Here is a 56743-nt window from a genome sequence, read left to right as displayed (position 1 = left end):
ACCATGCCCGGCAGATGCGCGGCGCCGCCCGCGCCGGCGATGATCGCCTCCAGCCCCCGGCCGCGGGCGCCGCGGGCGTACTCGACCATCTTCTCGGGCGTGCGGTGGGCGGAGACGACCTCCACCTCGACCGCCACGCCGAGCGCCTCGAGCGCGTCGGCGGCCTCGCGCATGACGGGCCAGTCGGAATCGGATCCCATGATGATGCCCACGCGGGCGCGGGGTTCGGTCACGTGCGTGCTCCTTCGTTCGTGCGTCTTCGGCAGGTCAGTCCTCGAACATCGCCGCCGCGGCCCGGGCCCGGTAGGCGACCTCGTCGAGGTCCTCGCCGCACACCGTGATGTGGCCGACCTTGCGGCCCGGCCGGGCCGACTTGCCGTAGGTGTGCAGCTTCGCATCCGGGAACTTCGCCATCACGTCGGCGAAGCGCGCGGTGATCGGCTCGCCCTGCGGGCCGCCGAGGATGTTCGTCATGACCGAGTAGCGGTCGCGCGGGGCGGCATCGCCCAGCGGCAGGTCGAGCACGGCCCGCAGGTGCTGCTCGAACTGGCTCGTGCGCGCGCCGTCGATGGTCCAGTGGCCCGAGTTGTGGGGCCGCATCGCGAGCTCGTTCACGAGCAGCCGCTGATCGGCAGTCTCGAAGAGCTCCACCGCGAGCACGCCGGTGACGTCGAGCCCCTCGGCGATGGATTCCGCGATCGAGCCCGCCACCTGCGAGAGGCGGTCGTGCGCCCCCGAGTGGGTGGCCGGCGCGAAGACCTCGTTGCAGACCCCGTCGCGCTGCACCGTCTCGACCACGGGCCACGCCGCGATATCGCCGCTCGGACGCCGGGCCACGAGCTGCGCGAGCTCGCGGCGGAAGTCCACGAGCTCCTCGGCCAGCAGCACGTCGAAGTCCTCGAACCAATCGGCGCCCGCCTCACCCGACTCCACGATGCGCACCCCGTGGCCGTCGTAGCCGCCGCGCGGGGTCTTCAGCACGGCGCGGCCGCCGTTCTCGTCGATGAACGCCTGCAGCTCCCGCGGCGAGGAGACCCCCGCCCACACGGGCACGGGGGCGCCGAGCGCGGCGAGGCGCTCGCGCATCCGCAGCTTGTCCTGCGCGAACTCGAGCGCGTGCGGGCCCGGGTGCACCTGCGCGCCCGCGTCCACGAGGGCGCGCAGCACCGGCTGCGGCACGTGCTCGTGATCGAAGGTGACCGCGTCCACCTCCTTCGCGAAGGCCATCACGGTGTCGAGGTCGCGGTAGTCGCCGACCTCCGTCGCCGCGATGCGGGCGGAGGAGCCGGGCGCCTCGGCGAGCACGCGGATCTCGATGCCCAGCTCCACCGCCGCGGGGATCATCATCCGGGCCAGCTGCCCCCCGCCCACTACGCCTACGACCGGTACACCCATGCATCTCGCCTTTCTCGCCGGAACATCCCCGCCATTCTCGCATCTGGGAGAGCCGCCAGGGGCGGCGTGCAAGAATCGGTGCGCCCGAAGGCGATTCGCCGTCCCGTCGAAAGCAGTACCCGTGATGAACGAACCCGAGGAACGCGAGGAGCAGGATCCCGCGCACCCGCATTCGGGCGCCATCGAGATCATCGCCGCCGAGCACGCGCAGGCGAAGCCCGGCAGCCGTCCCATCCGCTGGTCGCTGCCGTGGTTCCAGAGCTTCGTCGCGCAGCTGCTGAAGTTCGGCCTCGTCGGCGGGGTGAGCGTGTTCGTGGACATCGGCGCCTACACGCTGCTGCGCACGACCGTGCTCTCGCCCGAGGTGCACCCGCTCGGGCCGATGCTCGCGAAGGTGCTCGCGACGCTCGTCGCGATCCTCTGGAGCTGGATCGGCAACCGCTTCTGGACCTTCCGGCACGCGCGCGCCTCGGGGCGGCACACGACGCGCGAGGGGCTCGAGTTCCTCGGCGTGAGCCTCGCGGGGATGGTCATCGGCCTCGTGCCGCTGTGGATCACCCACTACGTGCTGCACTGGGATTCGCTGCTCGTCGAGAACCTCGCGAACCTCGTCGGCATCGGCCTCGGCTCGATCTTCCGCTTCGCGCTGTACCGCTGGTGGGTCTACTCCCCGCGGCGGCTGCACCTGCGCGAGTCCACGCCGGCCTGACCCGGCCTCCGGCCCGGCACCGGTATTCCCCGCCGGGCCGCTCCGCTATTCCTCGGCTGCTCCCTATTCCTCGGGCTGCTCCTCGCGCTCCGCGGCCCGGTTGACGTTCCCGGTCAGCTCCCGCAGCGCCTGGGTCACCGTGACCGCGTTCGGCACGTCCGCGAGCACCACGACCCGCCCCGTCACCGCCCGCAGCTCGATCGTGCCCGAGCCGAACAGCGCCTGCCACCAGTTCCGCCGCATCCGCACGTCCACCACCTGATGGTGCGCGATCTCGCGCACCGCGCTGCGCAGCAGGCCCTTCTTCGAGACCGTGCGCACCGAGGAGACGAGATAGCGGTGCCGCAGCCACGCGATGATCGGCATCGCCCCCAGCAGCAGCCCCGCCGCGCCGGCGAGGTTCGCCCAGAGCAGCCAGTCGCCCTCCTCCCGCAGGCCGCGCGAGCAGTAGCCGATGAAGCCGGCGGCCGCGATGAGCACGAGCGAGGGGAGCACGAGCCGGCGGGCGTGCTGGCGGATGACCGCGACCCGCAGCTCGGGGCGCGCCGGCCTGCGCTCGCGGGCGGGCCCGGCCGGGGCCGCCGGGGCCGACTCGGCGGGCGCAGGGCCCTCGCCGAGCGGCTGCGGCGGGGTCTCGTCGAGCCAGCCCTCCGGCACGGAGTACCCCGGCGCGCCCGGCCGGGCGTGCGGGGGATGCGGGAATTGCGGGGACGGCGGCTGCGTCACTCACCCTCCTCGGGCTTCACAACGGGGCGGACATGCTCAATATCGCCCACGTTGATCGGATGAACCTGACCGTCCGCGCCCCGGACCAGCAGCGCGCCGGTCCCGTCGACGCCCGTCGCGACGCCCACGAGGTCGGCGTCCTGCGGACGGGTGACGCGCACCTCGAGGCCGATCGTCGTGCAGTGCCGCTCGAGCTCGCCGCGCAGGCCGGTGGCCGAGGCGTCGCCGCCGGCCTCGTCGAGCGCCCGGATGCGGGCCGCGAAGCCGCGCAGGAACGCGCCGATCAGCGCATCCCGCTCGGGGCGGATGCCCGCCTCGTCGAGCGCGATCGCGTGCGGGAACGCGAGCCCCTGCTCGGGGGTGCGCAGGTTGATCCCGGCGCCGAGCACGCAGGCGAAGCGGGCGCCGCCGTCGACCACGCCGAGCAGCTCGCCGAGGATGCCCGAGACCTTGCGGCCGTCGACGAGCAGGTCGTTGGGCCACTTGATGGCGATGCGCCCGGCGACGTCCTCGGCGAGCCCCGGGGACTGCGCGGCCGCCAGCTCGAGCAGCGCCTCGCGCAGCGCGACGCCCGCGGCGAGCGCGACCCAGCCGATGGAGGTGCGCGCGGCCGCCGCGTCGAACTCGAGGTACGTGGAGATCGCGATCGCGGAGTCGTCGGGGGCCACCCACTCGCGGTCGAGCCGCCCCCTCCCCGCCGTCTGCGAGAACGCGACGATGGTGTGGAAGGGCGCGAAGCGCTCGCGGTCGTCGACGAACCGGGCGCGCATGACCTCGTTCGTCGAGGTGAGCTCCTCGTGCAGCTCGACCCCGGCCGTCGTCGAATCCGCCAGTGCCACTTCGATGCGCTCCACGCCGCGTCCCCTCATCCGTCCCGACCGATACGGGGTCAACGCTAGTGGCATTCGACGCCGCCGCGCCCTTTTGGAGGTTTCCACAGCGCAGCGCGTCCATCCTTCGTGGCTCCGAGCCGATTTCCCGTGCAGCGCGCGTATAGGGTGGTGCAGATGAACGATAACGCTGCTGAGCGCGACCAGCCCGATCTCTCGACGGCCGGCCGCATCCGAGACCTCAAGCACCGCTACGCCGAAGCCGTCACCGACGCCGAGGAACGCGCTGCCGCCAAGCAACACGCCAAGGGCAAGAACACCGCGCGCGAGCGCATCCACGGCCTGCTCGACCCCGGCTCCTTCGTCGAGATGGACGAGTACGTGCGGCACCGCACGGCCGCGTTCGGCATGGACCGGAACCGCCCCTACGGCGACTCGGTGGTCATCGGCACCGGCACCATCCACGGCCGCAACGTGGCCGTGTACTCGCAGAACTTCACCGTCTTCGGCGGCTCGCTGGGCGAGGTCGCCGGCGAGAAGATCATCAAGATCATGGAGTACGCGCTCAAGGCCGGCGTGCCCATCATCGGCATCCTCGACTCCGGCGGCGCCCGCATCCAGGAGGGCGTGATCGCGCTCGGCAAGTACGGCGAGATCTTCCGCCTCAACACGGCCGCCTCGGGCGTCATCCCGCAGATCTCGATCGTGATGGGCCCCGCGGCCGGCGGCGCCGTGTACTCCCCGGCGCTCACCGACTTCGTGATCATGGTCGACAAGACCAGCCACATGTTCGTCACCGGCCCCGACGTCATCAAGACCGTCACGGGCGAGGACGTCGGCATGGAGGATCTCGGCGGCGCGCTCTCGCACAACCGCACCTCGGGCGTCTCGCACTACCTCGCCCCGGACGAGGAGGACGCGCTCGACTTCGCGCGCAACCTCATCAGCTACCTGCCGGACAACAACCTCGCCGATCTGCCGCGCTACGACGCGCGCACCGAGCTCGAGGTCACCGACCGCGACCAGGTGCTCAACACGATCATCCCCGACTCCCCCAACCAGCCCTATGACGTGCTCAAGGTCATCGAGACCGTGGTGGACGACGGCGAGTTCCTCGAGATCCAGGAGCTGTTCGCGCCGAACATCGTCGTCGGCTTCGCCCGGGTGGAGGGGTCGCCGGTCGGCATCATCGCCAACCAGCCCAACCAGATGGCGGGCACGCTGAACATCGACGCCGGCGAGAAGGCCGCCCGCTTCCTGCGGATGTGCGACTCGTTCTCGATCCCGATCCTCACGCTCGTCGACGTGCCCGGCTACCTGCCCGGCACCGACCAGGAGTGGTCGGGCGTCATCCGCCGCGGCGCGAAGCTGCTGTACGCCTACGCCGAGGCCACCGTGCCCCTCGTGACGGTGATCCTGCGCAAGGCCTACGGCGGCGCCTACATCGTCATGGGCTCGAAACAGCTCGGCGCCGACTACAACATCGCGTGGCCCACCGCCGAGATCGCCGTGATGGGCGGCCAGGGCGCCGTGAACATCCTCTACCGCCGCGACATCCAGGCCGCCGCCGACAACGGCGAGGACACCGCGGCGCTCGGCAAGCGCCTCGCGGACGAGTACACGTACAACGTCGCCTCCCCCTACCTCGCGGCCGAGCGCGGCGAGCTCGACTCGATCGTCGAGCCCGCGGCGACCCGCGTGACGATCACCAAGGCGCTGCGCGCCCTGCGGTCCAAGCGCGCCTCGATGCCGCCCAAGAAGCACGGGAACATCCCGCTCTGATGGTCAAGCAGCCCCGGATCGCGATCCCCGACCTCGACCTCTCCGACTCGCTCGAGCCGGGCGAGGCCGCACTCGTGCGCGGCAACCCCTCCGCCGAGGAGCTCGCCGCCGTCTCGGCCACGCTGGCCGTGCTCTTCGCGGAGGGCGTGGCCGTGGACCGGCCGCGCGACGTGCCCGAGCGGCTCGACCCGTGGGAGCGCTCGCAGCGCTTCCTGCAGGGCGGCATGTCCGCGAGCGACCCCCTCTTCGGCCGCTTCCGCTGAGCGTCGGGGCCGAGCGCCCCGCGCTGCGCGTGCAGATGCGTCGCAGTTCGTCGTCATGACCCCGTCATGACCGCGAAGTGCGACGCATCCGTCGTTCCGGGGCCGGCCGGGCTCGCGCCGGGAGTCGCGCCGGCCGCCGGACCGGCGCGGGCCGACAGCTCGGGCCGGCGTCTCAGGCGCGCACGAAGGTGGCCACCGACTCCACGTGGTGCGTGTTCGGGAACAGGTCGTAGGCGCGCAGGCGCACGAGCTCGTAGCCCCGCTCGCGCAGCAGGCCGGTATCGCGGCCGAGGGCGACCGGATCGCAGGCCACGTACACGAGCTGCGCCGGGCCGAGCTCGGCCAGCGCGGCCACGACGGCCTTCTTCGCGCCGGTGCGCGGCGGGTCGAGCACCACGGCGCCGGCCGCGAGGGCGCTCCGCTCGGCGGCGCCCCCGTCCGAGGCGAGCCGCCGCAGGTAGTCGTCCACGGATGCGGTCGCGGCCGATGCGCGCCGCCACTCCCGCAGGTTCCGCCGGGCGAATCCCGTCGCGGCCCTCGACGACTCGACCGACTCGACCGCGACGTCCGCGGTGCCCGCGAACTCCGCGAGCGCGGCGCCGAGCAGCCCCACCCCGCCGTACAGGTCGAGATGCTGCGCGGCGGCGTCAAACCGGGCCGGGTCGATCGCCTCCTTGACCGCGTCGAACAGCGTCGCGGCCGCATGGCGGTGCACCTGCCAGAACCCGTCCTCGCCCACGAGGAACTCCCTGTCGTGCACCCGCTCGAGCAGCTGCTCCGGGGCGCGGGCGGGCTTGCCCTGCGGGCGCCGCCGCATCCTCGCCTCGCTGTCGGAGGGGGCGACGAAGTCGATGCGCCCGGGGCTGCGGGAGCCCTCGCGTATCTGCGCGAGGGCGAGCTCCTCGATGTCGGCGAACGCGAGCGGCAGGGAGTCCGTCGGGACGATCCGGTGCGAGCGCGCCGCGACCGGCCCCACGCGCCGGTCCTCGTCCACGTGCAACGTGAGGCGCGTGCGCCAGCCCGTGCCGCGCGATCCGTCGTCGCCGGGGAGCGCCTCGACGCCGAGGCCGCCGATGATCCCGTCCTCGCGGTCGAGCCCGCCGAAGCGCGCCATCGCGTCCACGATCACGCGGCGCTTCAGCTCGCGGCCGAACTCGGGCAGCACGTGGCCGAAGCCGGCGCCGCCCGCACGCTCCTCCGGGTCGCGGTCGAGCGATGCCGCGCTCCAGACGTGCTCCACGCGCTGCGGAGCCGCCTCCAGCACCTGCACCGTCGTCGCCTGCGCGTGCGACTTCTTCACGTCGGTGATCCGCGCCCGCACGCGCTCCCCCGGCAGGGCGTCCGCGACGAACACCACCCGGCCGGAGGCGTGGCGGGCGACGAAGACGCCCGGGTGGGCGACCTCCCCGATGTCGAGGTCGACGACGACGTCCGGGGCGAGTTCGGGGGCTGCGGATGCGTGAGTCACGCCCCCAGCCTAGTTGTCCGGGGCGTCCGCCGGCCCGGCGCCAGGCGTTGATCCCGCACCCGGCTCGGCCTGATACTTTCTGCATCGGAACCACCAACCGCCCGGCCGGGACGTGCCACGACCCGGCGCCCGCAGCGAAGGAGCCGCCCGTGCAGTTCCGCATCCGCCGAACCCAGGCCGCGACCGCGAGCGCGGCGGCGCTGCTGCTCCTCGCGGGATGCGGGACGCCCGCCGAGGTGCTCGAGGGCGCCGGGCGCGAGTCCCCCGCGGGGCAGTCCGGTGCCCCGACCGACTCCGCCGAGGCGGGCCGGAGCCCGCTGAACTGCGCGAGCGTGCTCCCCGACGACCAGTTCCTCGTCGCCGAGTCCGATCCGCTCTGGGGGCTGCAGGAGCAGGTGGCCATGACCGACGCCGAGTTCGTGGTCGAGCCCGTGAACGTGGAGTTCCCCGAGCAGGAGGGCCTCGACACCATCGCGATCGACCGCGGCGTGGCGTGCCTCGCATACGGCGACAGCCAGTCCTTCATGATCGGCTACACCTTCGCGGAGTTCGACCCCGGCCAGGCCGAGGCGCTCGCGGAGCACGCCGCGGACATCGACGGCGCGCCCGACACCCTGCCGAACGGCGCGCTCGTCTACCACGACACGTACCAGGGCGCCGAGATCTGGGAGCGCTATCTCGTCGTCGGCGAGCACTGGCTCATCAACATCCAGGGGCTCGGCGAGGTCGACGAGGCCTTCCTCGACCGCTTCGACGGCTCCGTGCGCGACGCGGACGCGAACTCGGCGGCGTACCGGCCCGAGCACGCGAGCACGTGCTCGCTGTTCTTCCCGCCCCTCGAGGGCGACGCAGCGTCCGCCTTCGCGGTGAAGATGAGCAGCGTGCCCGCGCTCACCAGGTACCACTTGGAGTACCCGCTGCAGAGCAGCAATCAGTTCGACGACGACCTCGGCAGCCTCAACCCCGTCTGCATCGGCCTGGACTGGCACGAGTCCGAGCCGGGCATGGAGCAGCCTCCCGCCGGGGATCCGGTGGCTGCCAACGAGCGCTGCGAGCTCTACGAGGTGGAGCCGGAGTCCCGGTACCGGGCGTTCTGCGACACGGGCTGGGCCGAGATCGGCGCGCCGCTCGAGATCGCGGAGCGGGTGCTGCCGCCCGAGTTCCGCGGATTCGAGTAGCGCGGCGGCGCGAACGCCGGCGCGGCAATACCCTGGTGGCATGCGCCTCATCCTCGCCTCCACCTCCCCCGCCCGTCTCGCCGTGCTCCGCAGCGCCGGCGTGGAGCCCGTCGTTCGCCCCTCCGAGGTCGACGAGGACGCGGTCCTCGCCGCCGCCGGCCCGCTCGATCCCGCCGCGACCGTGCTGACGCTCGCGAAGGCCAAGGCCCTCGCCGTCGCGGACGGCCCCGAGCGGGAGGCGCTCGACGGCCTCGTGCTCGGCGGCGACTCGATGTTCGAGGTCGACGGCGAGATCTACGGCAAGCCGGGCTCCCCCGAGGCCGCCCGCGAGCGCTGGGCGCTGCAGCGGGGCCGCACGGGGACGCTCTGGTCGGGCCACTGGATGGTCGACCGCCGTCTCGGCGCCCCCGGCGACGAGGGCGCGGGCGCGGTGAAGTCCGCCGAGGTGACCTTCGTGGACGACCTCGACGACGCCGAGGTGGAGGCCTATATCGCCTCGGGGGAGCCGCTGTGGGTGGCGGGCGCCTTCACCATCGACTCGCTCGGCGGCCCGTTCATCGAGCGCATCGATGGCGACCCCTCGACCGTGATCGGCATCTCGCTGCCCGTGGTGCGCCGGCTCGCACGCCGGCTGGGCGCCGACTGGCCGTCGTTCTGGAACCGGCCCGGCGCCGCCTCCTGACCGCACGGGAACGGGCCCGGCGCCTCGCGGATGACCGGGACTATTTCGTGGCGTTGGGGTGGTGCGTGTGGACCTGCTCCAGATATACGACCCGCCCGACCACGTAGAACCAGATGCGCGCATCGCCCTGCCTCGTGGGCTTGTGCTGCCACCGCTCATGCGATTCGCCTCCGCGCATCACGGTTCCGAGCACGTCTTTGAGACGGTAGTTCGTCGGTGTCGTCTCCAGCGGGGATCTCGTCAGGAAATCCCAGGAGTCCACCAGCGCGTTTCGCATGGTGGCCTGCAGATCGGTCCAGCCTCGCCGGGCCTGCGTCGAGGCGAACCGGATCTCGTATTCGGCGTTCTTGAGCGGACGTTCGACCCTCCGGGACTTCGACACGCTAGGGGCGCTCCACCTCGACCTCGTAGTCGATCCAGTCGACCGGGGCCTGATCGAGCCCCGCCGCGATCGCGGTGGCCGTCTCGCGCCATGCGGTCATCTCCGCGGCGACGAGGTGCGATTGACCGGTCCCGAACGAAGCCCGGGCAGCTTCGAGCAGCTCCGTCGCGCACGTCTCGCGAGCGGTCGGCGACAGCGCGAGCATCCAGGGGAAGGCGCGCGCCATGCGGGCGCCGAGCGTACCCCGATCGTCGGTGGACACCGCGATCAGCTGTGCGGCGAGCTCCAGCAGGCGCTCCCGCGCCGCGGCCTCCCGCTTGGTCATGAGCACCAGGTCTTCTCCATCCCTCCGGGTCACGTCCACGGGGTGTTCCTCCGCGGCCTCGAACACCTCGCGGGATCCGCGGCTCAGCTCGGAGGAGCGAAACGCACGCGGTCCAGTCGTTGCAGTCATATCCCCAGCATACTTCAGAACGTGTTCAGAAGTCTGACGCTGTGGATGCGGAAAACCGAACGGGCCCGGCGCCTCGCGGTGTGCGAGGCGCCGGGCCCGTGCGCATCGGGGCGGCGCTATGCGTCGGCCGGGCCGCGCTCCGCGTCGGGGGCGGCGTCGACGGAGCCGGTCACGAGCGGCACCGGACCCGTGACGGCGGGCACCGCGCCGGTGGCCGCCGGGGCCTCGGCCTCGGCCGCCTCCTCGGCGTCGAGGTCCACCGCGGCGCCCGCGAACTGCGACTGGTAGAGGCGCCAGTAGGCGCCCTCCGCCGCGAGCAGCGAGTCGTGGTCGCCCTGCTCGACGATGCGGCCGCTCTCCATCACGAGGATGAGGTCGGCGTCGCGGATCGTCGAGAGCCGGTGCGCGATCACGAAGCTCGTGCGCCCCTCGCGGAGCGCGTTCATCGCGTGCTGCAGCAGCAGCTCGGTGCGGGTGTCCACCGAGCTCGTCGCCTCGTCGAGGATGAGCACCGCCGGGTCGGCCACGAACGCGCGCGCGATCGTGATGAGCTGCTTCTCGCCCGCCGAGACGTTCGAGGCCTCCTCGTCGAGCACGGTGTCGTAGCCCTCGGGCAGGCTCGCGACGAAGCGGTCGACGAACGTGGCCTTCGCGGCCTCGACGATCTCCTCGTCGGTCGCATCCTGGCGGCCGTAGCGGATGTTCTCGCGGATCGTGCCCTGGAACAGCCACGGGTCCTGCAGCACCATGCCGGTGCGCGCGCGGACGTCGTGGCGGCGCAGCTCGCCGGTCACCTGGCCGTCGAGCAGGATCGCGCCCTCGTCGAGCTCGTAGAAGCGCATCAGCAGGTTCACGAGCGTGGTCTTGCCCGCGCCCGTGGGGCCCACGATCGCGACCGTCTCGCCCGGGTCCACCGCGAAGTCGAGGTCGCGGATGAGCTCGCGCTCGGGGTCGTACGAGAACTCGACGTCCTTGAACTCGATCCGGCCGGGGCCGGGGACGAGCTCGGGCGCGTCCTCGGCGTCCGGCTCCTCTTCCTCCGCATCCAGCAGCTCGAACACGCGCTCGGCCGAGGCCGTGGCCGACTGCACGGTCGTGGCCATGCCGCCGAGCTGCGCGAGGGGCTGCGTGAACTGCTGCGAGTACTGGATGAACGCCTGCACGTCGCCGAGCCGCAGCTGGCCGCCCGCCACCTGCAGCCCGCCGAGCACCGCGATGCCCACGTAGGAGAGGTTGCCCGCGAACATCATGAGCGGCATCATCATGCCCGAGAGGAACTGCGCCTTGAACGAGGCCTCGAAGAGCTCGTCGTTCTCCTCGGCGAACTGCTCGCGCATGTCCCGTTCGCGCCCGTACACGCGCACGAGCGCGTGGCCCGAGAAGGACTCCTCGACGCGGCTGTTCAGCCGGCCGGTGGTCTTCCACTGGCGGCCGAACGCGGCCTGCGACCTGGGCCCGATCACCGCGAAGATGCCGCCGGTGATCGGCAGCACGACGAGCGCCACGAGCGCGAGCTGCCACGAGATCGAGAACATCATCACGAGCACGCCCAGCACCGTGAGCACCGAGGTGAGCGCGTAGATGAGCGACTGCTGCAGCGCGTTCGTGATGTTGTCCACATCGTTCGTGACGCGGCTCAGCAGCTCCCCGCGGCGCACGCGGTCGAAGTACGCGAGCGGCAGGCGGTGGATCTTCTCCTCCACCCGGCGGCGCAGCGAGTACATCGCCTTCACGACGACCCCGTTGAGCAGGTAGCCCGCGGCCCAGTCGAGGATGTTCGCGAGCGCGTAGATGCCGAGCACGTACAGCAGGGTGCGGCCGAGCGCGTAGAAGTCCACGCCCTGGCCGGGGTTGAAGTGCTGCATGGCCTCGACCATGCTCGCGAACTCCTCCTCACCCGAGGCGCGCAGGCCCGCGACGACCTCGGCCTGGGACGCGCCCTCGGGCATCTGCCCGGAGACGACGCCCTCGAACACGATGTTCGTCGCGTCGCCGAGCACGCGCGGGGCGAGCACCGTCAGCGCCACCCACGCGATGCCGAGCACCGTGGCGATGACGAAGACCCACTTCCACGGCGCGAGCAGGCCGAGGAGGCGCTTGAAGCTCGGCCAGAAGTGCTTGGCCGGGCGGGTGTCGGCGCCCATCTCGGAGAATCCGGCGGCGGCCGCGGCGGCCTGCTCGTCGAACTCGTCCTCGACGGCGGCGGACTGCGATTCCGTATTGTTCACGTCGGTCATGCCTCCGCCCCCGCTCCGAGCTGCGATTCGACGATCTCGCGGTAGGTGTCGTTGCCCTCGACGAGCTCGTCGTGCCTGCCGATGCCCACGACGCGGCCGCGCTCGAGCACGACGATGCGGTCGGCGTCGACGATGGTCGAGACGCGCTGCGCCACGACGAGCTTCGTCACGTGCCGCAGCTCCTGCCAGAGCGCGCCGCGCAGCCGCGCGTCGGTCGTGAGGTCGAGCGCCGAGAAGGAGTCGTCGAACACGAGCACCTTCGGGTCGTGGATGATCGCGCGCGCGATCGACAGCCGCTGCCGCTGGCCGCCCGAGACGTTCGTCCCGCCCTGCGCGATGGTCGCCTCGAGCCCGCCCGGCATCTCCCGGACGAAGTCGGCGGCCTGCGCGATCTCGAGCGCGCGCCACATCTCCTCCTCGGTCGCCCCCTCGCGCCCGAACTCGAGGTTCGAGGCGACGGTGCCCGAGAACAGGAAGGGGCGCTGCGGCACGAGGCCGATCGAGTCCCACAGCGCGTCGGCATCCGCGTCCTTGACCGGCACGCCGCCCACGCGGACCTCGCCCTCGGTCGCGTCGAAGAGGCGCGGCACGAGGTTGACGAGCGTGGACTTGCCGGCACCCGTGGAGCCGATGACGGCCACGGTCTCGCCGGGCTCGGCGCGGAACGTGATGTCCGAGAGTACGGGCTGGTCGGCGCCCGGGTAGGCGAAGCCCACGCGGTCGAACTCGACGCGGCCGGGCTCCGGCTGATCGGTGCGCGGCTGCTCCGCGAACTCGAGCGAGGTGTCGGTGTCGAGCACCTCGCCGATGCGGTTCGCGCAGACCGCGGCGCGCGGGATCATCATCGTGAGGAAGCTCACCATGATGACGCCCATGAGGATCTGCATCACGTAGGCGATGTAGGCGAACAGCGAGCCGATCTGCACCGTGCCCTGGTCGACCTGGATGCCGCCGAACCACACCACGGCGACCACCGCGAGGTTCACCACGATGGAGGCGCCGGGGAAGACCACGACGAACAGGTTGCCGACGCGTCGGCCCGTGTCGGTGATCCGCTCGTTCGCCTCCCGGAAGCGCGTGCGCTCGATGTCCTCGCGGACGAAGGCGCGCACCACCCGGATGCCGGTGAGCTGCTCGCGCAGGATGCGGTTGAGCGCGTCGAGGCGCTCCTGGTACTTCGTGAACAGGGGCACCATGCGCACCACGATGAAGGCCACGAAGGCCAGCAGCACGGGCGCGGCGATCGCGATGATCCAGCTGAGCCCGATGTCCTGGCGCAGGGCCATGACCACGCCGCCGATGGCGAGCATCGGGGCCGAGACCATCATGGTGCAGGTCATGAAGCTCAGCATCTGCACCTGCTGCACGTCGTTCGTGTTGCGCGTGATGAGCGAGCCGGCGCCGAAGCTCGAGAGCTCGCGCTCCGAGAACGCGGCGACGCGGTCGTAGACGTCGCGGCGGATGAGGCGGCCCGCGTTCATGGACGCCCGGGCGCCGCACCAGATCGCGATGATGTTGGAGACCACCTGCAGGAAGGCGATGAGGAGCATGAACGCCCCGACGCGCCAGATGTACCCGACGTCGCCCTGCGCGACGCCGTTATTGATAATGTCTGCATTCAGGGTTGGTAGATAGAGTGCACCAAGTGCCTGGAGGAGCTGGAACACCAGCACCCCCAGCACCAGCGGCCAGCTCGGCCGCAGATACTGGACTAATAACTTCCAGAGCATGCGCGAAGTCCTTCTGAGTCTCGTCGCGTTGTCTGCCCGGATGCGAGCAGCTCGCCATCTTCTCATGCCCGAACCATCTGCGAAATGCTACTTTCGTCGGACTCTTGCGCGGTTGCGGCGCGGCCGTCGGTTAGGGTGTGGGCTCGGCCGTTTGGTCGGATATCGCCAGCGAAACCCGAATCAACATTGTGGACACCCGCCAAGCCCCGATCGCCGATTCACCATAAGCTAGGGAACTATGCCTCGCATCGAAAAGCTGCTCATCGCCAACCGCGGCGAAATCGCCGTCCGCATCATCCGCGCCGCGCGCGATGCGGGGATCCCCTCGGTGGCGGTGTACGCGGACCAGGACCGCGACGCCCCGCACGCGCGGCTGGCCGACGAGAGCTATGCGCTGCGCGGCGCGACCAGCGCCGAGACCTACCTAGTCATCGAGAAGCTGCTCTCGGTGGCCCGCCGCTCGGGCGCCAACGCGGTGCACCCCGGCTACGGCTTCCTCGCCGAGAACGCGGACTTCGCCCGCGCGGTGCAGGACGCTGGGCTCATCTGGATCGGCCCCTCGCCCGAGGCCATCGAGGCCCTCGGCGACAAGGTGACCGCCCGCCACGTGGCCGAGCAGGTCGGCGCGCCCCTCGCCCCCGGCACGCTCGAGCCCGTCTCCGGCGCCGCGGAGGTGTTCGAGTTCACCGCCGAGCACGGCTACCCCGTCGCGATCAAGGCCGCCTACGGCGGCGGCGGGCGCGGCCTCAAGGTCGTGCGCGAGGAGGGCGAGGTGGAGGACGCCTTCGATTCCGCCACCCGCGAGGCCATCGCGGCCTTCGGGCGGGGCGAGTGCTTCGTCGAGAAGTTCCTCGACCGCCCGCGCCACGTCGAGACCCAGTGCCTCGCCGACGCGCACGGCAACGTCGTGGTCGTCTCGACGCGCGACTGCTCGCTGCAGCGCCGCAACCAGAAGCTCGTCGAGGAGGCCCCCGCGCCGCACATCACCGACGCGCAGCGCGAGGAGATGTACCGCGCGTCCAAGGCCATCCTCAAGCACGTCGGCTACGTGGGCGCGGGCACCTGCGAGTTCCTCATCGCCGTGGACGGCACCGTCGCCTTCCTCGAGGTGAACACGCGCCTGCAGGTCGAGCACCCCGTCTCGGAGGAGGTCACCGGCCTCGACCTCGTACGCGAGCAGTTCCGCCTCGCGGAGGGGCAGGAGCTCGGCTACGACGACCCCGAGAACACCGGCCACTCCTTCGAGTTCCGCATCAACGGCGAGGACCCGGGCCGCGGCTTCCTCCCCGCCCCCGGCAAGATCAAGACCTTCGAGATCCCCACCGGCCCCGGCGTCCGCGTCGACGCGGGCGTGCGCCGGGGCGACGTCGTCTCGGGCGCGTTCGACTCGCTGCTCGCGAAGCTCATCGTCACCGGGGCCACCCGCGAGGAGGCCCTCGACCGGGCCCGCCGCGCGCTCGACGAGTTCGAGGTCGCCGGCATGCCCACCGTCATCCCCTTCCACCGCGACGTCGTCCGCCAGCCGGCCTTCACCGCCGAGCGAGGCTCCTTCGACGTCTTCACCCGCTGGATCGAGACCGAGTACGAGAACACGCTCGAGCCGTGGGACGGCGAGCCGGAGGCGCTCGAGGCGGAGGACTCGCGCCGCGAGGTCGTCGTCGAGGTCAACGACAAGCGCATCGAGGTCTCGCTCCCGGAGCGCCTCGTCGTCTCGGCGGGCCTCGAGCACGGCGGCGTCGGCCGCAACATGGCCGGCCACGCGCCGCGCCGGCGGAGCCGCGGCGAGGTCGCGACCGACTCCGGGGCCGGCGTCATCGCCCCCATGCAGGCGACGATCGTGAAGTTCGCCGTCGAGGAGGGGCAGAAGGTCGTCAAGGGCGATCTCGTGTGCGTGCTCGAGGCGATGAAGATGGAGCAGCCGCTCGCGGCGCACAAGGATGGCGTGATCGGCGGCGTCTCGGGCGCGCCCGGCGACACCGTCTCGGCCGGCACCCTGCTGCTGGAGATCATCGACGAATAATTCATCCCGTTCATTTAGACTGTGCCCGTGACCGGAGCCCCGCCGGGGCGATCCGGACACGGGCACAGCGCCGTCAACGCCAGGCCGGTTCGCGAGCGCCGCCCCTCTTCCGAACGCACATCAACGGGTGCCAGGCCGACCGGAAACGCGAGTCCCCCATGGGTACGCCAATCGATCACGACCGCATCGCCGAGCTCATCGACATCGAGGCCGAGCGGCTCGACGCGAGCACGCAGCGCTCCAAGGAGTTCTACGCCGACGCCTCCCGCCACCTCTCCGGCGGTGTGGCGTCCTCGTACCAGGTGCACGACCCCTGGCCCATCTACGTGGAGGGCGGCTCCGGACCGAGGATCCGGGACGTGGACGGCAACGAGTACTACGACTTCCACAACGGCTTCGGCTCGATGGTGCAGGGCCACGCGCATCCCGCGATCGGCCGCGCCGTGGCCGAGCGCTATCCGCTCGGCACGCACTTCGCCGCACCCACCGAGGACGCGATCGTGGTGGGCGACGAGCTCGCCCGCCGATTCCGCCTGCCGAAGTGGCGCTACACGAACTCCGGCTCCGAGTCGACGATGGATGCGATCCGCATCGCCCGCGCCCTCACCGGCCGCGACACCGTGATGAAGATCTTCGGCTCCTACCACGGCCACCACGACGCCGTCATGGTGGACATCGGCGCCGTCGAGGCCGCGGATCGCGGCCCGCGCGAGCACTACGCCTCGATCTCCTACGGCGGCGGCATCCCCCAGTCGGTCGTCGACATGACGGTGGCGGTGCCCTTCAACGACGCGGATGCGATGGCGGCGCGCATCGAGTCGCTCATCGCCGAGGACCGCAAGCCGGCCTGCGTGATCATGGAGGCCGCGATGATGAACCTCGGCGTCGTGCTGCCCGAGCCCGGCTACCTCGAGCGCGTGCGGGAGATCACCGAGCGGCACGGCATCGTGCTCATCTTCGACGAGGTGAAGACCGGCATCTGCATCGCCGCCGGCGGCGCCGTCGAGCGCTTCGGCGTGCTGCCGGACATGGTGACGCTCGCGAAGGCCCTCGGCGGGGGCCTGCCCGCGGGCGCGATCGGCATGACCGAGGAGATCTCGCGGATCGTCGAGGACGGCACCGTCTACCAGGTCGGCACGTACAACGGGAACCCGCTCACGCTCGCGGCGGCCCGCGCCTCCCTGCTCGAGGTGATGACCGACGAGGCCTACGCGCACCTCGCGCGCCTGAACGACCGCATCCTCGCGGGCTGCGACGACGTCATCCGCCGCTACGACCTCGCCGCCTACACGGTGGGCATCGGCTCGAAGGGCTGCGTCGTGTTCTCCGATGCGAAGGTGGTGGACTACGAGTCCTACTGGGCGAATCAGGCGAACGCCGGCCCGCTGGCCGATCTCGCGTGGCTGTTCAACATGAACCGCGGCGTGTTCATGACGCCGGGGCGCGAGGAGGAGTGGACGCTCTCGGTGACCCACGACGACGCGGCGATCGACGCATACGTGAGCGCCTTCGACGAGCTCGCCGCGGCGCTGCGCGCGTAGCAGGTTTTCGCCGGAGCGGTATCGGCGGCGGCTCAACTCCGGGGCGTAATTTCGACGTCAGGAGAACATCTCTGCCGAACACGTCCGAAGGAGGACCACATGTCGCCGACACTGCACGATCGAGTCGTCATCATCACGGGAGCGGGCTCGGGCATCGGCCGGGCCACGGCGCTGCAGACCGCGGCCGCGGGCGCCCACGTCGTCGTCGCCGAGCTCGACGAGGCCGCCGCGAACGAGACCGTCGAGCTGATCGCCGAGGCGGGCGGGAGCGCATCCGCCTCGGTCGGCGACATCTCGGACGGCGACGTGGTCGCGAAGCTCGTCGACGAGGCCGCCTCGCGCGGGCGCATCGGCGGCCTCGTCAACAACGCGGGCGTCATGGACGTGTTCGCGGGTGCGGGCGAGACCGACGACGCGACCTGGGAGCGCTGCCTGCGGGTGAACCTCACCGCGCCCTTCCTGCTCGTGCGCGCGGTGCTCCCGCACCTGCTCGAGGCGGGCTCGGGCTCGATCGTGAACATCGCCTCCGAGGCCGGCATCCGCGGGGCCGCAGCCGGCGCCGCGTACACCGCCTCGAAGCACGGCGTCGTCGGGCTCACGCGGAACACCGCCTACACCTACGCCAAGCGGGGCGTGCGCAGCAACGCGGTGCTGCCCGGCGGCGTGGAGACGAACATCATGAGCTCGATCGACCAGACGAAGATCGATCAGGCGGGCATGGCCGCGATCGGACCGGTGCACCAGACGGCGCTGCGCAACGCGAAGCCCGACGAGCTCGCGGCGCTCATCGTGTTCCTGCTCGCGGACGAGTCGATCAACGTCAACGGCGCGATCATCCCGAGCGACGGCGGCTGGTCCGCCGGCTGACCCGCACGCTCCCCGGAATCCTGGCGGCCGCCGGCCCGGCCCTCGCCGGCCGGCCGGCGCCCGCCGGGATTCGGAGGAGGCGCGGAAGCGCTACCCGACCGGGCGGTGCATCGCCCGCGCCGCGTCGACGACGGAGGTCGACAGCGACGGGTACGCGGCCCACGAGGAGGCGAACTCGTCCACCGTCAGCCGCTGCTCGATCGCGATCGACAGCGCGAGCACGAGCTCCGAGGCGCGCGGGGCCACGATGACGCCGCCGATGATCGTGCCGAGGTTGTTGCCGATCATGAGCTTCACGAAGCCGTCGCGGAACCCCTGCATCTTGGCCCGCGGGTTCTGGGCGAGGTCGAGCTTGTACACGCGGCCGCTGCGCAGCCCCTCGCGCACCTCGACCTCCTGCCAGCCGACCGTCGCGATCTCGGGGTAGGTGAAGACGTTCGAGGCCACGTTGCGGCGGATGATCGGGCGCACCTCGTCGCCGAGCGCGTGGAACACCGCGGTGCGGCCCTGCGTGGAGGCCACGGAGGCGAGGGGCAGGAAGTCGCTGCAGTCGCCCGCCGCGTAGACGTTGGGCAGCGAGGTGCGGGCCACGCGGTTCACCACGATGTGGCCGGAGCCCGTGGTCTTCACGCCGATCTCCTCGAGCCCGAGGTCCGCGGTGTTCGGGATGGACCCGACCGCCATGAGGCAGTGCGAGCCGCGCACCTCGGTGCCGTCCGAGAGCGTCACGACCACCTCGTCGCCCTCCCGCACGGCGGACTCGGCCCGCCGCTTCGAGAGCACGTTCATGCCGTTGCGCGTGAAGACCTCCTCGATCACGTCGGCCGCGTCCGCGTCCTCGCCCGGGAGCACGCGGTCGCGGCTCGAGATGAGCGTGACCTCGACGCCGAGGGCGTTGTAGGCGGAGGCGAACTCGGCGCCGGTCACGCCGGAGCCGACCACGACGAGGTGCTCGGGCAGGGTCTCGAGGTTGTAGAGCTGCTTCCACGTGAGGATGCGCTCGCCGTCCGGCTTCGCCGACTCGAGCTCGCGGGGGCTCGCCCCCACCGCGAGCACGAGCGAGTCGTACTCGACCCGGTCGAACTCCTGCCCGCCCGCGCCCGCGGTGATCGACACCTCGCCATCGGCGTCGATGCGGCCATTGCCCTCGATGATCCGCACGCCGTTGTCCTTGAGGTTGCGGCGCAGGTCGTCCGACTGGTTCTGCGCGAGGCGCAGCAGCCGCTGGTTGAGCTTGCCGAGGTTCACCGCGACCTCGGGGCCGCGGGGATGCTCGTGGTCGTCGCGCACGAAGAACTGGAGGCCGAGCTCGTCGGCCTCCTGGATCGCGACCGCGGCCTCCGCCGAGGCGATGAGCGCCTTCGAGGGCACCACGTCGGTGAGGACCGCCGAGCCGCCCAGCCCGGTGCGCTCGATGAGCGTCACATCGGCGCCGAGCTGCGCGCCCGCGAGGGCCGCCTCGTATCCGCCCGGCCCGCCGCCGATGACGACGATGCGGTGTTTATCGGTGTTCTGTGCAGCCATGCCCACAATCTTGCCACGCCTCGGAGCACGGTTCGGAGCACGGTGACCTACGCTGTGTCCATGGCTGAACCGCACTCCATCGAATCCGTGCATCCGCTCGACGCACCGGGGGCAGTACCCGCCGAGGTCGCCGCCCGTGCAGCCCAGGTCATCGCCGACCGCACGGGCGTCGCACGGCACGACATCGCCCTCACCCTCGGCTCCGGCTGGGGCCGCGCCGCCGAGTCCATCGGCGAGCTCGTCGCCGAGTTCCCCGCCGAGGAGGTGCCCGGCTTCTCGAAGCCCGCGCTCACCGGCCACACCGGCAGCATCCGCTCGCTGCGCCTGCCCTCGGGCGCGCACGCGCTCGTCATCGGCGCGCGCACGCACTTCTACGAGGGCCACGGCGTGCGCCGCGTCGTCCACTCGGTCCGCACCGCCGCGGCCGCGGGCGCGCGGATCATGGTGCTCACCAACGGCGCGGGGGGCCTCGACCCCGACTGGGCGCCCGGCACCCCCGTGCTCATCAGCGACCACATCAACCTCACCGCCGCCTCGCCGCTCGAGGGCGCCACGTTCGTGGACCTCACCGACCTCTACTCCTCGCGGCTGCGCGCGCTCGTGCGCGAGCTCGACCCGCTCGACGAGGGCGTGTACGTGCAGTTCCGCGGGCCGCACTACGAGACGCCCGCGGAGGTGCGCATGGCCGGCGCCATCGGCGGCGACATCGTGGGCATGTCCACGGCCCTCGAGGCGATCGCCGCCCGCGAGGCGGGCATGGAGGTGCTCGGCTTCTCGCTGATCACCAACGCCGCCGCCGGAATCTCCCCCACCCCCCTCAGCCACGCCGAGGTGATCGAGGCGGGCAAGGCCGCCGAGGCGCACCTCGCCGAGCTGCTCGCTCGGGTGGTGGCGCGCATCGCCGAGACGGATGCGGACGGGGAGCCGGTGGCATGACCCCCCTCCCGATCGCCCGCGAGGCCCAGGTCGCGATCCGCAGCGCCGCGGAGTCCTGGCTCGCGCAGGACCCCGACCCGACCACCCGCGCCGAGCTCGAGGCGCTGCTCGCCGCCGCCGGCGAGGTCTGCGCCCCCGGCGAGCAGCTCGCCGAGACCGACGCCGGCGACCGCGCCGCCGCCTGGCGCGAGCTGCGCGACCGTTTCACCGCGCGCCTCTCCTTCGGCACCGCCGGCCTCCGCGGGCGCCAGGCCGCCGGCCCCAACCGGATGAACCGCGTGACGGTCGCGCAGGCCGCCCGCGGGCTCGCGGACTACCTGCTCGCGCAGGCGGAGACCACGGGCGAGCGGCCCAGCATCGCGATCGGCTACGACGCCCGCATCAACTCCGACGTCTACGCGCGCGACACCGCCGAGCTCATGCAGGCCGCGGGCGTCGACGCCACGCTCCTCCCCCGGCCCCTGCCGACCCCCGTGCTCGCGTTCGCGGTGCGGTTCCTCGACGCCTCGGCCGGCGTGATGGTGACGGCCTCGCACAACCCCAAGTGGGACAACGGCTACAAGGTCTACCTCGGCGGCGCGGATGCGGGATCGCAGATCGTGCCGCCCGCCGACACTGCCATCGCCGCCGCCATCGACCGCGTCGCGCAGCGCCGGCGCGTGCCCGACCTGCCGCGCTCCGAGGACTACGCCATCGCGCCCGAGTCGCTCGTCGACGCGTACGTGCGCGAGACGGCCGCGGTCTTCGGCGGCGGGACGGACGGCCTCGCGCCGCTCCGGGTCGCGTACACCCCGCTGCACGGCGTCGGCCACGAGACCTTCTCCCGCGTGCTCGAGGCCTGCGGCATCCCGCTGCCCGCCGCGGTGCCTTCGCAGGTGCGGCCCGACGGCGGGTTCCCCACCGTCGACTTCCCCAACCCCGAGGAGCCCGGGGCCCTCGACCTCGCCTACGCCACGGCGGCCGAGGCGGACGCCGACCTCATCCTCGCGCACGACCCCGACGCCGACCGGCTCGCGGTCGCGGCCCGCTCGGGCGCCGACGCCGAGGGCCGGCCGACCTGGCGGCTGTTCGGCGGCAACGAGATCGGCCGGATGCTCGGGTGGCGGGCCGCGAAGGCCGCCGCCGCGGCGGGCGCGCAGGGCTCGCTCGCGACCTCGCTCGTCTCCTCCCCCGCGCTGAGCCGCGTCGCGGAGCGATACGGGCTCGGCTACGCGGAGACCCAGACCGGCTTCAAGTGGATCTCGCGCGCGCCCGGCATCCTCTACGGCTACGAGGAGGCGCTCGGATACCTCGTCAACCCCGGCACGGTGCGGGACAAGGACGGCGTCTCGGCCGCCCTCGCGATCCTCGAGCTCGCCTACGCGCAGGCCGCGGAGGGGCGCACCCTGATCGATCTCGACGACGCCTTCGCCGACGAGTTCGGGGCCTTCGAGTCGCGGCAGGTGGCGCTGCGCTACGCCGACCCGGCCGAGCTGCCGCGCGTCATGGCCGGGCTCCGCGAGGCGGCGCCCGCGGCCGTGGGAACGGTGCCGGTCGCCGAGTTCACCGACTTCGAGACGACGGAGCAGCCGGCGAACATCCTCCGCCTCCGGCTCGCCGACGGCACCCGCATCATGATCCGCCCCTCGGGCACCGAGCCGAAGATCAAGGTGTACATCGACGCGAACAGCGCCGAGGGCACGGCCGAGGAGCGGCGCGCCTCCGCCGCGGGGCGCGCGGATGCCGCGGCGGCCGCGATGCGGGCCCTGCTGGGCGGCTGAGCCGCCTCAGCCCGCGATCGCGCGGATCTCGTCCTCGCTCAGCTCCTCGACGACGAAGGCGTTGGCGTCGAGGTCGTGCCGACGCCGCTCCGGGATGCGCGCGATCGCCTCGGCGTAGACCGCCTCGCCCGCCAGGGACATCCCGTCCGCCTCGCCCACCACGAGGGCCAGGCGCCATTCCGCGACGGCCGCGGGATCGACCGTCCCCACGAGCTCGGGGGCGACCGAGGGCTCCTTCGGCAGCACGGTCCGCGAGTACGAGGGGAGCACGTAGATGCCCACGATCCTCCCGTCCGGCCCCTGCACGATCTGCTGCTTGGCGTCGTATCCGGGCTCCCTCTGCACCGCGTCGAACAGCGCCCCGAACGCGTCGGCGGGCGAGTCCTGCGCCCGCAGCCAGGCCAGCGTCCCCGCGGCGATGTGCACCGGCCGCACCATCCCCTCCATGATGAGGCGCTGATCCCTGCCGATCTGCACCTGCAGCCCGCCCTCGATGTCGGATCGCCAGTCGAACTCCGCGATGGTCTCGGCGCTCCAGCGGCTGCCGTTCTCGCATTCGATCCCGCGATCGACATGCCGCGCCAGCGCGGCGAGGTAGTCGAGCGCGATGCGCCAGTCCGCCGGCGTGGCCGGCGTCAGCTCGCGCACGGCGTAGGCGCCGTCCTCGTAGGCGAGCTCGAAGCCGCGCCCGCTCACCCCCTCGATGCCGAGGTGCAGCACCATTCCCCGCAGCGAGGAGGACAGCGCCTCCGCCAGCGCCTCCTCCTCGACGCGGAAGGGGCGCAGTCCCTCGGGGCCGAGCGCCAGCGCCTCGCCCACCGTCATCGGCTCGTGCGGTCGCAGCAGACGCGTCTTCGGGGTGACGGTGAAGGTCACGCTCACGGTGGTCCGTCCTCGGCTCGAGATCTCGGCCGGCCGGGCTGTGCCGGGCGACCCCTGCGGTGCAACCTAGCAGACGACGGTGTCGGTGCGCCGGTCGGACCTCTCTAGCGCAGCGCGAGCGCCGGCAGGCTCGCGCGGACGAGCTCCACGAGTGCCTCGTCCGACTCCGCCGCCGCGGCGCGCGCCACGAGCCCCTCCGAGCCCTCGAGGTCGTTCGCGATGCCGGCGACGATGTCGAGGTGCTCGGAGGCGTTGGTCGTGCTCAGGCCGATCACGAGGCTCACCGGATCGTAGTGCGAGTGCCCGAAGTCGACGCCGTCGGGCACCGTGACGGCCGAGATGCCCCGCTGCAGCGAATCCGCGCTCGGCTGCGCGTGCACGAGCGCGAGCCCGGGGGCGATGACCATGTAGGGCCCGAAGCGCTCGATGATGTCGACGAGCTTCTCCGTGTACCCGCGGCGCACGCAGCGCCCGTCCACGAGCAGATCCCCGGCGGCCGTCACGGCCTCCCGCCATCCCGCCGCGGGCAGGCCGCGGCGCACCATCCCGGTGTTGAACTGCAATGCTGTCGGAGCGCTACTCATCCCTGGCCTCATCGAATCCATCGGCGATCAAGTCTGTCAGTCGGTCACGGTCCTCGGAGGGCAGGAACGCGGCTTCCGCCGCCGCGTACTGGAACTGCGCGAGGTCTTCGAGATCGTAGTCGAACTCGGCGGCGAGCCGCGTGAGCTCGAGCGAGGTGCTCGTGCCGCTCATGAGACGGTTGTCGGTGTTCACCGTCACCGTGAACCCGAGCTCGTAGAGCAGGTCGAACGGATGCTCCGCGAGCGTCCCGGCGCCGCCGGAGTGCAGGTTCGAGGTCGGAGCCACCTCGAGCGGGATGCGGCGGTCCTTCACCCACTCCGCGATCGGGCCGAGCACGGCCCGCACCTCGTCCTCCGCGCCCGCGATCACCTCGATGTCGTCGGCGATGCGCACGCCGTGGCCGAGCCGCAGCGCGCGGCCGTCGAGCAGCGCCGACTCGATCGAGTCGAGGCCGTCGGCCTCGCCCGCGTGCACCGTCACGGGGAAGAACTCCTCGGCGCACAGGTCGAACGCGTCCTGGTGGTCGGAGGGAGGGAAGCCGATCTCGGGGCCGGCGAGATCGAACCCGCACACGCCGCCCTGGCCGGGCGCCGCGCCCTGGTGGCGCAGCGCGAGCTCCGCGATCTCCGCCGTGCGGTCGCCCTGCCGCATGCCGCACAGCAGCTGCTGCACGCGGATGCGGCGGCCGGCGTCGCGCGCATCCGCGATGCCCTGGCGGATGCCCTCGGTCACCGCGCGTACGGCGCCGTCCGGGTCGAGCCCACGGCCGAGGTGCTGCTCTGGCGCCCACCGCAGCTCCGCGTAGATCACGCCGTCCTCGGCGAGGTCCACGACCGCCTCGCGCGCCACGCGGCGCAGCGCCTGCGCCGTCTGCATCACGCCCACCGTCACGGCGAACGTCGACAGGTAGGAGGTCAGCGAGCCCGAGTCCGCGCTCTCGCGGAACCAGCGGCCGAGCAGCTCCGGGTCGCGCTCGGGGAGCTCGAAGCCGATCTCCTCGGCGAGCTCGACCACGGTGCGGGGACGCAGCCCGCCGTCGAGGTGATCGTGCAGCAGCACCTTCGGCAGCGCACGCGCGTCGACGCCGCCGGGCAGGATGAACCGTTCATCGCTCATTGTCGTCGAAACCACTCCGTCGTCGTCGTTCTCTCGTGGGGGTGCGTGAACCGCAGCTCAGCGTACCCCGTCTTCTCGTCGCTAGCTGAAAGGCCCCGGCGGAAGGCCGGGCGAGCCGGAAGTCCTGGCCGACCGGGCCCGTCAGGCGCCGATCCGCTCGACCACGAGCGGCGGCGCGGCGAAGGACGCGTCCGGCCCCGCGAGCTCCCAGGCGCCCTCGAGCGCGGCGAGCGCGCCCTCGAAGCGCGAGCCGTCCTCGGCCGCGAGCGTCCAGAGCGGGTCGCCCGCGCGCACCGGTTCGCCCGGCTTCACGTGCAGGTCGATGCCGGCGGTGTGCACCACCGGGTCCTGCTTGCGCGCGCGGCCCGCGCCGAGCCGCCACGCCGCGAGGCCGAACGCGTAGGCGTCCTGCCTGGCCAGCACCCCGTCGCGCTCGGCCCGCACGACGTGCGTCTCCGAGGGCTCGGGCAGCGCCGCGTCCGGATCCCCGCCCTGCGCGCGCACCGCGCGCCGCCACAGGTCCATGGCCTGTCCGCCCGCCAGATGGCCCTCGACATCCGCGTCGCGCACGCCCGCGAGCTCGAGCATCTCGCGCGCCAGGGCGCAGGTGAGCTCGACCACGTCGGCGGGGCCGCCGCCCGCGAGCACCTCGACCGATTCGCGCACCTCGTTCGCGTTGCCGATGGTGCGCCCGAGGGGCGTGTTCATGTCGGTCAGCAGCGCCGAGACCTCGAGGCCCGCGTCCGTCCCCAGCTCCACCATCGTGCGCGCGAGCTCGCGGGCGCGGTCCTGCTCGCGCATGAACGCGCCCGAGCCGAACTTCACGTCGAGCACGAGGGCGCCGGTGCCCTCCGCGATCTTCTTCGACATGATCGAGGAGGCGATGAGCGGGATCGCCTCGACCGTGCCGGTCGTGTCCCGCAGGGCGTAGAGCTTCTTGTCCGCCGGGGCGAGCTCGGCGCCGGCGGCGCAGACCACGCCGCCGACCTCCTCGAGCTGCCGGTGCAGCTCCTCGTTGCCGAGCTCGGCGCGCCAGCCCGGGATCGACTCGAGCTTGTCGAGCGTGCCGCCGGTGTGGCCGAGGCCGCGGCCCGAGAGCTGCGGCACCGCCACGCCGAACGAGGCGACCAGCGGCATGAGCGGGAGCGTGATCTTGTCGCCGACCCCGCCCGTGGAGTGCTTGTCGGTCGTGGGCTTGCCGAGGCCCGAGAAGTCGAGCCGCTCCCCCGAGGCCACCATCGCGCGGGTGAGGTCGAGGATCTCGCGGCGCTCCATGCCGTTGAGGAAGATCGCCATCGCCAACGCGGCCATCTGCTCGTCGCCCACGTAGCCCGAGGTGTAGCTGCGCACGAGCCATTCGATCTCGGCGGTCTCGAGGGCGCCTCCGTCGCGCTTGCGGCGGATGAGGTCAACGGCGGCGAATGGCTCGACCACGGTTCGGGCTCCTTCAGTCGGGGTTCGGATGGGGCTCAGCGGCCGAGGTGCTCGGGGCCGAAGGACTGCGGCAGGATCTGATCGAAGTCGAGGATGCCCTCGGGGGTGTCGATCCGCATCCCCTCGGCCTTGAACTCGTTGAGCAGCTGACGGCAGCGGCCGCAGGGCATCAGCACCTCGCCGAGCCCGTCGCAGCAGGCGAAGGCGACCAGGCGGCCGCCGCCGGTGCGGGCGAGCTCGGAGACGAGGCCGCATTCGGCGCACAGGCCGCAGCCGTAGGACGCGTTCTCGACGTTGCAGCCCGTGACGATGCGGCCGTCGTCGACGAGCGCGGCCGCGCCCACCGGGTAGTTCGAGTAGGGCACGTACGCCCGCTGCATGGCCGAGCGCGCCGCGTGGCGCAGCTCGATCCAGTCGATCGCGCTACTGCTTGACATAGGGCACGCCGCTCGCGGCGGGGGCTCGGGACTGGCCGACGAAGCCGATGACCGCGAACACGGTCACGACGTAGGGCACCATCGAGAGCAGCTCGTCGGGCACGTTCGCGCCGACCTGCGTCGCGAGCGTGCGGAAGTTGGAGGCGAAGCCGAACAGCAGGGCGGCGCACGTGGCGTAGATGGGATGCCAGCGGCCGAAGATGAGCGCCGCGAGGGCGATGTACCCCTGCCCGCTCGTGATCTCCTGGTTGAAGGCGCCCACCGAGCCGAGCGTGTAGAACGAGCCGCCGACGCCCGCGATGGCGCCCGAGAGCAGCACGTTGAACCAGCGGGTGCCGTTCACGTTGATGCCGAGCGTGTCGGCGGCCTTCGGGTGCTCGCCGACCGAGCGCATCCGCAGTCCCCACTTCGAGTTGAAGACGGCCCACGTGAGCAGCGGCACGAGCAGGAACATGAGGTAGGTGAGGACGGTGTTCGAGAACAGCAGCGGCCCGATCACCGGGATCTCGCTGAGGAAGGGGATCTTCCACACGGGGAAGGTCGTCGGGGTGTTGTACTGCGCCCGGTCGGAGGCCATGAGGCCCGAGTAGAGGTAGTTGGTGAGGCCGATGACGATCATGTTGATCACGACGCCAACCACGACCTGCTCGACCCAGTAGGTGATCGAGAAGAGCGCGAGGATGGTCGAGACGATGACGCCGGCGACGAGCGCGGCGAGGATGCCGGCGATCCAGCTGCCGGTCATCGAGGAGACGAGGGCGCCGGCGAAGGCGCCGGCGAGCAGCTGGCCCTCGATCGCGATGTTCACGACGCCGACCCGCTCGGACACGAGCCCCGCCATCGAACCGAACACGAGCGGGGTCGAGATCGCGAGCGTGCCCGTGAGCAGCCAGGTGAGCGGCACGTTGTGGCCCGCGCCGACCCACACGATGAGCGCCACGGCCCACAGCACGGCGAAGATCGCGAGCAGCCACATCGGCAGCGCCTTGCGGTCGGCCGTGCGCTTGAACGAGAAGGCCGCGATCGCGAGCATCACGATCGACAGCACGAGGTTCGTGACCATGCTCGGCAGGATCAGCGGCTCCATGTCGAAGGCGAGGCCGCGCGAGCGGAAGTCGATGCTCGTCAGCGCGCCCGAGTCGACCTGCAGCGAGAAGGCCACGAGCGAGAGCAGCGCGAAGACCGCGAGCAGGATGGGGGTCTTCCACTTCCGCGGGGCGAGGGCGTCGTTCTCCGGCGAGCCGGAGGCGGCCGGGGACTTCGGGGCGACGGTGGTAGTCATGAGCCATTCACCTTTCGAGCGGCGATGCGATCGGCCAGCCTGATGCCGGTGGGGCGCGGCAGGAATCCGAGGAACCTGGGCGCCGCGACGAACAGCACGATGAGCCCCTGGATGACCGGGATGATGTCGCGCGGGATGCCGGCCTGGATCTCCATGGTCACCGCGCCGGCCTTGAGCAGGCCGAACAGGAGCGCCGCGAGCACGATGCCGACCGGGTTGTTGCCGCCGAGCAGCGCGACGGTGATCGCGTCGAAGCCGATGCCCGCGTGCACCGTCGGCTCGATGCCGCTCTGATGCACCTCGAGCGTCTGGGTCGCGGCCGCGAGGCCCACGAACGCGCCCGAGAGGGCCATCGTGAGCACCGTGATCCGCTTCACGTCGATGCCCGCCGTGCGGGCGGCGTGCGGGTTGATGCCGACGGCGCGGATCTGGAAGCCGACCGTCGAGCGGTCCATGAGCCACCAGTAGAGCACCGCCGCGAGCAGCACGAGGACGAAGCCGAGTCCGAAGCCGGGGAACAGCTGCGGGATCGCCGCGGTGGACTCGATCGCCTTCGATTTCGCGTAGCCGCTCGCGTTGCCGGACTGGAACAGCGGCTGTTTGAGGAGGTAGGTGATGCCCCAGTGCGCGATCCAGTTGAACATGATCGTGAGGATCACCTCGTGCGCGCCGGTCTGCGCCTTGAGGAAGCCGACGATCGCGGCCCACATCGCGCCGCCCAGCACCGCGGCGATGATCGCGGCCACGACGTGCAGGCCGATCGGCAGCTGCCAGCTCGCGCCGACGAAGCTCGCGAAGAGCGCGCCGACGAGCATCTGGCCCTGGCCGCCGATGTTGAACAGCCCCGCGCGGAACGCGACGCCGAGGCCGAGCCCCGCCGCGACGAGCGGGGTGGCCCACTGCAGCGTGGTCAGCAACGGCCCGAACCCGCGGCTCGGGCTGTAGATGGCGCCCTGCACGATCGCCTGGATGGCGTCGCCCACGAGGCCGCCCGCCACGGCGAAGAAGTCGGCCGGCCGGGCGAAGAAGTAGCCCAGCGTGGACTGCACCTCCTCGTTCGTGAACACCGCGATGGCCATGCCGACGAGCAGGGCGAGCAGGATCGCGACGACCGAGCGGACGGCACCGCCGCCGAACACGTCCCGGAGGAACCCCCGCCAGGGGTCGCTCTGGAGCGCGGCGTGCGAGCCGGCGAGCTGCGCGTCGATCGGCGCGGTGGGCTCCCGCCCGGGACCGTCCGACTTCTGCGGCTCGGTAGGGGTCGTACTACTGCTCATGCGGGACTCCTGCCATCATCGTGCCGAGCTCTTCGCGGCCGGTCTCGGGCGGCACGATGCCCATGCTCTTGCCGCCGTACATCACCATGATCCGATCCCCGAGCTGAACCACCTCGTCGAGCTCGGTGGACACGATCAGGACGGGGATGCCCGAATCGCGCGCCGCGATGATCTGCTTGTGGACGAACTCGATCGAGCCGACGTCGAGTCCGCGGGTGGGCTGCGAGGCGACGAACATCTTCAGCTCGCGGCCGAGCTCGCGCGCGAGCACGACCTTCTGCTGGTTGCCGCCCGAGAGCCGGCCCACCGGGGTGTCGATCGACGGGGTGCGGACGTCGTAGTCCTCCACGGCCTGCTCGGCGTATTCGCGGATCCGCCTCATGTTCAGCGCGAGGCGGCTCGAGAAGGGCCGCTTGTGGAAGCGGTCGAGGATCATGTTCTCGGCGATCGTGAACTCGCCGACGATGCCGTCCTCGGTGCGGTCCTCGGGCACGAAGCCGAGCCCCGCGTCCAGCGTCCTGCGCACCGACTCGGTGAGCAGGTTCTTGCCGGACAGGGTGATCGAGCCGCTCGTGTTCTCGGCGAGGCCGAGGATGGCCTCGGTGAGCTCGGTCTGCCCGTTGCCCTGCACGCCGGCGACCACGAGGACCTCGCCCTCGCGGATCTCGAAGGAGAGGTCGTCCACGAGCCGGTGGCCTTGCTTGCTGAAGACGGTGAGGTGCTCGACCTTGAACACGGGCTCGCCGACCTTCGCGGGCTCCTTCTGCACCGAGAGGCCCACCGCCCGGCCGACCATGAGCGAGGCGAGCTCCTCGTTCGAGGCGGTGGGGTCGGCCTGGCCGACGACCTTGCCGCGGCGGATGACGCTGATCTTGTCGCTCACCTGACGCACCTCGCGGAGCTTGTGCGAGATGAACACGATCGAGCGGCCCTCCTTGCGCAGCTCGTCCATGATCCCCATGAGCTCGTCGGTCTCCTGGGGCGTGAGCACCGCGGTGGGCTCGTCGAGCACGAGCACGCTCGCGTTCTGGGCGAGCGCCTTGATGATCTCGACCCGCTGCTGCTGCCCCACCGAGAGGTCCTCGATCCTGTCGTCGGGGTCGATGCGGAAGCCGAAGCGCTCCGAGATCTCGACGACGCGCCTGCGCGCGGCGGGCAGGTCGAGCGCGCCGAGCCCCCGGGTGGGCTCGTGGCCGAGCATGAGGTTCTCCGCGACCGTGAACACGGGGATGAGCATGAAGTGCTGGTGCACCATGCCGATGCCCGCGGCCATCGCGTCGCCGGGGCCGGAGAAGTGCTGCTCGACCCCGTCCAGCAGGATCTGCCCCTCCTCGGGCTGGTACAGCCCGTAGAGGACGTTCATGAGCGTGGATTTTCCGGCGCCGTTCTCACCGAGCAGGCTGTGGATCTCGCCTGCCTCGACCGTGAGGTCGATGCTGTCGTTCGCGGTGAAGTTGCCGAAGCGCTTGGTGATGCCGCGCAGCTCGAGTTTCATGGTGTCGCTTCCCTGTCATGCGATAAGGGCCGTCGGGCGATGCGGGAAAGTGGCCCCGGCCTCCGCACGGGGAGGAGGCCGGGGCCGGGGGTCGCTACTCGGCGACCTCGGGCGAGGAGGGCGACTCGACCTCGATGTCGCCCGCGATGATGCCCGCCTTGATCTCCTCGAGCTCGTCGACCATGCCCTCGGGCAGCTGCGACTCGAACTCGCCGAAGCCGGCGATGCCGACGCCCTCGTTCTCGAGCGTGCCGGTGTAGACCGTGCCGCCGGCGAACTCGCCGTTGACCGCGTTCTCGATCGCCTCGAACACCGTCACGTCGAGGCCCTTGAGCACCGAGGTGAGGATGATGTCCGCGTAGTCCGGCTCGCCGACGGTGAGGTCGGAGTCGACGCCGAGGATGACGGCCGGCGCCTCCTCCGAGTCGCCCTGCGCGTTGCGGATGGCCTCCGCGGCCCCCTGGTAGAGCGGTCCGCCGACGGGGAGGATGACGTCCGCACCCTGCGCGAGGAAGCCCTCGGTGATCTGCAGCGCCTTGGTGTTGTCGGTGAAGTTGCCGACGAACTCGCCCGCCTGCGACTCGACGTTCCAGCCGATGACCTGGACGTCCTCGCCCTTCTGCTCGTTGTAGTACTCGACGCCGTCGGCGAAGCCGTCCATGAAGATGGTCACCGAGGGGATGTTGCCGCCGCCATAGGTGGCGACCGTGCCCGACTCCGAGTAGCCCGCCGCTGCGTAGCCCGCGAGGAAGGCCGCCTGGGCGGTGTCGTAGTTGATCTGGAGGATGTTGTCGCCCTGGAGGTAGTCGACGTCCACGATCGCGAAGTGCGTCTCGGGGTTGGCGTCGGCGATCTCCTGCGTGGCGTCGGCGAGCATGAAGCCGACCGGCACGATGATGTTGCAGCCCTGGTCGACCATCGTCTGCAGGTTGGGGCCGAAGTCGTCGGGGCTGGTGGACTCGGCCTCGAGCACGCTGACCCCGAGCTCCTCCTCGGCACGGTCGAGACCCGCATGGGCGAGCTCGTTGAACGACTTGTCGTCGAAACCTCCCTCGTCCGACACCATGCAGGCGGTGAAGTCGCTGTTGTCCGCGCCGTCGCCGCCGGCCGCGGGATTCTCGGCGTCGGGCGCCGAGCCGCAGGCGGAGAGCGCGAGCGCGCTGATACCGGCGATGCCGATGAGCGGCATCAGTTTCTTACGAGCGAGCACGTTGGATCCTCCTCATCACTCCCGCACCGATGCGGAAATTGTCGATGACGAAATATTACCCCGCGATCGGCCCTTTCGCGTCCGCCGTAGAAGGCCGTCCACGCTAAAGCACCTCGGGATGCTCCGATTCCTTGAGGAGTCCGACAATCTCCTTCACCTTCTGCGCGTTCTGCCGGTTGGTGACGAGCAGCGCGTCCTCGGTGTCGACGACGACGACGTTCTTGATGCCCGCCACCGCCACGACCCGGTCGGTCTCGGAGACCACCAGGCCCGACGCGCCGGTGGCGACCACCCGGCCGGGGTCCCCGATCACGCTGACGTCGTCCTCGCACGCCGCGGCGGCCTGGTGCACGCGCATGACGGCGCCGAAATCGCCGACGTCGTCCCAGCCGAAGAAGCCCGGGATCACCGCGAGCCCCTCCTTCTTCGCGGCGGGCTCGGCGACGGTGTAGTCGATCGCGATCTTCTCGAGCGACGGCCAGACCCGCGCGACCGTCTCGGCGCGGGCGTCCGTGTCCCACGCGTCCGCGATCTCCGTGATTCCCGCGGCCAGCTCCGGGGCGTTCTCGGCGAGCTCGTCGAGCAGGCGCGAGGCCTTCGAGATGAACATGCCCGCGTTCCACAGGTACTCGCCCGAGGCGAGATACCGGCGGGCCGTGGCCGCGCTCGGCTTCTCGACGAACTCGTCCACCTGCCGGGCCGACGGGGCGCCGAGGATCTCGAAGGGCTCGCCCGCGCGGATGTAGCCGAAGGCCGTGGAGGGCATGATCGGCTGGATGCCGATGGTGACGATGAGCCCCTCGTCGGCCGCGCGCACGGCCTCGCGCACCGCGCGGCGGAAGCGCGTGTCGGCGCTGATGAGGTGATCGGCCGCGAAGGAGCCGATGACCGCGCCCGGATGGCGCCGCTCGAGGATCGCGGCGGCGAGCCCGATCGCGGCGGTGGAGTCGCGCCCCTCGGATTCGAGGACGACGTTGTGGTCCTCGAGCTCGGGCAGCTGCTCGCGCACCTCGGCCTCGTGCGCCTCCCCGGTGACCACCATCATCCGCTCGGCGCCCGTGAGCGGCACGAGCCGCTCCCACGTGGCCCGCAGCAGCGTCCGGCCGGTGCCCGTGACGTCCCGGAGGAACTTCGGGCGCCCCGCCCGGCTCAGCGGCCACAACCGCGATCCGACGCCGCCCGCAGGGATGACGGCATAGAAGTGGTCGAGGTTCGAAGCGAGCATGCGCATGACAATAACGCGTTCCGTCGGAGAAATACGTCCGGTACCCCTCCTGTTAATACCGGGGTAACCCGAATCTCCTACGGTCGGTGGTCATGCGGATCGCGATCGTGACCGAAAGCTTCCTCCCCACCATCAGCGGCGTCACCAACTCGGTGACGAAGGTGCTCGACCACCTCGCGCGGCGCGGGCACGAGGCGCTCGTGATCTGCCCGGCGGCCGGCGCGCCCGCGACCTACGCCGGCTTCCCGGTGCACGAGGTGGCCGCGCTCACCTATCGGGACTTCCCGGTGGGGCTGCCCACGCTGCAGGTGCAGCGCATCCTCGACGAGTTCCGGCCCGACCTGCTCCACGCCGCCTCCCCGGCCTTCCTCGGCGGCCGCGCGATCGCCGCCGCGCGGCGGCGGGGCGTGCCGACCGTGGCGATCTTCCAGACCGACATCGCCGGCTACGCCGCCCGCAGCGGCCTCGGACTGATGCGCGACGCCGTGTGGTCGGTCTTCCGCCTCGTCCACAACCAGGCCGACCGCACCCTCGCGCCCTCCACCGCCTCCATCCGCGACCTCGCCAGGCAGCGCATCGAGCGCGTCGAGCGCTGGGGCCGCGGCGTGGACCTCGAGACCTACCACCCCGACAACCGCGCGGCCGCGGATGCCCGCCGCCTGCGGGCCGAGATCGCGGCCCCGCACGAGACCGTCGTGGGATACGTGGGCCGGCTCGCGCCCGAGAAGCAGGTCGAGCGGCTCGCGCAGCTGCGGGGCGTGCCGGGCCTCCGCATCGCGATCGTCGGCGACGGCCCCTCGCGCGAGGACGTGCGCGCCGCCCTGGACGGGATGCCCGCCGTCCACCTCGGCCGCCGCACCGGCCGGGAGCTCGCCGCCGCGTACGCCGCCTTCGACGTCTTCGTGCACACCGGCACCGAGGAGACCTTCGGGCAGACCCTGCAGGAGGCCCACGCCTCCGGCGCCCCGGTCGTGGCGCCCTACGCCGGCGGCCCGATCGACCTCGTCACGCACGGCGGCGACGGCTACCTCTTCGACCCCGAGCGCCGGCGCGGCGCCGACTCGATGCGCGCCTACGTGCAGCGGCTCGCGGCGGACCCGGCGCTGCGCGCCCGGATGGGCGAGGCCGGTCGCCGGCGCGTGCTCGACCGCTCGTGGGAGCGGGTGTGCGACGAGCTGCTCGACCACTACGAGTCGGTGCTCGCATCGCGCGCGGCCGCGGCCGCCCCGACCCCCGTAGCTTCTTAGGGTTGCCTAACTTTTCCCTATACCACGGGTCGCCTCGGATGCCCTGAAATCGCGGTAGGCTTGGACTTACAGTTGCGTGCGTATGGCAAGTCTGCTTGCGCCAGCCGCCCCGGGCGACGCCACTGCCGCCGGGTTCCATCCAACACAGAAGGGTAGTTCCGTGTCAGCTGTTCAGACGGGCACCCCGACCTCCCCCAAGCCCGCGAAGAAGAACGCCCTCGGCGGTCGGCTCTATCGCGGGAACGAGGGCATGTGGTCGTGGGTACTGCACCGCATCACCGGTGTCGCGATTTTCTTCTTCCTCCTCGTCCACGTGCTCGACAGCGGTCTGCTGCTCGTGAGCCCGGAGGTCTACAACGCGGTCATCGGCGCGTACAAGAACCCCATCATGGGCATCGGCGAACTCGGCCTCGTCGCCGCGATCGTGTACCACGCCTTCAACGGCCTGCGCATCATCCTGATCGACTTCATGCCCGGCGGCACCCGTCACCACAAGCTCATGTTCTGGATCGTCATCGCCATCTGGGCGCTCGTGATGATCCCCTTCGCGTACATGCACCTCTCGCACGTGTTCGGGTTCTAGGAAGATAGGGAGATCGCACAATGACTATCGAAGCCGTCGAATACCCGCGCACGCCGCTTTCCGAGCGCAAGAAGCGCCCCAACAACTGGGAGCGCATCGGCTGGGTCTTCATGCGCGTCTCGGGCGTGCTGCTCATCGCCCTCGTGTTCGTGCACCTGTACTCGAACCTCATCGCCGGCGACGGCGTCCACCAGATCACCTACCAGTTCGTGGTCGCCGAGAAGTTCTCGGTCTCGTTCTGGCTCATCTGGGACGCGCTGCTGCTCATCCTCGCGATGATCCACGGCACCAACGGCATGCGCACCATCGTCAACGACTACGTGTACAGGGCCGGTCCGCGGAAGGCGCTCACGCTGACCCTCTGGATCGCCTGCATCATCGAGATCATCCTCGGCCTCATCGTCCTCGCCGTGTTCGCCATCGAGCCCTGCTTCCAGGGCGGCGCCTCCATCTGCTCGTAGTTCTCGTTTCTGTAAGGAATTGTTTTAGTCATATGGCTGCAGAACAGCTCAAGGACACCGTCAAGGAAATCGACGGCGTGAAGATCCACTACCACCGCAACGAGGTGGTGATCGTCGGCGCCGGCGGCGCCGGCATGCGTGCGGCCATCGAGGCCGCCGAGGCGGCGGGCACCGGGGCGGTCGTCGACGTCGTCACCAAGATCTACCCCACCCGCTCCCACACGGGCGCGGCCCAGGGCGGCATGGCGGCGGCGCTCGCCAACGTCGAGGAGGACAACTGGGAGTGGCACACCTATGACACGGTCAAGGGCGGCGACTACCTCGTGGACCAGGACTCGGCCGAGATTCTCGCGAAGGAGGCCATCGACGCGGTCCTCGACCTCGAGAACATGGGACTGCCCTTCAACCGCACCCCCGAGGGCAAGATCGACCAGCGCCGCTTCGGCGGGCACACCCGCGACCACGGCAAGTCGCCCGTGCGCCGCGCCTGCTACGCCGCGGACCGCACCGGCCACATGATCCTCCAGACGCTGTACCAGAACTGCGTCAAGCAGCAGATCCGCTTCTTCAACGAGTACTACGCCCTCGACGTCTCCTTCGCCGAGGTGGACGGCAAGCGCGTGCCCGCCGCCGTGATCGCGTACGAGCTCAAGACCGGCGACCTGCACGTGTTCCAGGGCAAGTCGATCGTGTTCGCCACCGGCGGCTTCGGCAAGGTCTTCAAGACCACCTCGAACGCGCACACCCTCACGGGCGACGGCGTCGGCATCATCTGGCGCAACAACCTCCCGCTCGAGGACATGGAGTTCTTCCAGTTCCACCCGACCGGCCTCGCGGGCCTCGGCATCCTCCTCACCGAGGGCGCCCGAGGCGAGGGCGCCATCCTCCGCAACGACTCGGGCGAGCGCTTCATGGAGCGCTACGCCCCGACCATCAAGGACCTCGCGCCGCGCGACATCGTCGCCCGGTCGATGGTGCAGGAGGTGCTCGACGGCCGCGGCGCCGGCCCCAACAAGGACTACGTCTATCTCGACTGCACCCACCTCGGCGCCGAAGTGCTCGAGACGAAGCTCCCCGACATCACCGAGTTCGCGCGCACCTACCTCGGCGTGGACCCCGTCACCGAGCCCGTGCCGGTCTATCCCACCGCGCACTACGCGATGGGCGGCATCCCCACGAACAACGACGCGCAGGTCATCTCGGACGACGACGACACCGTCATCCCCGGCCTCTTCGCCGCCGGCGAGTGCGCGTGCGTGTCGGTGCACGGCTCGAACCGCCTCGGCACCAACTCGCTCCTCGACATCAACGTGTTCGGCAAGCGCGCCGGCCGCAACGCCGTCGAGTACGCGAAGACCGCCGATTACGCGCCCCTCCCCGAGGACGCCGACGGCTTCGTGCGCACCCTCGTGCGCGACCTGCGCGACTCGCAGGGCACCGACTCCGTCGCCGACCTGCGCCGCGAGCTGCAGGAGACCATGGACACCAACGTCCAGGTGTTCCGCACCGAGGACACCCTCAACGAGGCGACCAAGGTCATCCACTCGCTGCGCGAGCGCTACCGCAACATCCACGTGAGCGACAAGGGCCAGCGCTACAACACGGAGCTGCTCGAGGCCATCGAGCTGGGCTTCCTGCTCGACCTCGCCGAGGTCGTCACCTACTGCGCCCTCAACCGCCAGGAGTCCCGCGGCGGGCACATGCGCGACGACTTCCCCAAGCGCGACGACGAGAACTGGATGCACCACACGATGGCGTACCTCACCGGCGACCGCAGCTCGGCCGACCCGGCAGACCACATCACCCTGGGCCAGAAACCGGTGCGGATGACGCACTACGTGCCGCAGGAACGCAAGTACTAGGACCGAAGGGAGACACGAAATGACCGCTGTCGCCGAAACCTCCGCAGTGGAGAACAAGCCGGAAGAGCCGGAGAAGCCCTTCAAGGTCGAGATCTCGGTGCGCCGGTACGACCCCGAGCAGCGCCCCGACCCGTACTGGGAGACCTTCGAGGTCGACATGTATTCGACGGACCGCATCCTCGACGCCCTGCACCGCATCAAGTGGGACCAGGACTCCTCTCTCGCGTTCCGCCGCTCCTGCGCGCACGGCATCTGCGGCTCGGATGCGATGCGCATCAACGGCCGCAACCGCCTCGCCTGCAAGACCCTGATCAAGGACCTCGACATCACGAAGCCCGTGACCGTCGAGGCGATCAAGGGCCTCCCGCTCGAGCGCGACCTCATCGTCGACATGGACCCGTTCTTCGAGGCCTACAAGGAGATCAACCCGTTCCTCGTGGCGAGCGACAAGCCCGAGAAGGAGCGCATCCAGTCCGTGGAGGACCGGGCGATCTTCGACGACACCACCAAGTGCATCCTCTGCGCCGCGTGCACGACCTCGTGCCCGGTGTTCTGGACCGACGGCCAGTACTTCGGCCCCGCGGCGATCGTGAACGCGCACCGCTTCATCTTCGACTCGCGCGACGAGGAGGCCGAGACCCGTCTCGACATCCTCAACGACAAGGAGGGCGTGTGGCGCTGCCGCACCACCTTCAACTGCACCGAGGCGTGCCCCCGCGGCATCGAGGTGACGAAGGCGATCGCCGAGGTCAAGCAGGCCATCCTGCGCGGCCGCCCGTAGCCCCGGCCCCTGGCCCGCTGAAGCCCGCTCCCGTCCAGCACGGGAGCGGGCTTCTTCTCGTTCGCCCTTCCCCTCTCGCCCCTCCTCCTCTCGCCCGAGGTGCATCCACGAAACCCGCCGCACCTCCCGATCCTGGCGCCCCCTGACGCCCTTCCCGCCTCCCACCTCTCACCCTGCCGCCAAGATCCTTCGCACACTGCGGATTTTGGCGGCCCCTTTCGGGCTAGTGCCTCTCCAAGTGGCATGTTGCCTCCAACATTCGCCGGGTGAGGCGGAATGGTGGAGGGATTCGGCGGCATCGATAGCGCTGAACAGCGACTCTGCCGCCACAATTCCAAGGTGGACCAGAAGTTCTGGCGGATCGCGACGTCGATACGGTGAGCTGGCGACGACAAGTCCGACATCGAGCCGACGAGCATTCGGGCAACGCGCATCGCACGCGATCACCTCGGTCCCCGAGTTTTCCTCAGACGCCGGTTTTCCGCAGTTCACATGCGACGGAAGATCAGGCTGCGCAGATTGGCGACGAGGCGGGGGAAGTGCTGACGATGCAGATCGCTGCGAGTGACGCGGATATGCTCCAGGCCGGCCTCCCGCATGGCCCGGGACCGGCGGAGGTCTCGTTCGAAAATCTCAGGATCCCGCGCGTGATGCTCCCCCTCGTAGTCCAGATAGGCGGCAGCATGCCGATATCCGAGGTCGGGACGGACCCGTTCCCCTCCCGGCAGCACCAGTTCCGGCTGTATGGCCGGCTCTGGCAGGCCCGCGCCGATCAGACGGAGCCGCAGCACCGACTCCATCGGCGATTCCACACGTGTGCGGGATTGCTCGGCTGCGGCCCGCAGCTTCGTCATCCCATCCATGCCGCTGAAATGCTGCAGCAGACCGTCCAGCTGAAATGGCACCAGGTGCGGACGTTCGGCGAACCGGAGGCTCGGATAGAGCGAGGACTCCGCGAGCAGGGCTTCCAGCAGCACCGTGGTCCATTCGACATCGAGGTGCCGTATCGCGGTGATCATCGCGAGCACGGGTGAGACGAGGCGGATGCCGTGCAAGGTCACGGCACGGAATCGCGAACGACGGATCCGACGCGTCGTGACTCCGCTTCTGTCGACCCTGGAACCGCTCAGATCCGTGAGCACCTCGAGAGGGGTCTCCCGCTCGCGCAAACGTGAGGGCAGCGGCATCCCCCAGAGCCGCAGCGCCGTCAGCCCGGAAATCGCATGGCGTTCATCGAGGCAGAGGCTCAGCGCGTACGCCTGCTCCTCCAGCGAGCTCGGCACTCCGATCGTACGCACTCCCACGTACGGAGCATGCAGATCGGAGGCCCGGAGCCGGGAGGCGCTGACTCCTCGGGCCTTCGCCTCGGCCACGGTGAATCCGGCTTTCAGCAGTGCCTGCGGGAGGGGTTCGGGCTTCGACATACGGCGAAGGTAGGCGTGCATCCGCAACACCGGACCCGTTCGGGCGTTCGCCGTGGATAACTCCGCCATGACGCCGCATTGTGGACAACTCGTACGGGCGCCCTCACCCCCTTCCCGACACGTCGAATGCCGCACGCTCCCGGCCCCGGCGGGCAGCAACACAGGGAATGTTGGAGGCCGGATGACGGCTGACGCCTGCCCGATCCCCCGGCGCCCGCTCCGCCGACGAGGCCCGGACGCCGGCGAGCGCGGGCGGCGCCATCGACAGGCTCGTCACGCCGAGGCCCACCAGCACCACGGCGAGGCGCGGGTCGGCGGCGGCCTCGCCGCACACGCCGACGGGCTTGCCCGCCTTCGCGCCGGCCTCGCCGATCATGCCGATGAGCCGCAGCACCGCGGGATGCCAGGGGTCCTGGTAGTTCGCGACCGTGCCGAGCACCCGGTCGGCCGCGAGCGCGTACTGCGTGAGGTCGTTCGTGCCGATCGAGACGAAATCGCTCGTCTCGAGGATCTGCTCGGCGACCACGGCGGCCGAAGGCACCTCGATCATCGAGCCGACGGTCTGCAGCCCCGCGGAGCGGCCCAGATTCGTGAAGTACTCGGAGTCGGCCGCATCCGCCACCATCGGCGCCATGACCCAGAGGTCGGCGCCCGTCGCGTCCTGCGCGGCGCGCAGCGCCTCGAGCTGGTCGCGCAGCAGCGTCTCTTTCTCGCGCAGGATGCGGATGCCCCGCATGCCGAGCGCCGGGTTCGCCTCCTCGGCGTCGTTGAGGAAGGACAGCGGCTTGTCGGCGCCCGCGTCGAGCACGCGCGCGACGACCTTCTTGCCCGCGAAGGGCTCGAGCAGCGCCGTGTAGTCGGCGATCTGCGTCTCCTTCGAGGGCGCCTCGTCGCGGTCGAGGAACAGGAACTCGGTGCGGAAGAGCCCCACGCCCTCGGCGCCGTGCTCGAGGGCGATGTGCGCGTCCGCGGGCTTGCCGACGTTCGCGAGCAGGCTCACGGCGCTGCCGTCCGCGAGCGCGCCCGGCTCGAGCGGTGCGGCCTCGATCTCGGCCTGGCGCTGCTGCTCGGCCCGCGCGGCCCCGAGCTCCGCCTCGGAGGGCTCCACGATCACGAGGTCGCGCCCCGCGTCCACGATGAGCTCCTGGCCGTCGCGGATGTCGTCGGCGCCGGCCACGGCCACCACGGCCGGCAGGCCCTTCTCCGCCGCGATGATGCCGGTGTGTGCCTTGGGCGAGCCGTCGCGCGTCACGAACGCGAGCACCTTCGAGAGGTCGAGCTTGCCGGTGTCGGCCGGCGCGAGGTCGATCGCGACGAGGATGAACGGTGCGTCGCGCTCGGGCACCTCCGGCACCGGCACGCCCTGCAGGTGCGCTCGGATGCGCTGGGAGATGTCGTTGAGGTCGGTGACCCGCTCGGCCATGTAGCCGCCGAGCGACCTGAGCGTCTCGGCGTAGGTCGCGAAGGCCTCGAACACGCCGCGCTCCGCGGTCTTGCCGCCCTCGATGGCCTGGTCGACGAGCTGCGCGATGGTCGGGTCGGCCGCCATGAGCGACTGCGCCTCGAGCACCTCCTTGATCGCCCCCTCGGCGGTGGCGGCGCGGCCGGCGAGATCCTCCTGCACCGCCGCGATCGAGGCCTCGGCGCGCGCCTTCTCCGCGGCCTCATCGCCGCGGAAGGGAACGTCCTTCGGCTCCGGGAGCGGCGCCGGCATCCGCACGGCCTCTCCGATCGCGACCCGGGAACCTACGCCGTATCCGCTGAGCTCCATGCTGAGCCTCACAATCTCGTGATGAACAAACCGTGAGTCAGCTTAGGGAAATTCTTCGTAGGCTGTCTGTGTGACTGCGAACAGCGAGCAAGAAACCGGCGACCAAGAGCTGACGACCACCCGCGCCACCATCCTGCCCCCGTTCCCGACCGTGGACGAGGACGCGGGGGCGCAGGAGAAGGTCAAGGCGACTGCGACCTGGGTGCAGGCGACGCGCCCGATGCGCGCCGTGCAGCACTGGTCGAGCCGTCGCGGCACGACCCTCGCCGGCGGCATGGCCTACTCCGGGCTGTTCTCCGGGTTCGCGGCCATCCTCGTGTTCTTCTCGGTGGCGGGCATCGTGCTCTCGAACAACCAGCAGATCATGCAGGCGATGATCGAGGCGCTCGACAGCACCGTCCCGGGCCTCGTCGGCGAGAACGGCGTCGTCAGCGCCGAGGACCTGATGACCCTCAACCAGACCACCTCGCTGACGGTGGCCGGTGCGATCGCGCTGGTCTCGGCGCTCTGGACGGCGCTGAACTTCCTCAACGGCGCGCGGCTCTCGATCCGGGCCATGTTCGACCTGCCGACGAAGATCGAGCGCAGCTTCGTGAAGATGAAGCTCGTGGACCTGGGGCTGCTCGTGCTCTTCGCGCTCGGGCTGATCATCTCCGTGACCCTCACCGCCGCGAGCAGCGGCATCATGTCCTGGCTGCTCAACGACTTCTTCGCGCTCGAGCTCTCGGGCTTCACGACCGTCCTCATCCGCATCGTGACCATCGCGGTGGCGCTGCTGTTCGACTCGGTCGTGATCGCGGGCATGCTGCGGGTGCTCTCCGAGGTGCTCATCCCGGCGAAGACGCTGTGGACCGGCGCGCTGCTCGGCGGGTTCCTCGTGATGGTCCTCAAGCAGCTCGGCTCGATGCTGCTCGGCGGCGCCTCCTCGAACCCCCTGCTCGCGACCTTCGCGGCCCTGCTGGGTGTGCTCATCTTCATCAACTTCCTGTGCATGGTGCTGCTGTTCACCGCCGCCTGGGTCAAGGTGACGATGGACGACCTCGGGCAGTCCCCGCGCCGCCTCACCTACGAGGAGGCGGAGGAGATCACCCGCCAGACCGAGCTCGAGGCCCGGCGCGAGCGCCTCGCGACCGATCTCATCCACGTGCGCGAGGAGCTCGCGCACACCCCGCGGTGGCGCCGGCGCCGGCTGCGCCGCGAGTTCGAGCGCATCGTCGACGAGCAGCGGCGGCTCGAGGAGGACGAGCTCGAGCGGCGGATGGGGTACGTCCCGGTCGAGGCGCACGCCGAGCGCAAGGACCTCGACCCCGAGGACGTCGAGCTCAAGCGCCCCGAGCGCTGACCCCGCCGCGGGGGCCGGCGCCCTCCGGGCGGCCCGCGCCCGCGCCGGGACGGATAGGACTGATGCTGCCTTCGGCTTCGGTGGAGCAGTGCGGCCCGCGCCCGCGCCGGGATGGATACACTTGGCCGCATGGCTGAAACGCTCCGCATCGCATCCGTCAACGTCAACGGCATCCGCGCCGCCTACCGCAAGGGCATGGGCGAATGGCTCGAGCAGCGGGGAGTCGACATCCTCGCGCTGCAGGAGGTGCGCGCCAACCGCAAGCAGGTGGATGCGCTCGTCGACGACAGCTGGAACCTCGAGCTCGACGAGGCGAGCGCCGCGGGCCGCGCGGGCGTCGCGATCGCGAGCCGGCTCCCGCTCGGCGAGGTGCGCCGCGAGCTCGGCCCGGACGAGTTCGACTCCGCGGGCCGCTGGCTCGAGGTGGACTTCGAGGTCGGCGGGCGCCTGCTCACGGTCGTGAGCTGCTACGTGCACTCCGGCGAGGCCGAGACGCCCAAGCAGGAGGAGAAGTGGAAGTTCCTCGACGCGATGGCCGAGCGGATGGCGCAGCTGCGCGAGGAGCGCGAGCTCGCCCTCGTGGTGGGCGATCTCAACGTCGGCCACGACGAGCGCGACATCAAGAACTGGAAGGGCAACGTGAAGAAGGCCGGCTTCCTGCCCCGCGAGCGCGGCTACTTCACGCGGATGTTCGGCCCCGCGGGCGAGCAGGTCGACGCGGTCGACGGCACCGTCGGCCCCGGTCTCGGCTGGCACGACGTGGGCCGCGAGCAGTCCGGCGACGTCCCCGGCCCCTACACGTGGTGGTCCTACCGCGGCCAGGCCTTCGACAACGACGCGGGCTGGCGCATCGACTACCACGTCGCGACCCCCGCGCTCGCGCAGCTCGCCTCCGGCTACACGATCGACCGCGCGGCCGCCTACGACCAGCGCTGGAGCGACCACTCCCCCGTGGTCGTGGACTACACGATCTGACCCGCGTCCCGCGCCGGGACTAGCATGGGACCGTTCACCCCTTTCGATCGCAGGAAGCCTTGATGCCGAACCCCGTCATTTTCTCGGGCATGCAGCCCTCCGCCGATTCCCTCCATCTCGGAAACTATGTCGGAGCGCTCACCAACTGGGTGAAGATGCAGGACGACTACGACGCGATCTTCTGCGTCGTCGACCAGCATGCCATCACCGTCGCGACCGACCCCGAGGCGCTGCGCGAGCGCACGCTCGTCACGGCGGCGCAGTACATCGCCGCCGGCATCGACCCGGAGCGCTCGACCCTCTTCGTGCAGTCGCACGTGCCCGCGCACGCGCAGCTGAGCTGGGTGCTCGGCACCATCACCGGCTTCGGCGAGGCGAGCCGGATGACGCAGTTCAAGGACAAGTCGCAGCGCTTCGGCACCGAGGGCACGACGGTGGGCCTGTTCACCTACCCGGTGCTCATGGCCGCCGATATCCTGCTCTACCAGACCGAGACGGTGCCGGTGGGCGAGGATCAGCGCCAGCACCTCGAGCTGACGCGCAACCTCGCGGAGCGGTTCAACTCGCGCTTCGGCGAGACCTTCACCGTGCCCGAGGGCTTCATCCCCGCCGCGAGCGCCAAGGTGTACGACCTGCAGCACCCCGACAGGAAGATGTCGAAGTCGGCCGAGAGCGATGCGGGGCTGCTCCGCATCCTCGACGACCCCAAGGCGACGCGGAAGAAGATCATGCGCGCCGTCACCGACGCGGACGGCGAGATCCGCTTCGACCGCGAGGCCAAGCCCGGCGTCTCGAACCTGCTCACGATCTTCGCCGTGCTCACCGGCCGCGAGCTCGAGGACGTCGCGGCCGAGTACTCGGGCCGCGGCTACGGCGACCTCAAGAAGGGGCTCGCCGACGCGGTCGAGGCCACCTTCGCCCCCATCCGGGAGCGCACCAACGAGCTCCTCGCCGATCGCGGCGAGCTCTCGCGCCTGCTCCGCCGGGGCGCCGAGCGCGCGGACGAGCGCGCCCGGTCCACGCTCGATCTCGCCTACGAGCGCATCGGCTTCCCGAGCGCGCGATAGGCCCGGCGCAGATTCCCGTGTCCGAGAACCCAGGCATCCGGGGCGTCGCCGCCCTGCAGGAGGCGGCCGCGGCGCCGCGCACGGCGGTGCGCGACGCCCTCGTCATCATCCCGACCTACAACGAGGCCGAGAACATCCGGCACGTGCTCGAGTCGGTGCTCGATGCGTCCCCGCGCGTGGACGTGCTCGTGATCGACGACGGCTCCCCGGACGGCACCGGCGCGATCGCCGAGCGCTTCGCGCAGGACGAGGAGCGGGTGGCCGTGCTGCACCGCGAGGGCAAGCAGGGGCTCGCGAGCGCGTACCTGCGGGGCTTCGAGCTGGGCCAGGCGCGCGGCTACCGATACCTCTTCGAGTTCGACGCCGACGGCTCGCACCCGGCCGCGAGGCTCCCGGCCCTCATCGACGAGCTCGACGGCGGTGCCGACCTCGTGATCGGCTCCCGGTGGGTGCCCGGCGGCGCCACCGAGAACTGGCCGGTGCAGCGGCAGCTGCTCTCGCGCTCGGCGAGCCTGTACTGCCGCGTGCTGCTGCGCTCGCGCGTGCGCGACATCACCGCCGGCTACCGGGGCTACCGGACGGATTCGCTGGGCGGCTTCGACCTCGGCCCCGTCGGCTCGACGGGCTACTGCTTCCAGATCGAGATGGCCTGGATGTTCGAGAGGCTCGGCAAGCGGGTCGTGGAGGTGCCCATCACCTTCGTCGAGCGCCGCCTCGGCCAGTCCAAGATGTCGCGCAGCATCATCACCGAGGCGCTCTGGCGGGTCACCTCCTGGGGCCTCGGCTTCCGCGCGCGCGGCCTCGCCTACCGCCTCACCGGCCGATAGCCCTCCGATGGCCCCAGATCCGTTCGAAAGCTGCAGCATGCCCGATCCCTCCCGCATCCGTTTCGAGGTCGAGACCCGCCTGCCCACCGTGCACGGCGGGTTCCGCGTCCGCGCGTACACCGACACGACGACGGGGGACCTCCACCTCGCGATCATCTCGGGCGAGCCCCGGCCCGGAGCGCTCGTGCGCCTGCACTCCGAGTGCCTGACCGGGGAGGCCTTCGGCTCGCTCAAGTGCGAGTGCGGCCCCCAGCTCGACGCGGCGCTCGACGTGATCGCCGAGCACGGCGGCGTCGTGATGTACCTGCGCGGCCACGAGGGCCGCGGCATCGGGCTGCTCAACAAGCTGCGCGCCTATCGCCTGCAGGAGGACGGACTCGACACGGTGGACGCGAACCTCGCGCTCGGGCTGCCCGCGGATGCGCGGGAGTACGCGGCGGCGGCCTCCGCGCTGGCCGACCTCGGCCTGGACCGGGTGCGGCTGCTCACGAACAACCCCGCCAAGTCCGAGTCGCTCGAGGCGAACGGCATCGAGGTCCTCGAGCGCGTGCCCCTCGAGGTCGGCTTCAACGAGGTGAACGAGGGCTACATGCGCACCAAGGCGGCGCGGATGGGGCACCTGCTCGACGCCTTCGGGCCCGCGGGCGACGTGGCCGAGCCCGGCGAAGCGGCGGGCACGGACCCGGCCTAGCCGCGCGGCGCCCCGGGGCCCGCGGAATCGATATGCTCGAAGCCATGGAAATCGTCAAGAGCATCCTCCTCATCCTGCACTTCGTCGGCCTCGCGGGGCTCTTCGGCGGGTGGTTCCTGCAGCTCAAGGCGATCGGGCGCGGCGAGGCGAAGATCCCCGCCGGCATGATGCACTCGGGCTGGCTCGTGCTCGCCTCGGGCATCCTCCTCTTCGGCGTGAACGAGATGATCGGCGGCGTCACGATGGACATCCGCGTGAAGCTCACGGTCAAGCTGCTCGTCGCGCTCGTGGTCGTGGTCATGCTGTTCCTCAACCGCAAGAAGGACCCGGTGCCCTCGGGCGTCATGTGGGCCGCGGGCGGCCTCACCCTCGCGAATATCTGCATCGCGGTGCTGTGGCACTAGCCCGCCCTCATGTCAATGAATGTTGACGTCGGTGCGCACGTCAACTAATGTTGACGTCATGACCATTGCAGCCACCGGCGAATCGGACGACCGCGCGCTCCGACGCGTCCGCGAGCTCACCGAGCAGCGACGGCAGATCGAGCGCGAGCTCAGCGCCGCCGTCCGCCTCGCGCACCGCTCCGGGTTCTCGTGGGAGTCCATCGCCGCCTGCCTCGGGGTGACCAGGCAGGCGGCCCACCGCAAATACGGAAGGATCAAGTGAGCGACTCGAACCCGACCAGCAGGCGCCGGCGCGACCGGGCGACCGGCGAGGAGGGGACGCCGCGCGCATCCCTGCGCCAGCTCTGGCCGTACCTGTTCGCCGACAAGCGGATGATTGCGGTCATCGTCGTCATCTCGATCATCGGCAGCGCGTTCGACCTCGCCCAGCCCGTGCTCATGGGCCTGCTCATCCAGCAGGTCGAGGGCGGCGAGTTCGTGTCGTGGATCGTATACGCGCTCATCGCCGTCGTCCTCGTCGCGGCGCTGCTCTCCGGGCTCCAGCACTTCCTGCTGCAGCGCACGGGCGAGCGGATCGTCCTCAACGCCCGGCGCCAGCTCGTGCGCAAGCTGCTGCGGCTGCCGATCGCGGAGTTCGACTCGCGCCGCACCGGCGACCTCGTCTCGCGGGTGGGCAGCGATACCACGCTGCTGCGCGCGGTGCTCACGCAGGGGCTCATCGAGGCGATCGGCGGCCTGCTCACCTTCATCGGCGCGATCATCGCGATGCTGCTGCTCGACTGGGTGCTCTTCCTCATCACCGCCGGCTGCATCGCCGCCTCGCTCGTCGCCGTGCTGCTGCTCTCGCGCAAGGTGGCCGCCGCCTCGGCGGCGGCGCAGGCGAAGGTCGGCGAGCTCACAGCCTCGGTCGAGCGCGCGATCTCGGCGATGCGCACGCTCCGCGCCTCGGTGGCGACCGAGCGCGAGGAGGAGCGCGTGATGGCGGATGCGCACGGCGCCTACCGCCGCGGCCTCGACATCGCCGCCATCTCCGCGGTGATGGTGCCGGTCTCGATGCTCGCGCTCCAGCTCTCGCTCGTGGCGGTGCTCGGCGTCGGCGGCGTGCGCGTCGCGAGCGGCGAGACCACGGTGGCCGCGCTCGTGTCCTTCATCATGTTCCTGTTCATGATGATCGCCCCGCTCGGGCTCATGTTCGGCGCCGTCTCGGCGATCGCCTCGGCGCTGGGCGCGCTCGGGCGCATCGAGGAGATCCGGCGGCTGCCGGAGGAGGACGCCGAGGACCGCGCGTTCGGCCCGATCGTACGGCTCGCCGACCTCCGCCCCGATCCGGCCGCCCCCGCCCTCGAGTTCGAGGCGGTGTCGTTCCGCTACCCCGAGCAGGTGGTGCGCGCGGCTCGGGCCAAGCAGGACGCGGGCGCCCGCTTCGACCGCTTCGTGGACACCTCCGGCCGCCGCGCCCGCACTGCGGCGGAGGAGCTGCTGCGCATCGACGAGTCCGCGCCCGTGGAGTCGCCGCTCGTGCTCGACGAGGTGTCCTTCGCCGTGCCCCGCGGCCGCAAGGTCGCCCTCGTCGGCCCCTCCGGCGCGGGCAAGTCGACCACGCTCGCGCTGATCGAGCGCTTCTACGATCCCGCCTCGGGCGCGATCCGCTTCGACGGCGCCGACCTGCGCTCGCTCGACCGCGCGGAGCTGCGCTCCCGGCTGGGCTACGTCCAGCAGAACGCGCCCACGCTGGCCGGCACGATCCGCGACAACCTGCTGCTCGGCCGCCCGGATGCGAGCGACGACGAGTGCGCGGAGGTGCTGCGGAGCGTGAACCTCGGCGACGTGCTCGACCGCTCCCCCGAGGGGCTCGACGCGCAGGTCGGCGAGGCCGGCGTGCGGCTCTCGGGCGGCGAGCAGCAGCGGCTGGCCATCGCGCGGACGCTGCTCGCCGCGCCGCCGGTGCTGCTCATGGACGAGTCCACCTCGGCCCTCGACGGCCGCAACGAGGCCCTCATCCGCGAGGCGCTCGAGCGGGCCTCCGAGGGGCGCTCGATGGTCATGATCGCGCACCGCCTGTCGACCGTCGTGGACGCGGACGAGATCATCGTCCTCGACCACGGTCGCGTCGTGGGCCGCGGGCCGCACGAGGAGCTGCTCGAGACCTCGCCGCTGTACCGGCGGCTCGCGCAGCACCAGCTGCTCGCCGACTGAGCGGGCGGGACCTCGCGGGCGGGGCGCCCGCGATGAACGCCCTGCCCCGCCGGGAACCGCTACGGTATGCCCATGCCCTTCATTCCGCCCGATGATCGCAAACGTGCGGCGACCACCCTGCAGACGGTGGAGCGCGCGCTGAGCTTCCTCGAGATCGTCTCGGAGCGGCCCATCGGCGCGACGGTCCGCGACATCGCCGGCGAACTCGGCATCAACCTCACCACGTGCTACCACCTCTACAACACGCTGCTCGCGCGCGGATACGTGGAGCGCAACGCCGACGGCACCATCCGGCTCGGCACGAACGTCGCCTCCCTCTACGAGGGGTACCGCAACAGCTTCGCCTACCAGCGCGAGATGCTGGCCATCGTGCGCCGGCTGAGCGAGACCACGGGCGAGACCACGTTCTTCTCGCACCTCGTCAACGACGCGGTGATCCTGACCGCGCTCTACGAGGGGACGGACCCGGTCAAGGCCGGGAGCCTCTACGTCGGCCTCAGCGGCCTCGAGCACGTCCGCGCCTCGGGCAAGGCGGTGCTCGCGTTCTCCGATCCCGAGACCCGCGAGCGCGTCCTCGAACGGTCGCTCAGCGCCGTCCCGCCCGCCCAGCGGCTCGCCATCGCGACGCGGCTCGAGGAAGAGGTCCGAGAGATCGTCGCTCGCGGATGGTCCATCGACGACGAGGGATACGAGAACGGCATCATCGGCGTCGGCGCCCCCTGCTTCGCGCTCGACGGGCGCTGCGTGGGCGCCGTGGGCGTCTGGGCCTCGGCCTCGGAATGGCCGGCGCGGCGAGAGGAGATCTCCTCGGCGGCGCTCGCGAGCGCGGTCGAGGCGAGCCGGGTGCTCGCGGACGGCGAAGGCCAGACCTCCGCCGCGAGCGAGAGCGGCGTCTGAGCGGCCTGCCCGCCGCCAGTCCGCGATTCGCCCGGCGCTGACGCGCGCGGCCGGAGCCCTGCCCCGGAGCCGAGTCGCCCGGGCTCGCTCCGGCGTTCCCGTTCCGTACGGGAGGGCCGGGCACCCGGTCACGCTCACACGGCCTTCGCCCGGCGCTCCAGTTCCGCGCGGAACGGGCTCCGTTTCACCTTGCAGCCTCCTGTTGTATCCAATTAGAGTATATTTCTGGCCATTCTCTGCCAGCAGGCGCCATGATGCGCTGTTTTGAATCCAATACTCTCGCCTCTCGCGACACAGACAAGGACCCTCAATGACGACGTCCCCGACGACCACCGCGTCCGCAGCGCCGCAGGACCAGGAGCCCGCGATCACGCTCGCGGGCCGTCGCCGCTCGCTCCTCTCGAGCACGGCCGGCAACATCCTCGAATGGTACGAGTGGAGCGCCTACTCGGTGATGTCCCCGTTCATCGCGGTCGCGATGTTCGACCAGGCGAATCCCGCCAGCGCCATCCTCTCGGTGTTCGCCGTCTTCGCCGTGGGCTTCCTGATGCGCCCGATCGGCGGCATCTTCTTCGGCTGGCTCGGCGACCGGATCGGCCGCAAGAGGATCCTCGTCACCACCATGCTGCTCATGGCCGCCGCCTGCTTCCTCATCGGCGTCATGCCCACCTTCGCCCAGTGGGGCATCGGCGCGTCGCTGCTGCTGCTCCTGCTGCGGTGCATCCAGGGCTTCGCCCACGGCGGCGAGTCGAGCGCCTCGACCACCTACGTCGCCGAGATCGCCCCGGCCGCCAAGCGCGGACGCTGGGGCTCGGTGGCCGGCATCTCGATCATCGGCGGCAGCGTGCTCGCCTTCGTCTTCAGCGCCGTCCTCACCTCCGCGCTCGGCGAGGAGGCGATGCAGGCCTACGGCTGGCGCATCCCCTTCCTCGTGGCCGGCGGCATGGCCCTCGTCGTGCTGTGGATGCGCCGCCGCATGCACGAGTCGGACGTGTTCGAGGAGAGCGAGGGGCGGGCCGTCGAGAAGCTCCCGCGCCGCAAGGTCGTCCGCATCACCATCCGCATGATCGCCTTCACCTCGGGCCTCACCTGCATGAACTACGTCTGGATGACGTACATGACCACGTACGCGATCAACGAGCAGGGCATGCTCGCCGACGCGGCCTACTGGGCCACGGCCATCGGCCAGGTCGTGTGCCTCGTGTCGATGCCCTTCCTCGGCGCCCTCTCGGACCGCATCGGCCGCAAGCCCATGCTGCTCGTGTTCGCCGTGCTCACCTTCGTCACCACCGTGCCGTTCAGCCTCATGGTGGGCGACCAGTGGTGGTCGCTCACGATCCCGGTCGCCGCCTCCCTCGTCATCTGGGCGCTCGGCCAGTCGATCTTCCCGGCCATCCAGGCCGAGAACTTCCCCACCTACATCCGCGGCCGCGGCATCGGCTTCGCCTACTCGATCTCGGTGGCGCTGTTCGGCGGGACCGCCCCGTACCTCAACCAGCTGTTCGTCTCGCTCGGCACGCCGTGGCTGTTCTACGCCTACGTCATGGGGCTGAGCGTCGTCTCGTTCGTCGCCGCGCTGTGCTTCCGCGAGACGAAGGGCGCCGATCTCAACGACCTGGAGCTCTGAGCGGAGCGCGGGCATCCCCGCGAGGGCGGGCACCGGCCGGTGCCCGCCCTCTTCGCGTCCGGGGCCGCCCGCCGTGCCGGACGAGGATGCCCGAGTGCGGGCCGCGGGAGCCCGGACGCGGGCCGCGGCACGACTATGCGGAAGAACGCAATTCACTATCCGCAGGTCGGAGGGTCGTTCCGGCCGCCGCTCCCGAAGACTGGGGGCATCGTCCGATGACGCCCGCGAACCGCCCGCGCATCGGACCTCGACGGAAAGGATCCGGATGCCCGGCTTCGAGCGCCCCGAGCCCCCGAGCGCGGCCGACGTGCTCTGCGTCGGCGAGGCCATGGTGCTGCTGACCCCCGCGGATGCGCGCCGACTCGACCGCACCGAGCGGCTCGCGATCTCCATCGGGGGCGCCGAGTCGAACGTCGCCCTCTACCTGAGCGATCTGGGCGTGCGCGCCGCGTGGCTGAGCCACGTGGGCGACGACCCCTTCGGCCGCCGCGTCGTGGCCGCGCTGCGGAGCACGGGGGTGGACGTGTCGCACGTCGAGGTGCGGCCCGAGGCGCCCACCGCCGTGTACTTCAAGGACCCGGACGTCGACGACACCGCGGTGCACTACTACCGCAGGGGCTCGGCCGCCTCCCGCATGGGCCCGCAGAGCCTCGGCGACGAGGTGCTCTCGGCGGCGCGCGTCGTGCACATGTCGGGCATCACCCCCGCGCTCTCCGACTCCTGCGCGGCGATGATGGACCGCGCCGCCGCCCGCTGCCGGGCGCTCGGCACGGCGTTCTCCTTCGACGTCAACCACCGTCCGGGCCTGTGGCCGGCCGCCGAGGCCGCGCCCGTGCTCCGCGACCTCGCCCGGCGCAGCGACATCGTCTTCGTGGGCCGCGACGAGGGCGAGCGGCTCTGGGGTACCCCCACGGCCGAGGCCATCGCCGAGCACCTCGGGCTCGACGGCACGCTCGTGGTCAAGGACGGCGCCGTGGGCGCGACCGAGTTCCGGGAGGGGCGCCGGGCGTTCCTCCCCGCGCCCGAGGTCGAGGTGGTCGAACCGGTCGGCGCCGGCGACGCCTTCGCCGCGGGCTACCTCGCCGCATGGCTGCGCCCCGGCGGCACCGCCGAGGCGCGCCTCGGGCAGGGCCACGCCCTCGCCCGCCGGGCGCTCACGAGCATCCACGACTTCGCCCCCTCGTCCCCCATGGAAGGAAGCATCCGATGACCACTCGACCCGATTTCGGCGCGCTGGCAGGCGGCCGGCGCGCGATGGCGATCCTCCGCGGCTTCGCGCCCGAGCGCACCGTGGAGCTGGCCCGCACCGCGTGGGAGCACGGCATCGACCTCGTCGAGGTGCCGGTGCAGGGCCCCGAGAGCGAGCGGGCGCTGCGCGCGGCGGTGGCCGCGGGCGCCGAGCGCGGCAAGGCCTGCGGCGCCGGCACCGTGGACACCGCGGAGAAGGTCGCGATCGCCGTCGACGCGGGCGCGGCCTTCACCGTCGCGCCGGGCCTCGACGAGGGCGTCGCCCGCGCGAGCCTCGACGCGGGGCTACCCCACCTGCCGGGCGTCGCGACCGCGAGCGAGATCCAGCGGGCCCTCGCCCTCGGCCTCGGCTGGGTCAAGGCCTTCCCCGCCTCGGTGCTCGGCGCGGAGTGGTTCTCCGCGATCCGCGGGCCGTTCCCGCAGGTGCGCCTCGTGGCCACCGGCGGCATGACCACGCGCAACGCGCAGGAATTCTGGGCCGCGGGCGCCGATATCGTGGCGCTCGGCAGCGCGCTCGGCGACGCCGAGGAGCTCGCGCGGCTCGCGGCGCTGCTGGAGGCGCATCCCGCGCAGGGCTGAGCGCCCGCACCGCCGGCGGAAATGCACCGGCCCCTGCCGCTCGAGCGGCAGGGGCCGGTGCATTTCGGCCGGGCCGGGTCACTTCGACGCGGCCTCCGCCTCCTTCATCCGCTCGCCCGCGTCCGCGCCGCGATCGGTCAGCGCGCGGATGCCCTTGGAGATCAGCGGGTAGGCGAGCATCAGCACCGTCAGCACGATCAGCACCGCGCTCACCGGCCGGGTGAAGAACTGGGAGAGGTCCCAGTCGGTCTTGATCACGCTGCGCATGAAGTTCGACTCCACGATCGGCCCGAGCACGATGCCCAGCACCACCGGCGCGAGCGGGATGCGGTACCGCTCGAACAGGAAGCCCACGACGCCCATGATCAGCACGATGAGGATCTCGAGGTAGGCGTGGTTGTCGCGTACGCGCCTGTGACCGAGAGGGCCACGATCGCCGCCATGAGCACCGGCCGGGGCAGGCGCAGGATCAGCCCGCTCGAGCGGATCGCCATGAGGCCCAGCGGGATCAGCAGCAGGTTCGCGATGATGAACGAGATGTAGATCGCGTACAGCGTGTCCGTGTTCGTGAGGAACAGGTTCGGCCCCGGCTCCACGCCCTTCACCAGCAGCACGCCGATGAGGATGGCGGTGATGGTGTCGCCGGGGATGCCGAAGGCGAGCGTGGGGATGAACGCCGAGCCGAGCGCGGCGTTGTTCGCGCCCGTCGCGGCGACCAGCGGGCCGTCCTCCGCGTCGTCCTCGGCCGCCTGCTCCGCACCGCTCTTCCTCCGCTTGCCGCGCTTCTTGGCGTTGAGCCCGTTCCGCGCGATCGCGTAGGAGATCCACGAGGCGATGTCCGCGCCCGCGCCGGGGAGCACGCCCACGACCGAGCCGGTGGCGTTGCCCTGCACGACCGCGCCCGGACGCCGCCACATGCGGCGGAGCGCCTCGCGGATGGAGCCCTTGCCCCTCGGCTTCGCCACGAGGTGCGCCGCGTCCGTGGTCCGCCGCGCGGTCATGCTGCGGATCACCTCGCTGAGGCCGAAGAGGCCGATCATGGCGGGGATGAAGTTCACGCCCTGCAGCAGGCTCGCCTCGCCGAAGGTGAACCGCGGGAAGCCGAGCGAGACGTCCATCCCGACCGTCGAGATGAGCAGCCCGACCATGAGCGCGATGCCGCCCTTGAGCTGCGAGCCCTGCGAGACGATCACCGCGGCGGTGAGCCCGAGCACCGCCACCCAGAAGTACTCGTACGAGGTGAAGCCGAGCGCGAACTCGCCCACGAGGGGCGCCACGAAGATGAGCACGATCGACCCGACCAGGCCGCCGAGCACCGAGGCGAACAGCGCGATGGACAGGCCGACGCTGCTGCGCCCCTTCTTCGTGTAGGCGTAGAGCTCCGAGACGTACGCCGCCGAGGACGGCGTGCCCGGCATGCGCAGCAGCGCGCCGGGGATGTCGCCCGCGAAGATCGCCATCGCCGACATCGTGATGATCGAGGCGATCGCGGGGACCGGGTCGAGGAAGAAGGTGAACGGGATGAGGAGTGCGGCCCCGAGCGTCGCGGTGAGCCCCGGCAGCGAGCCGATGACGATGCCGAGCAGTCCCGAGAGGACGCAGACGACGAGCACCAGCGGGTCGAGCACGAGCCCGAGTGCGTTGGCGATACTTGTACCCATATCAGGAGTCATGTCAGAACAGCAATCCATCCGGGAGCTGCACGAGCAGCGCCTTCTCGAAGACCAGCCACATCACGATGGTCAGCACCAGCGAGGAGATCAGCGAGGTGAGCGCCTTCGCGCGGAGCGCCAGCATGTTGACGAGCACGACGACGAACATCGTGATGAGGAAGCCGAGGTGGTCGGCGGCCAGGACGTAGAACAGGATCGAGCCCACGATCACCGCGCCGTTGACGACCGCCCGCCGCAGCGAGAGCGTCGAGGTCTCGACGTCGGCGATGCGCTTGATCGACTCGGTCTCGGGCGGAAGCGCGCTCTCGGCCTCGACCGCGTCCGCCGCGGCCGGGCGCACCAGCGTCTTCACCGCCAGGACCAGCCCGAACAGCACGAGCGCCCCGCCGATGATGCCGGGGAACAGCCCCGGCCCGGGGCCGCCGCCGTCGAGCGTCGGCATCGTGAGCGCGTAGGCGATGGTCGCGCCGCCGCCGAGCGCGGTGACGACCCCGATCACGAGGTCGGCGACCGCGCCGCGCGGGAAGCGCGCGGCGCGGGTCGCGTCTGCATCGGTGGTCGACGGGGAGGTCATTCGCCCGTCAGCCCCGCCTGCTGCATGATCTCGCCCTTCGCAGCGTCGTCCTCCTCCATGAAGGCCGCGAACTCCTCGGCGTCGCGGTAGACGATGCCGAGGCCGCTGTCGGCCATGAAGGTCGTGAACTCCTCGTTCTCGGTGATGTGCTCGAGGTGGCACTGCAGCTCCTGGACGATCTCCTCGTCCATGCCGGCCGGGGCGACGATGCCGCGCCACGTGGCCGCCTCGAAGTCGATGCCCTCCTCCGCGAGCGTGGGCACGTCGTCGTAGCCGGGCGCGCGCTCCGAGTCCATGACCGCCAGCGGCTTCACCCGGTCGCTCTCGATCATCGTGGCGTTCTCCGCGAGGCTCGCGGTCGACACGTCGATGCCGCCCGCCACGAGCTCCTGGAGCGCGGGCGCGGCGCCCTCCGAGGGCACCCAGCGGATGGCGTCGGCATCGAGACCCGCCTCGAGGAGCATGCCCGCGAGGGCGACGTGCCAGATGCCGGCGACCGCGGTGCCCGAGCCCACGAGCTGGCCCGGATCCGCCTCCGCCGCGTCGATGAGGTCCTGCACCGATTCGTAGGGCGCGTCGGCGGCCACCGTGATGCCGGCCGGGTCGGCGTTGATCTGCGAGATCGCCGTGACGTCGGCGGGCGTGGTGTCGGTGAGCCCCTGGTGGTGCAGCATCGCGAGCTCGGCCGTGGCCATGCCGATGGTCTGCCCGTCCGGCGCGGCGCCCGCGATCGCCTGATGGCCCACCGCGCCGCCGCCGCCCGTCTGGTTGATGACGTTGATCTGCGTGCCCAGGGCCGAGCCGAGCTCCTGCGCGACGAGCCGGCTGACCGCGTCGGTGCCGCCGCCCGCGGAGAAGGGCACGATGAACTCGATGGGGCCGTTCGGGAAGCTCTCCGAGATGTCGCACTCCGCGGCGGCCTCGTCACCGCCGCCGCCCTGCCCCGAGGAGCACCCGGCGAGGAACAGCGCCGATACCGCGGCGACCGCGCCCGCATTCCGTGCTCGTCGCGACCAGCTCCCGGACCGTTTTCGGCTCTTCTCGAACGAGGGTGTAGTCCGTTGAGCGCGTCGCTGTCCGTGTAGGA

52 protein-coding genes and 1 pseudogene (1 of these 53 cut by a window edge) are annotated in these 56743 nt (G+C 71.1%); 27 read left to right on the top strand and 26 right to left on the bottom strand.

The genetic code is table 11. The features are described from left to right. Positions 1-233, bottom strand: the 5' portion of a protein-coding gene (gene purE / locus FM112_RS00415; RefSeq protein WP_254910309.1) for a 5-(carboxyamino)imidazole ribonucleotide mutase. Its footprint begins 268 nt before the window's first position; the window shows 233 of its 501 coding nt (coding positions 1-233); it begins with the start codon at positions 231-233; its stop codon lies beyond the left edge, outside the window. 34 nt (positions 234-267) lie between these two features. Continuing rightward, entirely contained in the window at positions 268-1395 is a 1128-nt protein-coding gene (locus tag FM112_RS00410; protein WP_087002112.1) for a 5-(carboxyamino)imidazole ribonucleotide synthase, read from the bottom strand. A gap of 124 nt (positions 1396-1519) precedes the next feature. On the opposite strand from FM112_RS00410, the gene FM112_RS00405 reads away from it, so the two are divergent. Next, positions 1520-2104 (top strand): GtrA family protein, encoded by a 585-nt coding sequence (locus tag FM112_RS00405; RefSeq protein WP_087002109.1) that lies wholly within the window; start codon positions 1520-1522, stop codon positions 2102-2104. Positions 2105-2167: 63 nt separating this feature from the next. On the opposite strand, the gene FM112_RS00400 is transcribed toward FM112_RS00405, so the two are convergent. Further along, positions 2168-2830 (bottom strand): PH domain-containing protein, encoded by a 663-nt coding sequence (locus FM112_RS00400; protein ID WP_087002107.1) that lies wholly within the window; start codon positions 2828-2830, stop codon positions 2168-2170. After that, positions 2827-3684, bottom strand: coding sequence for a biotin--[acetyl-CoA-carboxylase] ligase (locus FM112_RS00395; RefSeq protein WP_176386602.1), 858 nt, complete (start codon positions 3682-3684; stop codon positions 2827-2829). The genes FM112_RS00400 and FM112_RS00395 overlap by 4 nt, the downstream gene beginning before the upstream one ends. Positions 3685-3837: 153 nt before the next feature. Here FM112_RS00395 and FM112_RS00390 point away from each other — a divergent pair, with 153 nt between their 5' ends. Together FM112_RS00390 and FM112_RS00385 are read left to right on the top strand one after the other, a co-directional pair. Further along, positions 3838-5442 carry an acyl-CoA carboxylase subunit beta gene (locus FM112_RS00390; protein WP_087002123.1) on the top strand — a complete coding sequence of 535 codons (1605 nt, stop codon included), beginning with the start codon at positions 3838-3840 and terminating at the stop codon, positions 5440-5442. Next, positions 5442-5705, top strand: coding sequence for an acyl-CoA carboxylase subunit epsilon (locus tag FM112_RS00385; RefSeq protein WP_087002103.1), 264 nt, complete (start codon positions 5442-5444; stop codon positions 5703-5705). The genes FM112_RS00390 and FM112_RS00385 overlap by 1 nt, the downstream gene beginning before the upstream one ends. A gap of 172 nt (positions 5706-5877) precedes the next feature. Here FM112_RS00385 and FM112_RS00380 read toward each other — a convergent pair whose 3' ends face one another. After that, positions 5878-7173, bottom strand: a complete 1296-nt coding sequence (locus FM112_RS00380) for a class I SAM-dependent RNA methyltransferase (protein WP_087002101.1) — start codon at positions 7171-7173, stop codon at positions 5878-5880. A 149-nt stretch (positions 7174-7322) separates the two neighbouring features. Between FM112_RS00380 and FM112_RS00375 the strand changes: the two genes are divergently transcribed. Next, a complete protein-coding gene (locus FM112_RS00375; RefSeq protein WP_087002099.1) occupies positions 7323-8351 on the top strand; it encodes a hypothetical protein in 1029 nt (342 codons plus the stop codon). Positions 8352-8391: 40 nt separating this feature from the next. Beyond that, entirely contained in the window at positions 8392-9033 is a 642-nt protein-coding gene (locus tag FM112_RS00370) for a nucleoside triphosphate pyrophosphatase (protein WP_087002097.1), read from the top strand. 40 nt (positions 9034-9073) lie between these two features. On the opposite strand, the gene FM112_RS00365 is transcribed toward FM112_RS00370, so the two are convergent. The 4 genes from FM112_RS00365 to FM112_RS00350 form a co-directional block, all read right to left on the bottom strand. Next, positions 9074-9415, bottom strand: a complete 342-nt coding sequence (locus FM112_RS00365) for a hypothetical protein (RefSeq protein WP_087002095.1) — start codon at positions 9413-9415, stop codon at positions 9074-9076. 1 nt (position 9416) lies between these two features. Further along, on the bottom strand, positions 9417-9869 hold the full coding sequence (locus FM112_RS00360) for a prevent-host-death protein (RefSeq protein ID WP_087002093.1): 453 nt from the start codon (positions 9867-9869) through the stop codon (positions 9417-9419). Between the two features lie 116 nt (positions 9870-9985). Then, complete coding sequence (locus tag FM112_RS00355) at positions 9986-12106, bottom strand: ABC transporter ATP-binding protein (RefSeq protein WP_369678153.1); 2121 nt, start codon at positions 12104-12106, stop codon at positions 9986-9988. After that, a complete protein-coding gene (locus tag FM112_RS00350) occupies positions 12103-13836 on the bottom strand; it encodes an ABC transporter ATP-binding protein (protein WP_087002091.1) in 1734 nt (577 codons plus the stop codon). Before FM112_RS00350 ends, FM112_RS00355 begins: the two co-directional genes overlap by 4 nt. A gap of 238 nt (positions 13837-14074) precedes the next feature. On the opposite strand from FM112_RS00350, the gene FM112_RS00345 reads away from it, so the two are divergent. The 3 genes from FM112_RS00345 (at position 14075) to FM112_RS00335 (ending at position 18264) form a co-directional block, all read left to right on the top strand. Then, positions 14075-15856, top strand: a complete 1782-nt coding sequence (locus FM112_RS00345) for a biotin carboxylase N-terminal domain-containing protein (RefSeq protein ID WP_087002089.1) — start codon at positions 14075-14077, stop codon at positions 15854-15856. 158 nt (positions 15857-16014) lie between these two features. Next, on the top strand, positions 16015-17397 hold the full coding sequence (locus FM112_RS00340; protein WP_087002087.1) for an aspartate aminotransferase family protein: 1383 nt from the start codon (positions 16015-16017) through the stop codon (positions 17395-17397). A gap of 99 nt (positions 17398-17496) precedes the next feature. Further along, positions 17497-18264: an SDR family NAD(P)-dependent oxidoreductase gene (locus FM112_RS00335; protein WP_087002085.1), complete on the top strand. Its 768-nt coding sequence runs from the start codon at positions 17497-17499 to the stop codon at positions 18262-18264. Positions 18265-18354: 90 nt separating this feature from the next. Here FM112_RS00335 and FM112_RS00330 read toward each other — a convergent pair whose 3' ends face one another. Further along, entirely contained in the window at positions 18355-19788 is a 1434-nt protein-coding gene (locus FM112_RS00330) for an NAD(P)H-quinone dehydrogenase (protein WP_087002083.1), read from the bottom strand. Between the two features lie 60 nt (positions 19789-19848). On the opposite strand from FM112_RS00330, the gene FM112_RS00325 reads away from it, so the two are divergent. Both FM112_RS00325 and FM112_RS00320 read left to right on the top strand, forming a co-directional pair. Then, on the top strand, positions 19849-20724 hold the full coding sequence (locus FM112_RS00325; RefSeq protein WP_087002080.1) for a purine-nucleoside phosphorylase: 876 nt from the start codon (positions 19849-19851) through the stop codon (positions 20722-20724). Next, positions 20721-22484: a phospho-sugar mutase gene (locus tag FM112_RS00320; RefSeq protein ID WP_087002078.1), complete on the top strand. Its 1764-nt coding sequence runs from the start codon at positions 20721-20723 to the stop codon at positions 22482-22484. Before FM112_RS00325 ends, FM112_RS00320 begins: the two co-directional genes overlap by 4 nt. 6 nt (positions 22485-22490) lie before the next feature. Here FM112_RS00320 and FM112_RS00315 read toward each other — a convergent pair whose 3' ends face one another. The 10 genes from FM112_RS00315 to FM112_RS00270 form a co-directional block, all read right to left on the bottom strand. Then, positions 22491-23366, bottom strand: coding sequence for a DUF4299 family protein (locus tag FM112_RS00315; protein ID WP_176386601.1), 876 nt, complete (start codon positions 23364-23366; stop codon positions 22491-22493). 104 nt (positions 23367-23470) lie between these two features. After that, complete coding sequence (locus tag FM112_RS00310) at positions 23471-23950, bottom strand: PTS sugar transporter subunit IIA (RefSeq protein WP_176386600.1); 480 nt, start codon at positions 23948-23950, stop codon at positions 23471-23473. Further along, entirely contained in the window at positions 23943-25067 is a 1125-nt protein-coding gene (locus tag FM112_RS00305; RefSeq protein WP_087002072.1) for an adenosine deaminase, read from the bottom strand. Before FM112_RS00305 ends, FM112_RS00310 begins: the two co-directional genes overlap by 8 nt. A 141-nt stretch (positions 25068-25208) precedes the next feature. Further along, positions 25209-26501: a thymidine phosphorylase gene (locus FM112_RS00300; protein ID WP_087002070.1), complete on the bottom strand. Its 1293-nt coding sequence runs from the start codon at positions 26499-26501 to the stop codon at positions 25209-25211. A 35-nt stretch (positions 26502-26536) separates the two neighbouring features. Further along, positions 26537-26938 (bottom strand): cytidine deaminase, encoded by a 402-nt coding sequence (locus tag FM112_RS00295; RefSeq protein ID WP_087002068.1) that lies wholly within the window; start codon positions 26936-26938, stop codon positions 26537-26539. Next, positions 26925-28220 (bottom strand): ABC transporter permease, encoded by a 1296-nt coding sequence (locus tag FM112_RS00290; RefSeq protein WP_087002066.1) that lies wholly within the window; start codon positions 28218-28220, stop codon positions 26925-26927. Before FM112_RS00290 ends, FM112_RS00295 begins: the two co-directional genes overlap by 14 nt. Continuing rightward, a complete protein-coding gene (locus FM112_RS00285; RefSeq protein ID WP_087002064.1) occupies positions 28217-29497 on the bottom strand; it encodes an ABC transporter permease in 1281 nt (426 codons plus the stop codon). The genes FM112_RS00290 and FM112_RS00285 overlap by 4 nt, the downstream gene beginning before the upstream one ends. Beyond that, positions 29487-30992 (bottom strand): ABC transporter ATP-binding protein, encoded by a 1506-nt coding sequence (locus FM112_RS00280; protein ID WP_087002062.1) that lies wholly within the window; start codon positions 30990-30992, stop codon positions 29487-29489. The genes FM112_RS00285 and FM112_RS00280 overlap by 11 nt, the downstream gene beginning before the upstream one ends. 94 nt (positions 30993-31086) lie before the next feature. Next, entirely contained in the window at positions 31087-32181 is a 1095-nt protein-coding gene (locus FM112_RS00275) for a BMP family protein (RefSeq protein ID WP_087002060.1), read from the bottom strand. Positions 32182-32305: 124 nt separating this feature from the next. Beyond that, positions 32306-33427 carry a mannose-1-phosphate guanylyltransferase gene (locus tag FM112_RS00270; RefSeq protein ID WP_254910308.1) on the bottom strand — a complete coding sequence of 374 codons (1122 nt, stop codon included), beginning with the start codon at positions 33425-33427 and terminating at the stop codon, positions 32306-32308. Between the two features lie 92 nt (positions 33428-33519). On the opposite strand from FM112_RS00270, the gene FM112_RS00265 reads away from it, so the two are divergent. The 5 genes from FM112_RS00265 (at position 33520) to FM112_RS00245 (ending at position 38361) form a co-directional block, all read left to right on the top strand. Continuing rightward, a complete protein-coding gene (locus tag FM112_RS00265) occupies positions 33520-34674 on the top strand; it encodes a glycosyltransferase family 1 protein (RefSeq protein WP_087002119.1) in 1155 nt (384 codons plus the stop codon). Between the two features lie 160 nt (positions 34675-34834). Beyond that, the gene (gene sdhC / locus FM112_RS00260; RefSeq protein ID WP_254910307.1) at positions 34835-35257 is read left to right on the top strand and encodes a succinate dehydrogenase, cytochrome b556 subunit; all 423 of its coding nucleotides are present in this window, start codon (positions 34835-34837) and stop codon (positions 35255-35257) included. Positions 35258-35277: 20 nt separating this feature from the next. Continuing rightward, on the top strand, positions 35278-35718 hold the full coding sequence (locus FM112_RS00255; protein WP_087002055.1) for a succinate dehydrogenase hydrophobic membrane anchor subunit: 441 nt from the start codon (positions 35278-35280) through the stop codon (positions 35716-35718). Positions 35719-35750: 32 nt separating this feature from the next. Continuing rightward, a complete protein-coding gene (gene sdhA, locus FM112_RS00250) occupies positions 35751-37580 on the top strand; it encodes a succinate dehydrogenase flavoprotein subunit (RefSeq protein ID WP_087002053.1) in 1830 nt (609 codons plus the stop codon). A gap of 19 nt (positions 37581-37599) precedes the next feature. Continuing rightward, entirely contained in the window at positions 37600-38361 is a 762-nt protein-coding gene (locus FM112_RS00245) for a succinate dehydrogenase iron-sulfur subunit (protein WP_087002051.1), read from the top strand. Between the two features lie 488 nt (positions 38362-38849). Here the strand turns inward: FM112_RS00245 and FM112_RS00240 are convergent, their stop codons facing one another. Together FM112_RS00240 and ptsP are read right to left on the bottom strand one after the other, a co-directional pair. Next, the gene (locus FM112_RS00240; RefSeq protein WP_140400516.1) at positions 38850-39785 is read right to left on the bottom strand and encodes a hypothetical protein; all 936 of its coding nucleotides are present in this window, start codon (positions 39783-39785) and stop codon (positions 38850-38852) included. Between the two features lie 103 nt (positions 39786-39888). After that, positions 39889-41556, bottom strand: coding sequence for a phosphoenolpyruvate--protein phosphotransferase (gene ptsP, locus FM112_RS00235; protein WP_087002047.1), 1668 nt, complete (start codon positions 41554-41556; stop codon positions 39889-39891). Between the two features lie 70 nt (positions 41557-41626). Here ptsP and FM112_RS00230 point away from each other — a divergent pair, with 70 nt between their 5' ends. The 12 genes and pseudogenes from FM112_RS00230 (at position 41627) to FM112_RS00175 (ending at position 53409) form a co-directional block, all read left to right on the top strand. Beyond that, a complete protein-coding gene (locus FM112_RS00230) occupies positions 41627-42898 on the top strand; it encodes a YihY/virulence factor BrkB family protein (RefSeq protein ID WP_087002045.1) in 1272 nt (423 codons plus the stop codon). Between the two features lie 129 nt (positions 42899-43027). Further along, the gene (locus tag FM112_RS00225; protein WP_087002043.1) at positions 43028-43873 is read left to right on the top strand and encodes an exodeoxyribonuclease III; all 846 of its coding nucleotides are present in this window, start codon (positions 43028-43030) and stop codon (positions 43871-43873) included. A gap of 62 nt (positions 43874-43935) precedes the next feature. Then, positions 43936-44940, top strand: coding sequence for a tryptophan--tRNA ligase (trpS, locus tag FM112_RS00220; protein WP_087002041.1), 1005 nt, complete (start codon positions 43936-43938; stop codon positions 44938-44940). A 17-nt stretch (positions 44941-44957) separates the two neighbouring features. Further along, positions 44958-45767 (top strand): polyprenol monophosphomannose synthase, encoded by an 810-nt coding sequence (locus tag FM112_RS00215; protein ID WP_254910306.1) that lies wholly within the window; start codon positions 44958-44960, stop codon positions 45765-45767. 37 nt (positions 45768-45804) lie between these two features. Then, positions 45805-46458 (top strand): annotated as a pseudogene (gene ribA / locus FM112_RS00210) (GTP cyclohydrolase II); the annotation flags it as partial. Positions 46459-46502: 44 nt separating this feature from the next. Continuing rightward, a complete protein-coding gene (locus tag FM112_RS00205) occupies positions 46503-46862 on the top strand; it encodes a hypothetical protein (RefSeq protein ID WP_140400515.1) in 360 nt (119 codons plus the stop codon). A 58-nt stretch (positions 46863-46920) separates the two neighbouring features. Beyond that, positions 46921-47124 (top strand): AsnC family protein, encoded by a 204-nt coding sequence (locus FM112_RS00200; RefSeq protein WP_217874365.1) that lies wholly within the window; start codon positions 46921-46923, stop codon positions 47122-47124. After that, positions 47121-49058, top strand: coding sequence for an ABC transporter ATP-binding protein (locus FM112_RS00195; protein ID WP_087002033.1), 1938 nt, complete (start codon positions 47121-47123; stop codon positions 49056-49058). The genes FM112_RS00200 and FM112_RS00195 overlap by 4 nt, the downstream gene beginning before the upstream one ends. Before the next feature lie 72 nt (positions 49059-49130). Continuing rightward, positions 49131-49955: an IclR family transcriptional regulator gene (locus FM112_RS00190; protein ID WP_176386599.1), complete on the top strand. Its 825-nt coding sequence runs from the start codon at positions 49131-49133 to the stop codon at positions 49953-49955. A gap of 310 nt (positions 49956-50265) precedes the next feature. Beyond that, a complete protein-coding gene (locus FM112_RS00185) occupies positions 50266-51582 on the top strand; it encodes an MFS transporter (protein WP_087002029.1) in 1317 nt (438 codons plus the stop codon). Positions 51583-51847: 265 nt separating this feature from the next. Further along, positions 51848-52792 (top strand): sugar kinase, encoded by a 945-nt coding sequence (locus FM112_RS00180; protein ID WP_087002027.1) that lies wholly within the window; start codon positions 51848-51850, stop codon positions 52790-52792. Further along, positions 52789-53409: a bifunctional 4-hydroxy-2-oxoglutarate aldolase/2-dehydro-3-deoxy-phosphogluconate aldolase gene (locus FM112_RS00175; protein WP_087002025.1), complete on the top strand. Its 621-nt coding sequence runs from the start codon at positions 52789-52791 to the stop codon at positions 53407-53409. Before FM112_RS00180 ends, FM112_RS00175 begins: the two co-directional genes overlap by 4 nt. 78 nt (positions 53410-53487) lie before the next feature. Here the strand turns inward: FM112_RS00175 and FM112_RS17370 are convergent, their stop codons facing one another. The 4 genes from FM112_RS17370 to FM112_RS00160 all read right to left on the bottom strand — a co-directional run. Next, positions 53488-53781, bottom strand: coding sequence for a hypothetical protein (locus FM112_RS17370; protein ID WP_217874363.1), 294 nt, complete (start codon positions 53779-53781; stop codon positions 53488-53490). Further along, the gene (locus FM112_RS00170; RefSeq protein WP_217874361.1) at positions 53775-55070 is read right to left on the bottom strand and encodes a tripartite tricarboxylate transporter permease; all 1296 of its coding nucleotides are present in this window, start codon (positions 55068-55070) and stop codon (positions 53775-53777) included. The genes FM112_RS17370 and FM112_RS00170 overlap by 7 nt, the downstream gene beginning before the upstream one ends. A 13-nt stretch (positions 55071-55083) precedes the next feature. Beyond that, the gene (locus tag FM112_RS00165; protein ID WP_087002023.1) at positions 55084-55656 is read right to left on the bottom strand and encodes a tripartite tricarboxylate transporter TctB family protein; all 573 of its coding nucleotides are present in this window, start codon (positions 55654-55656) and stop codon (positions 55084-55086) included. Further along, the coding region (locus FM112_RS00160) for a tripartite tricarboxylate transporter substrate binding protein (RefSeq protein ID WP_254910305.1) at positions 55653-56743 on the bottom strand (1091 nt) is incomplete at its 5' end. The genes FM112_RS00165 and FM112_RS00160, both read right to left, overlap by 4 nt.

Origin of the sequence: Gulosibacter sp. 10 (assembly GCF_900163695.1) — a bacterium.
In the GTDB taxonomy this organism is placed as follows: domain Bacteria; phylum Actinomycetota; class Actinomycetes; order Actinomycetales; family Microbacteriaceae; genus Gulosibacter.
Note: the sequence above shows the minus strand (reverse complement) of the source record. Positions and strands in the feature narration are given on the sequence as shown.

Coding starts and splice junctions, on each gene's coding strand:
- FM112_RS00345 (WP_087002089.1), top strand. CDS start 14,075: ATGCCTCGCATCGAAAAGCTGCTCATCGCCAACCGCGGCGAAATCGCC.
- FM112_RS00265 (WP_087002119.1), top strand. CDS start 33,520: ATGCGGATCGCGATCGTGACCGAAAGCTTCCTCCCCACCATCAGCGGC.
- FM112_RS00175 (WP_087002025.1), top strand. CDS start 52,789: ATGACCACTCGACCCGATTTCGGCGCGCTGGCAGGCGGCCGGCGCGCG.
- sdhA (WP_087002053.1), top strand. CDS start 35,751: ATGGCTGCAGAACAGCTCAAGGACACCGTCAAGGAAATCGACGGCGTG.
- trpS (WP_087002041.1), top strand. CDS start 43,936: ATGCCGAACCCCGTCATTTTCTCGGGCATGCAGCCCTCCGCCGATTCC.
- FM112_RS00205 (WP_140400515.1), top strand. CDS start 46,503: ATGGAAATCGTCAAGAGCATCCTCCTCATCCTGCACTTCGTCGGCCTC.
- FM112_RS00325 (WP_087002080.1), top strand. CDS start 19,849: ATGGCTGAACCGCACTCCATCGAATCCGTGCATCCGCTCGACGCACCG.
- FM112_RS00290 (WP_087002066.1), bottom strand. CDS start 28,220: ATGACTACCACCGTCGCCCCGAAGTCCCCGGCCGCCTCCGGCTCGCCG.
- FM112_RS00225 (WP_087002043.1), top strand. CDS start 43,028: ATGGCTGAAACGCTCCGCATCGCATCCGTCAACGTCAACGGCATCCGC.
- FM112_RS00245 (WP_087002051.1), top strand. CDS start 37,600: ATGACCGCTGTCGCCGAAACCTCCGCAGTGGAGAACAAGCCGGAAGAG.
- FM112_RS00305 (WP_087002072.1), bottom strand. CDS start 25,067: ATGAGCGATGAACGGTTCATCCTGCCCGGCGGCGTCGACGCGCGTGCG.
- FM112_RS00360 (WP_087002093.1), bottom strand. CDS start 9,869: ATGACTGCAACGACTGGACCGCGTGCGTTTCGCTCCTCCGAGCTGAGC.
- FM112_RS00330 (WP_087002083.1), bottom strand. CDS start 19,788: ATGGCTGCACAGAACACCGATAAACACCGCATCGTCGTCATCGGCGGC.
- FM112_RS00355 (WP_369678153.1), bottom strand. CDS start 12,106: ATGACCGACGTGAACAATACGGAATCGCAGTCCGCCGCCGTCGAGGAC.
- FM112_RS00410 (WP_087002112.1), bottom strand. CDS start 1,395: ATGGGTGTACCGGTCGTAGGCGTAGTGGGCGGGGGGCAGCTGGCCCGG.
- FM112_RS00335 (WP_087002085.1), top strand. CDS start 17,497: ATGTCGCCGACACTGCACGATCGAGTCGTCATCATCACGGGAGCGGGC.
- FM112_RS00255 (WP_087002055.1), top strand. CDS start 35,278: ATGACTATCGAAGCCGTCGAATACCCGCGCACGCCGCTTTCCGAGCGC.
- FM112_RS00385 (WP_087002103.1), top strand. CDS start 5,442: ATGGTCAAGCAGCCCCGGATCGCGATCCCCGACCTCGACCTCTCCGAC.
- FM112_RS00405 (WP_087002109.1), top strand. CDS start 1,520: ATGAACGAACCCGAGGAACGCGAGGAGCAGGATCCCGCGCACCCGCAT.
- FM112_RS00165 (WP_087002023.1), bottom strand. CDS start 55,656: ATGACCTCCCCGTCGACCACCGATGCAGACGCGACCCGCGCCGCGCGC.
- FM112_RS00320 (WP_087002078.1), top strand. CDS start 20,721: ATGACCCCCCTCCCGATCGCCCGCGAGGCCCAGGTCGCGATCCGCAGC.
- FM112_RS00275 (WP_087002060.1), bottom strand. CDS start 32,181: ATGCCGCTCATCGGCATCGCCGGTATCAGCGCGCTCGCGCTCTCCGCC.
- FM112_RS00390 (WP_087002123.1), top strand. CDS start 3,838: ATGAACGATAACGCTGCTGAGCGCGACCAGCCCGATCTCTCGACGGCC.
- FM112_RS00285 (WP_087002064.1), bottom strand. CDS start 29,497: ATGAGCAGTAGTACGACCCCTACCGAGCCGCAGAAGTCGGACGGTCCC.
- ptsP (WP_087002047.1), bottom strand. CDS start 41,556: ATGGAGCTCAGCGGATACGGCGTAGGTTCCCGGGTCGCGATCGGAGAG.
- FM112_RS00240 (WP_140400516.1), bottom strand. CDS start 39,785: ATGTCGAAGCCCGAACCCCTCCCGCAGGCACTGCTGAAAGCCGGATTC.
- FM112_RS00310 (WP_176386600.1), bottom strand. CDS start 23,950: ATGAGTAGCGCTCCGACAGCATTGCAGTTCAACACCGGGATGGTGCGC.
- FM112_RS00200 (WP_217874365.1), top strand. CDS start 46,921: ATGACCATTGCAGCCACCGGCGAATCGGACGACCGCGCGCTCCGACGC.
- FM112_RS00295 (WP_087002068.1), bottom strand. CDS start 26,938: ATGTCAAGCAGTAGCGCGATCGACTGGATCGAGCTGCGCCACGCGGCG.
- FM112_RS00280 (WP_087002062.1), bottom strand. CDS start 30,992: ATGAAACTCGAGCTGCGCGGCATCACCAAGCGCTTCGGCAACTTCACC.
- FM112_RS00185 (WP_087002029.1), top strand. CDS start 50,266: ATGACGACGTCCCCGACGACCACCGCGTCCGCAGCGCCGCAGGACCAG.
- FM112_RS00370 (WP_087002097.1), top strand. CDS start 8,392: ATGCGCCTCATCCTCGCCTCCACCTCCCCCGCCCGTCTCGCCGTGCTC.
- FM112_RS00180 (WP_087002027.1), top strand. CDS start 51,848: ATGCCCGGCTTCGAGCGCCCCGAGCCCCCGAGCGCGGCCGACGTGCTC.
- FM112_RS00350 (WP_087002091.1), bottom strand. CDS start 13,836: ATGCTCTGGAAGTTATTAGTCCAGTATCTGCGGCCGAGCTGGCCGCTG.
- FM112_RS00190 (WP_176386599.1), top strand. CDS start 49,131: ATGCCCTTCATTCCGCCCGATGATCGCAAACGTGCGGCGACCACCCTG.
- FM112_RS00170 (WP_217874361.1), bottom strand. CDS start 55,070: ATGGGTACAAGTATCGCCAACGCACTCGGGCTCGTGCTCGACCCGCTG.
- FM112_RS00270 (WP_254910308.1), bottom strand. CDS start 33,427: ATGCTCGCTTCGAACCTCGACCACTTCTATGCCGTCATCCCTGCGGGC.
- FM112_RS00340 (WP_087002087.1), top strand. CDS start 16,015: ATGGGTACGCCAATCGATCACGACCGCATCGCCGAGCTCATCGACATC.